We start from the raw sequence: 57,671 nt of genomic DNA, 5'->3' as shown, positions 1-57,671 counted from the left end.
GCACGGTGTACACATCTTTCGGTGCCACACCATCGGCCATCAGGGCAAACTCGAGGGTGTACTTGGCGCCTTTACGCAGACCGCGCTTACCCGGGAATTTCTTCGTGTCCCAAAAATCCGCCCAACTGGTCGGTGCGGTTTTCAGTTTGTCTGCGTTGTAGGCCAGTACTGTTGACCATACGAAGAAGCCCGCACCACAGGTCTGAATAGCCCCTTTCACGTATTGATCCGGGTTGCCGAACAGCGCCGGGTCGAGGGTTTCGAACATGTCCTCATCGCAGCCCCGCGCCAGCTCCGGCGACTCGACCTCTACCAGGTCCCAGGAAATGCTCTTGGTGTCGACCATCGCTTTGACTTTGGCCATTTCACCGTTGTATTCACCGGCGATGATTTTGCCGTCGCCCTTGGCTTCCCAAGGCGTGTAGAACGCTTTGACCTGAGCGGCCTTGTTCGCGCCCCCAAACGACACCACGGTCAAATCCGTTGCCGCCAGCGCACTGCCCGCAAACATCAGGCCGAGGCTCAGGGCCGTTAACTTTAAAGTCTTATGCATTAATGGTTCTCCGCTGTGCAGGGTAGGTGAAGCCAGGGCGATCAATTCGCCTCTAAGACAGGGTCCAGCGCACGTACATGCTCGACTTGCCAGCCCAACGGCACGACGTCACCGACGGCCAGGGTGGGGTCCAGCTCGGCAATCGGCTGTTTCACAAAAAAATCGGTCTTGCCGCACACTTCCATGCGAACCCGGACGTGGTCGCCCAGATAGATGAATTCTTCGACACGCCCCGAGAAACGGTTGGCGCAGGACTCGCTGGCGCCCTTGAGGGTGATGCGCTCGGGGCGAATCGATAGCGTCACAGGATCCCCCGTGCGTCCTACATTCACCGCCAGCGCCTGAACCTTTTCCCCACGGCTCAACTCGACCACACAGCGCTCACCTTCCTGACTGTGCAGACGGCCGCTTAGACGGTTGTTCTCACCGATGAAGTTGGCGACAAACGTGTTTTTTGGTTCTTCATAGAGGCTGCGCGGCGGGGCAATCTGCTGGATCTCGCCCTGATGGAACACTGCCACCCGATCCGACATGGTCAGCGCTTCGCCCTGGTCGTGGGTCACATACACCACGGTCACGCCCAGGCGTTGATGCAGATGCTTGATCTCCATCTGCATGTGTTCACGCAGTTGCTTGTCCAGCGCACCGAGGGGTTCGTCCATAAGAACCAGCTGCGGCTCGAACACCAGCGCCCGGGCCAAGGCCACGCGCTGCTGCTGGCCACCCGACAATTGCGCCGGATAACGCTGCGCGAACGCATCGAGTTGCACCATGCTCAGGACTTTTTTCACTCGCTCGCTGACGTCGGTGCGATTGAGGCCGCGTACCGATAACGGAAACCCCAGGTTTTCCGCCACCGTCATGTGCGGGAACAGGGCGTAGTTCTGAAACACCATGCCAATGTCGCGCTTGTGCGGCGGCACATTGTTGATCGCACGCCCAGCCAGCAGGATCTCGCCGGCGGTCGGCGTTTCAAAGCCGGCTAGCATCATCAGGCTGGTGGTTTTGCCCGAACCGGACGGTCCGAGCAAGGTCAGAAACTCGCCTTTGCGAATATCCAGATTGAGATCTTTGACGATCAGGTTTTCGCCGTCATAGCTCTTTTGCACGCCACGGAAGCTGACCAATACATCACTCGCCCCAGCGCTTGCACCGACCTCACTCATAACCGCACCTTTTGTTTTGGACTGCTGTGGTCCAAGACTAAAGAAGGCGCCAGCCCACAGAAATCGGGGCGCAGGAGAGATTTACATCAGCAGGCTGGAAGGCTTTTTGTAGGGAACGCCCTATAGCGATGTCGCAAATAGAACGCCTACTGCACCACGGCCCAACGTCTACGTAAAAAGCCGTCGCAAAACTGTCGCAAATAGATATGCGCAACCGCCAAAACCTGTAGGCGCGAGCTCGCCTCGCGATCTTTTTGTCTTCTAAGATTCGCGAGGCAAGATCGTTCCTAAGGTTTAGATCAACTTATGCTCCATTGCGTACTTCACCAGCTCCGCCAACGAAGTTACGTTGAGCTTCTGCATCAATCGGGCCTTATGGGTGCTGATGGTTTTGCTGCTCAGCGCCAACTGCTGGGCAATGTCGTTGACGTTTGCCCCTTGGGCCAAACGTTCAAACACTGAAAACTCACGCTCGGACAACAACGCGTGCAGCGGTCGCTCATCGGTCAGCCCCACTTCAAACACCATGCGATCCGCCAGCTCCGGATCGATATACCGCCCACCCGCCGCCACTCGGCGAATGGCCGTCAACAGCAGGGCCGGATCGCTGTCTTTGGTCGCATAGCCGGCGGCACCAAACTTCAAGGCACGAGCGGCCATTTGTGCTTCGTCATGCATCGACAGCACCAAAATAACCGGCGGATTGCTCAACGCGCGAATACGCGGAATCGCCTCCAGCCCATTGACCCCCGGCATGGAAATATCCAGCAGCACCACCTCACACGACACATGGCGCAAGGTTTCAAGCAGTTGCTCGCCATTGTTCGCCTCACCGACCACCACCAGGTCCTTGGCCAGGCCAATCAGTTGCTTGATACCTTCACGCACGATGGTGTGGTCTTCTGCTACCAGTACACGAATCACAGGTCCTTCCTTATTCAAAGGTCACTTGGGCTTGCTGGCGTTGTGCCAATGGTACGCGCACTTCCAACGTGGTTCCCTCACCCGGCACGCTGTGCAGGGCCAACGTGCCGCCCAGCATCAAGACCCGCTCGCGCATGCCGACCAATCCAAACGAGGTTGCTCTGCCCTCTGTCGGTACAAAGCCCCGGCCATCATCGCTGATCGTCAGGCACAGCTCTCGCCCTTCCACGCTCAGGGTCAATTCCACTGTTTGCGCATCGGCATGTCGCATCACGTTGGTCAGGGCTTCCTGCAAAATCCTGAACAACCCTACTTCCTTGTTGGCACTCAACGGCGGCAACTGCTCAGGAACTTGAACCAGACACGGGATGTTGGAGCGCGCCTCGAAACGTCGGGCCTGCCATTCAATTGCCGAGCTGATCCCCGCATCCAGAATGGGCGGGCGCAGGGCCGTGGCCACATCGCGCACGAGTTGGAACAACTGCGCGATGAGTTTTTTCATGCTATTGAGCCGCTCATGCAAGCCCGGATCCAGGCCCGCGTAAGCCAGCTCACACATCGAGGTTTCGAGCTTGAGCACGGTAAGCATTTGCCCAAGTTCATCGTGGACTTCGCGAGCTATTCGCGCCTTTTCTTCTTCGCGCACGCTCTCCAGGTGAGCCGACAACTCACGCAATTGCCCCCGCGAACTGTCCAGCTCCAACTCAATGCGCTTGCTTTCACTGATGTCCCAGACAATCCCGTCCCAGACCACCGTGCCGTCTTCCAGCCGCCGCGTAATGGCCTTGATCTCGGCCCAGCGCTGCTGACCTTCACGGGTCAGAATCCGCCCTTGCCACGACCAGTCACTGTCGTTGTCCACGGCCACGTCCTGCACACGATGGTAGTCGGCCCTGTCATCCGGGTGCACCAAGCTGCGCAGGCCGACATCATGCTGACGCAATACCGACGGAGAAAACCCCACCAGAGACTCGCTGCCCTCGCTGATGTAAGGGAAGTCCAGTTCACCCGTCAGCAAGGAACGTTCTAAGCGGAACACCAACCCCGGGACGTTGGCAGCAATGCCTTGCAAGCGCGCGTCACTTTCTTGCAAAGCCGCCTGCACGCGACGCCGCTCGGTGATGTCATGCAGGTAAACCACCAAGTATTCCGCCTGTTTAAAACGCAGGAAACTCAACGTCACGTCAGCCGGGAACTCGCTACCGTCAGCACGCAAGCAAACAGCTTCCATGCGCTGGGCGATGTCCTCGTTGCCCCGAGCACAACGCCACAAGTTCAACCAGCGATCCATGTTCAGGCCCGGTTCGAAATCACTCAGCGGGCGGTCGAGCAACGCGCCCGTTGAATACCTGAGCATGCTCTCGGCAGCCTTGTTGGCATAACGGACGTGGCTGTCCCAGTTGACCCACAGGATGCCCACCGGGCTTTGGTCGATGGAAAACTGAGTCAGGCGCAAGGCCTCCGCACTGGCGGCCCCCTCGGCGAGGTCTTCGCGAGCCTGCAAAAGTGCCTGTTCCAGCACACTCTGCTGTCGACGCTGCCACACGACGATGGCCATGCACGCCAGCATCAACGCAGCGACCAGCAAGCTGAGGTTCTGCCAAAAGCCTGGAGACTGCGTTGAGCGCGCAAACTTGGGTTGCATCCAGAGCGAATGCAGTTGCTCCATGTCACGGGCCGCAATGGCATGCAGTCCGCGTTCGACAATACTGGCCAGTTGCGGCAGGTCCCGACGCGTCCCCACCCGCAAGAGTTGCGGCAAGCCAATGTCTCCAACCACTACCAGGCCCGAGAACTCTGGCTCGGCAGAAAGACGCGCCAGTTGCGCTTCATCCACTACAGCGTAAGTCGCTTGCTGGCTCAGCAACAGTTGCAGACCCTGGCGTTCCAGAGGCACGCCTTGCACATTGAGCCCTGGATAACTGGCGCGCAGAAAATCGGCTGCCGCACTGGGCATACGCACAGCGACGCGGGTTTGGCTGTCGACCCGGTCCAGGTCCACCGACACCGAACCATTACGCTCACCCACCAACAACTGCGGAATCCGCATATACGGATCGGAGAAAATCCATAGGCGCAAGCCGGCCGGGGTTTGTTTCAGCCCCGGGGCAAGGTCGATCTCACCGTTTCGGGCAGCGTGATCCAACTGCTCAATATCTGGGTAAGTGCGCCAGATCAGCTCAATGTTCAGGCTCTGCGCCAGCCACTTCATGAGCTCGACATTGACCCCGGACAACTGCTGCAAGCGTTGGTCAAACATGGCGTAAGGCGCTTGCAACACCAGGCCGACCCGCAGCTCTTTGTGCTGCGCCAGCCATTGTTGTTGCTCGGCATTCAATTGCGCAGCCGCAATGGGCGCCGCCTGCCCCATCAAGGGCAGCCACAACCAGCCGATAACCAACAAGTAGCAAAAACGCTTCATCGCAACACTCACACCCATTACGCTGCCGGGATCACTTCTGGCCTGGAATTACTTATGTCTTCTTTGCGCCTGGCAGTGGCGGCGTTGTGCCTGTCTTCTGCCTTGCCGGTACTGGCGACCGAGCCAGCCCCGGCGACCACTCCCGTCGAACCCGCGCCTGTGGTGCGTCAGCCATTGCCTGAACGCAGCCAGGAAGACGCCGCTGCGCTCGAGCGACAACTGCCGCCCGCTGAGCAACAACAACTGCAAGCGCTGGATGACACCTTTCTCGCACTCTGGAAACCCGCCAACAGCAATGACCCCAGCGGTGTCGTAGTGATCGTTCCCGGTGCGGGTGAAACCGCTGACTGGCCACGTGTTGTAGGCCCGCTGCGCAACAAACTGCCAGACGTCAACTGGGCCAGCCTGAGCCTGACTTTGCCAGACATGCGCAGCCAGGCCAGCCTGCCGAGGACGGCCGAATTAGAGAATAGTCCTACAGAACCAGCCACGAACAGTAGCAGTAAAGAGGCCAGCACCACAGCCAAACCCATCGAGCAGGCAGCCAGTGCCGGGACGGACAATGCCGACGTCGAACCTCAACCTGAGCAAACTCTGGAAGCACTGACCACTGCCGACGCCGAGCGCATCTTTGCGCGGATCGATGCCGCCCTCGACTTCGCCCAGCAACAGCACATGCGCAGCGTTGTGCTGCTCGGGCATGGCACCGGCGCGTACTGGGCTGCGCGCTACATGAGCGAAAAGCAGCCCAAACAGGTGCAAAAACTGGTGCTGGTGGCCGCACAATCACCCGCGCAAGTCGAACCGAATGTCAACCAACTGACACCGACCCTATCGGTTGCGTTACTGGATGTGTTCTATAAAGACCAACCCCTCATGCGCACCGCCGCCTTGCAACGGCTACAGGCCAGCAAACGCATGAACCGAACAAACTTTACTCAGGTGGGGCTGAACGGCATGGCGGGCAATCGCGACGCAGAACACGAACAGTTGTTGCGCAGAGTCCGCGGTTGGCTTAGCCCACAAGCAGCGGATAAACCGGACTAACGAAAACCGCGATGCTCACGAATCAGTGCATAGGCGTGATGAAGCTCACGGGTTTTCTCGGTGGCCTCGCGCACCTGCGCCGGGGTTGCACCGGCGCCCGCCACTTTGTCTGGATGGTGACGACTGAGCAAACGCCGGTAAGCGCGCTTGATTTGCTCCGGATCAGAGCTGGCAGTCACCCCGAGCAAGATCAGCGACTGTTGATACGTCCCGCCCCGGGTCGCCGGTGATTTTTTCTGCGGCTCGTAGTCGGCGCCCAGCATCTGCACCTGTTGTGGGCTCCAGCCCAGCCAGCGGCCCCACAAAAAAACCAATTCACGTTCTTTAGGGTCAATCCGCCCATCAGCCACAATCATTCGCCAACACGCACGCAGCACGCCCTCAGCCGCTGGCGGCTGGGCTTTGAGGCGCAGCAGGTAACCTCGCAGAGAGTCGTGCCCGGATTTACCCCGGTTAAATGCGGCAATCGCACGCTGCTGTGCGGCAGGGGACATGTCGAGCTGGCGCATTTCCTGACGCGCCTGTTCGATGTGTTTATCCACAACCCGCCCGCCGCTCTTGGCCAACCGGCCAAGCAAGACAAACAGCAGCTCATCATTACGCAGCGCCGCACGACCGCCCAGACGCTCACGCAGGTGCGCCCAACTGTGCAGTTGCAGGCGTCGGTCCAGCGTCTGCCCTATCAAGCCACCCAGCATGGCCCCCGGGATGCTGGCGATAAAAAAGCCAGCCCCGGCTCCGATGAGAGTCCCTGGCCACAGCATTTTAGTGTTTGCCCTCAATCAACGATTCAACCTCTGCTAAACGCTCATGTGTACCGACATCCACCCACAGCCCCGGCAATCGCTCGCCGCTCACTGCGCCGGCGGCCATGGCGTTGCGCAGCAAGGGGGCCAGTTTAAAGGCTCCCGCGGGGGCCCCGTCGAACAGCGCTGGGCTCAATACGGCAATCCCGCTGTAGGTCAGCGTGTCGACACCCGGTACAGCATCGCGGACATGGCCCTCGCTCAGATAAAAATCACCGCTGGGGTGATGCTCCGGGTTGTCCACCAGCACCAAGTGCGCCAGCCCCGCCAACGGTTGGCGCAATCGCGCAAAGTCGTAATCGGTCCAGATATCACCGTTTACCACCACAAAGGGTTTATCGCCCAACAGCGGCAGGGCTTTAACAATTCCTCCACCGGTTTCCAGCGGTTCGCCTTCGGCGGAGTACTGGATACTCACACCAAAGCGCGCGCCATCGCCCACATAATCTTCGATCTGCTGGCCCAGCCAGGCGTGATTGATCACGATCTCAGTAAAACCTGCCGCCGCCAGCGCGCGCAGGTGGTACTCAATCAACGGTACCCCGCCAGCGCGCACCAGCGGTTTTGGCGTGTGCAGCGTTAACGGGCGCAAGCGTTCGCCTTTGCCCGCCGCCAAAATCATCGCTTTCATGCTGGGGCCTCGGTAGACAGACGCAAGCTGGCCAATAACTCACCCAGCTCCGCCAGCTCAGGGCGACGCGCCACTACCGCCTCTATATAAGACAAGAAGCGCGGCACATCGGCCAGATAGCGCGGCTTGCCATCACGGTGGCAGATACGGGCGAAAATGCCGATGACTTTCAAGTGACGCTGCACGCCCATCAAATCACTGGCCCGCAAGAATTCTTCAAAATTGGCCCCTACCGGGATACCCAGCGGCAAGGCCAGCTTCCAGTAATCTTCCAGCCAACTGCGCACGCGCTCCTCCGGCCAACTGAGGAACGCGTCCTTGAACAGGCACGTGATGTCATAGGTGACCGGGCCGTACACGGCGTCCTGAAAATCCAGTACGCCGGGATTGGGGATACTGAGCATCAGGTTGCGCGGCATAAAGTCGCGGTGCACCAGCACCTGGGGCTGTGCCAGCGCGCTGTCGATCAACAACGTGCTAATCCGTTGCCAGGCTGCCTGTTGCTGCTCATTGAACTCGACACCCAAGTGCCGGCGTACGTACCACTCCGGGAACAGTTCAAGCTCACGGCGCAACAGGGCTACGTCGTAGCTGGGCAAGGGCGCGGTCATCGGCAACTGCTGGAAGGCCAGCAAGGCTTCGATGGCATCCTTGAATAATTCATCGGCGTTGCTGGTGTTGATCACGTCCAAAAAGGTTTTATTGCCCAGATCGTTGAGCAAAAGGAACCCGTGCTCGAGGTCTTGAGCATAAATTTTTGGCACATTTATCCAGCTGGTACGCAATAAATCTGCGATTTCGACGAAAGGTTTGCAGTTTTCCTGGGGCGGCGGAGCGTCCATAACGATAAAACTGCGGCCTTCGCCGTCCCATCGGAAGTAGCGTCTGAAACTCGCGTCACTGCTGGCCGCAGTCAATGTGGCCGGGGGCACGGGACCCCATCCCTCGTTCTCGAACAAGGTGCTCAACTGTTCATCAAGCCAAACTGTCAGGTGTTGCAAGCGTACATCTTGGTCAGGCATTACAAGGGTCTCCGACGGCGCTAGCCGTCAAGCGGGTCATGCTTTATTATCCAGAATCTTTTCCAGACCATCGATAGGCGTGCGGTCCCCCCACCGCGGGCTGATGGCACGCAGGAAGCCCGGACTAATAAGATGGCATTGAAATCCCCCGCGTTTCGTAAAAAATTTCCGTTGCTGGTAACCGGCAGTCTGCTGGCCATGCAACCTCTAGCCGTGCCGTTCGTTTTTGCCGAGGAGCAGTATGACTGTTCCGCATCGGCTACGGGTGGCTGGGATTGCGCGCCGAAAGCAAATACTGCGCAATTGCCACCACGCCCATCGCATAACAACGGTACCGTGGCCCAAGCCAGTGGTGAGTCGAGCGAGCAAACCGAGCAGACCCCGCTGGTGACATCCGCCAAGGGGCGTGGCCTCAAGGCGCGCAGTGCTGACTACAGCCACCTCGACTGGGTCCCACGTGACAAGCTCACACCGGCGCAACTGGCTGAAACAGGCCCGTATTGCTCTGGTGCCTATATCGAGCCTTCGCGTCCCGGCATGCACGACACCACCAGCAAAAGCGATTCGCCGACCTTCGTAGGCGCCAAAGCTTCCCGCTATCAGCAGGAAGAACAGATCGCGACCCTGGCCGGTGATGTGGTCATGCGTCAGGGCAGCATGCAGGTCGAGGCTGACGAGGCCAACCTGTATCAGGCCGAGAGCCGTGGCGAGCTGAACGGCCATGTGCGTCTGCGTGACAACGGCGCACTGCTGGTGGGCGACCATGCCGATGTTCAGCTGGACACCGGCGCCGCCAAGGTCGACAACGCCGAGTACGTCTTGCACAAATCGCGCATCCGCGGCAGCGCGCTGTACGCCAAGCGTGCCGAAGACGCGATCATCCGCCTCAAGGATGGTACGTACACCACGTGCGAGCCGAACAGTAACGCCTGGCAGCTCAAGGGCAACAACATCACGTTGAACCCGGCCACCGGTTTCGGTACGGCAACCAACGTGACTCTGCGGGTTAAAGACATTCCGGTTCTTTACACGCCGTACATCTACTTCCCGATCGACGATCGCCGTCAGTCCGGTTTCTTGCCGCCGTCCTTCAGCAGCAGTTCCGACACCGGCTTTACGCTCGTGACCCCGTACTACTTCAACCTGGCGCCGAACTACGATGCCACGTTGTACCCGCGCTACATGACCAAACGCGGCCTGTTGATGGAAGGCGAATTCCGTTACCTGACCGAGTCCAGCGAAGGTCAGTTCGGCGCTGCGTACCTGAACGACGACAACGACGATCGCAAGCTGCAGACCGACTACGAAAAAACCCGCTACATGCTCAACTGGCAACACAAGGGCGGGCTTGATTCGCGCGTACTGACCGAGGTCGACTACACCAAGATCAGCGATCCGTACTACTTCCAGGATCTGCAAAGCGATCAGATCGGCGTCGAAAGCCGCGACTACCTGAACCAGCAAGCGGCCGTCAGCTACCGGGGTGATGACTTCACCGCCAAGCTGAACGTACAGGCCTACCAGTTGGCGACCGTGACCCAGGTCACGCCGTACAACCAGATGCCACAGCTCACCTTCAATGGTGGCCTGCCGTATCACCCGGGTGGTTTGAACTTCACCTACAACACCGAACTGGTGCGCTTTGAGCGCGACCTGGAAAACGGTAACTACACCGACGAGTACGGCGTCACCACACCGCGCCTGGACAGGAACATTCAGGGCCTGGCACGCGCCGACGGTACTCGTCTGAACCTCGCGCCGGCCATGTCGCTGCCAATGAACTGGAGCTACGGCTTCCTGACGCCGACCCTCAAGTACGCGTACACCCAGTACGATCTGGATCTGGACAGCACAGGCAAGTCTCAGCTGCCGACCGGCGAGAAATTCGACAGCTCGGTCAACCGTAGCGTCCCTATCGCCAGCATCGACAGCGGCCTGTATTTCGACCGCAACACCAACTGGTTTGGCACCAACTACCGCCAGACCCTGGAGCCGCGTGCGTTCTACCTGTATGTGCCTGAGCGCAACCAGGAAGACATTCCTGTTTTCGACACCAGCGAAAGTTCGTTCAGCTATTCCTCGCTGTGGCGCGACAACCGCTTCACCGGCTCTGACCGTATCGGCGACGAAAACAAACTGTCGCTGGGCCTGACCAGCCGCTGGATTGAAGAGAACGGCTTTGAGCGTCAACGCATCAGCATTGGCCAGGCTTACTACTTCAAGGACCGTAAGGTTCAGTTGCCAGGCATTGATGACAAGCGTGACGACTCAACGTCCAACGTTTCGCCTTATGCACTGGAATACGCTTATCGCTTCAACCGCGACTGGCGTGCAACGGCTGACTACAACTGGGACCCGGAAACCCGTAGCCCACGTTCTGGCAGCGCGATGATGCACTACCAGCCAGAAGACAACCCGAACAAGATCGTCAACCTCGGTTATCGCTATCGCAACGACCAGGTGGTGTACAACCAGTACACCGGTAAGTGGCAGTTCGGCGGTGACTACCTGAACCCGGGCGATCCTGGCTTCATCAAGGATTACTACAAAATCCAGCAGCACGACTTCTCGGTCATTTGGCCGCTCGTGCCGCAATGGAGCGTCATCAGCCGCTGGCAGTACGACTACAACCGCAACCGTACCCTGGAAGCCTTCGGTGGCTTTGAGTACGACAACTGCTGCTGGAAAATGCGTCTGATCAGCCGTTACTGGGTTTCCAACGACGAATACACCCAAGAAGCCCCGCAAAACGAAAAGGGCGACCATGGGATCTTCCTTCAAATTGTGCTGAAAGGTCTCGGCGGTGTTACTGGCACCAAAGTAGAGAGCTTCCTCGACAAAGGCATCCAAGGTTATCGTGAACGTGAAGATCAAGCTTTCTGAGTGTCTGCGCCCCCTAGTATTGGGCGCATTGTTCCTGGGTACTGCAGCGGCTCACGCTGCAGTACAGCCCCTCGACAAGGTGGTGGCCATCGTCGATAACGACGTGATCATGCAGAGCCAACTGGACCAGCGTGTCCACGAAGTTCAGCAGACCATCGCCAAGCGTGGCCAGGGTGTACCGCCTGCCAGCGTTCTGGACCAACAAGTGCTTGAGCGTCTGATTGTCGAAAACCTGCAACTGCAGATCGGCGAGCGTTCGGGCATTCGCATCACTGACGAAGAACTGAACCAGGCCATCGGCACTATTGCCCAGCGCAATAACATGACCCTGGACCAGTTTCGCCAGGCGCTGGCCCACGACGGCCTGTCGTACGACGATGCTCGCGAGCAGGTACGTCGTGAAATGATCATCAGCCGTGTACGTCAACGCCGCGTGGCCGAGCGTATCCAGGTCACCGAACAGGAAGTCAAAAACTTCCTCGCCTCCGACCTGGGCAAGGCGCAGCTGTCCGAAGACTACCACCTGGCCAACATCCTGATCCCAACCTCTGATAGCGCGAGTTCGGATGCCGTCCAGGCGGCAGCCAAACAGGCTGAAGACATCTACAAGCAGGTCAAGCAAGGTGCTGACTTTGCTCAGTTGGCGATTGCCCGCTCCGGCAGTGACACTGCGCTGGACGGTGGTGACATGGGCTGGCGTAAAGCAGGCCAATTGCCTCCTCCGTTCGATCGCATGCTGAGCGAAATGCCAGTGGGTGACATTACGCCTCCTGTACGTACGCCTGGCGGCTTCATTATTCTCAAGCTGCTCGACAAGCGTGGCGGTCAAACAGTCATGGTGGACGAAGTTCATGTTCGCCACATCCTGATCAAGCCAAGCGAAATCCGTACCGAAGCGCAAACCAAGGAACTGGCCGATAAACTCTACGACCGCATTCAGTCGGGCGAAGACTTTGCCACCCTGGCCAAAACTTATTCGGAAGACCCGGGTTCTGCCCTCAATGGCGGTGACTTGAACTGGGTAGACCCGAATTCGCTGGTGCCGGAGTTCCGCGAAGTCATGGCCGAAACCCCGCAGGGCGTGTTGTCCAAGCCATTCCGTACTCAATACGGCTGGCATGTGCTGGAAGTCCTTGGCCGTCGCTCCACCGACAGCACCACCCAGGCTCGCGAGCAGCAGGCCATGAACGCCTTGCGTAACCGCAAGTACGACGAAGAACTGCAAAGCTGGCTGCGTCAGATCCGCGACGAAGCCTATGTAGAAATCAAACTTCCTGGCGCAACCAACCAGGCAGAGAGCGCAGATCAAGCACAGTGAAAACACAGCGTTTTGCACTGACACCCGGCGAACCGGCAGGCATAGGTCCCGACCTGTGCCTGCTACTCGCCTCGCAACGCCAGCCACACCCCCTGATCGCCATTACCAGCCGCGACCTGCTCCATGAGCGGGCCGCGCAGCTGGGTGTGGCCGTCAGCCTGCTGCCGGTGACACCGGACAACTGGCCCGATCAACCGGCGCCAGCAGGCAGCCTCTACGTGTGGGACACGCCGCTCAATGCCCGTGTCACCGCCGGCACGCTGGACAAAGCCAACGCCGCGTTTGTGCTGCAAACCCTTACACGCGCCGCACTTGGCTGCGTTGAGGGCGACTTTGCAGGCATGATCACCGCGCCAGTTCACAAAGGCGTGATCAATGAGGCAGGCATTGCGTTTTCTGGCCATACCGAATTTCTGGCGGACCTGACCCACACCGAGCAGGTGGTGATGATGCTCGCCACGCGCGGGCTGCGCGTGGCACTGGTCACCACTCACCTGCCTTTGCGTCAGGTTGCCGATGCCATTACCCCTGAGCGCTTAACGCGAGTGACCCGGATTCTGCATGCCGATCTGCAACAAAAGTTCGGCATCGCCCAACCGCGAATCCTGGTGTGCGGGCTCAACCCCCACGCCGGTGAGGGCGGCCATTTGGGTCACGAAGAAATCGACATCATCGAACCAACCCTGGAGCGTCTGCGTCACGAAGGCATGGACCTGCGAGGCCCGTTGCCTGCAGACACTCTGTTTACCCCCAAATATCTGGAGCACTGCGATGCAGTGCTGGCGATGTACCACGACCAAGGCCTGCCCGTGTTGAAGTACAAAGGGTTTGGTGCCGCAGTCAACATCACCCTGGGCTTGCCGATCATCCGTACCTCTGTCGACCATGGCACTGCCCTGGACCTGGCAGGTAGCGGCAAGATCGACACTGGCAGTCTGCAAGTCGCCTTGGAAACCGCCTATCATATGGCCGAGACCCGTATATGACCGAGCAATACCAACACAAGGCGCGCAAGCGCTTTGGCCAAAACTTCCTGCACGATGCAGGCGTTATCGATCGCATTTTGCGCGCGATCAATGCCAAGTCTGGCGACCGCCTGCTGGAAATTGGCCCCGGCCAAGGTGCTCTGACCCAAGGCATTCTGAGCAGCGGCGGGCAACTGGACGTTGTCGAGCTGGACAAAGACCTGATCCCGATCCTGAATCAGCAATTTGCCGGCATGAACAACTTCAACCTGCATCAGGGCGACGCGCTGAAGTTTGATTTCTCGACCCTCAATGCTGCACCGCGCACGCTGCGAGTGGTCGGTAACCTGCCGTACAACATCTCAACGCCGTTAATTTTTCACCTGCTGAAAAACGCCGAACTGATTCGAGACATGCACTTCATGCTGCAAAAAGAAGTGGTTGAACGCATGGCGGCAGGCCCTGGCGGCGGTGACTGGGGTCGCTTGTCGATCATGGTTCAATACCACTGCCGCGTCGAACACCTGTTCAACGTCGGCCCTGGCGCCTTCAACCCACCACCAAAAGTCGACTCGGCGATTGTGCGCCTGGTGCCACACGACGTCCTGCCGCATCCGGCCAAGGATCATCGTTTGCTTGAACGCGTAGTGCGTGAAGCATTCAACCAGCGCCGCAAGACACTGCGCAACACCCTCAAAGCCTTGCTCAGCAACGACGAAATCCAAGCCGCTGGCGTCGACGGCAGCTTGCGCCCCGAACAACTCGACCTAGCCGCTTTCGTGCGCTTGGCCGACCAGCTCAGCGAAAAAGCGGCTAACGCGCCGGTTGCTGACTGATTACTGAGAAAAAACGGGGCCGGGCCAGACGCAACATCTGGTCGGGCACCCGCCATCTAGCCTAGACTCAGGCATCGGTTATTTTTCCAACGTTGTCTGCGCTCCCCTGTAAGGCCTCACGCATGCATGATCCTCGCTATGTGATCGACGTCAGCGTCGTCACGCGTTACCTGCCAGAACAATCTCAGCCCGAGCACAATCGCTACGCCTTTGCCTACACCATTACGGTAAGCAATACGGGCACCGTGGCGGCCAAGCTGCTGTCCCGGCATTGGGTCATTACCGATGGCGACGGTCATGTCGAAGAGGTGCGCGGAGCCGGGGTGGTCGGGCAACAGCCGTTGATCGAGCCCGGCGAGCAACACACGTACAGCAGCGGCTCGGTGCTCACCACCACAGTAGGCACCATGCAGGGCAGCTACCTGATGCAGGCCAATGACGGCCATCAGTTCAAAGCCATCATCAAGCCCTTCCGTCTGGCCGTACCAGGAGCCCTTCACTGATGGCGGTCTATGCCGTGGGTGACCTGCAAGGTTGCTTGCAGCCTCTTAAGTGCCTTCTGGAGCAGGTCGCTTTTGACCCGACCCAAGACACACTGTGGCTGGTTGGCGATTTGATCAATCGTGGCCCGCAATCACTGGAAACCCTGCGTTTTCTCTACGGCATGCGTGAGTCGCTGGTCTGCGTGCTGGGCAATCACGACCTGCACTTACTGGCCGTTGCCTACAACATCGAGCGCCTGAAAAAGGGCGACACACTGCGCGAGATCCTCGAAGCGCCCGACTGCCATGACCTGATCACCTGGCTGCGCCAACAACCGCTGTTGCATTACGACACCGAGCGCAATACCGCACTGGTGCACGCAGGAATACCGCCGCAGTGGTCATTGAAAAAAGCCCTCAAATACGCCAGCGAAGTCGAACAGGCGCTGCGTGACGACAGCATGATCAAGCCTTTTCTGGACGGCATGTACGGTAACGATCCAGCCAAGTGGGACAGCGACCTCAGCGGAGTCACGCGCCTGCGCGTCATCACCAACTACTTCACTCGCATGCGCTTTTGTACCCGCGACGGCAAACTCGACCTCAAAAGCAAAGAAGGCTTGGGCACTGCGCCACCCGGCTATGCCCCTTGGTTCAGCTACAAAGAACGCAAAACCCAGGACGTCAAGATCATCTTTGGCCACTGGGCGGCGCTGGAAGGCCAGTGCAAAGAGCCTGGCGTTTTCGCACTCGATACCGGCTGTGTCTGGGGCGGTGCGATGACCTTGCTCAATGTCGACACAGGCCAGCGCCTGAGCTGTGACTGTGATGATCAGGGGCACCCTGCACCAGCCTCACAACCTCTTACCTCTGCCCCCCCTTTCTACCCAACCGCCGCGCGCGCCCTAAACCGCCCCGCTGCCAGGCTAAAGGACATTCCAATGACTGAATTCAAACGCATTCCCCCAGAACAAGCCCAAGCCCTGCGTGAACATGGTGCTGTGGTCGTCGACATCCGTGACCAGACAACCTATGAAGCCCTGCACATCACCGGCTCAAAGCATCTGGACAATCACTCGATCGCCGATTTCATCCGCGCGGCAGACCTCGACGCCCCGCTGATCGTCACCTGCTACCACGGCAACTCCAGCCAAAGTGCGGCGGCTTACCTGGTGAGCCAGGGTTTTTCTGACGTATATAGCCTGGATGGCGGCTTCGAACTGTGGCGCACCACTTACCCATCAGAAACTTCCCAAAAAGCACACTGAAAAAAAATTTCATCAGCTCAAGCCCGCGTTCTAAGCGGGCTGACGCGCTTCCAGACCAGCGGTCTGCCCAACTATTCGCGCTTCTCTTCTTGACCTCCCCGATTACCAACTATCCTTAGGTGCAGGCCATCCGAATCTGGGGAGAGCCGGTACACCGGCGTATGGATCATCAGTAGTAACTTCAAGGGGTTAACTCCTTGATGGTGTCCTGGGGGGTACACGGCAACTGCATGTTGCTGCATGCCAGCACTCGAACTGACCGATCAATCGCCGGCTCCACGTATCGAGCGAGGTGACGTCATGAGTATCTTTAGCCACTTCCAACAACGCTTTGAATCCACACGCCAAGAAGAGCTCACGCTCCAGGAATACCTTGAGCTGTGCAAACAAGATAAAAGCGCTTACGCCTCGGCCGCCGAACGGCTGCTGATGGCCATCGGTGAACCGGAACTACTGGACACCTCAACCAACTCTCGCCTGTCGCGCATTTTTTCGAACAAAGTGATTCGCCGCTATCCGGCCTTTGCCGACTTCCACGGAATGGAAGAGTGCATCGACCAAATCGTTTCTTACTTCCGTCACGCAGCTCAGGGCCTGGAAGAGAAGAAACAAATTCTCTACCTGCTCGGTCCGGTAGGCGGCGGCAAGTCATCGCTGGCGGAAAAGCTGAAAGAACTCATCGAAAAAGTACCGTTCTATGCGATCAAAGGCTCGCCGGTTTTTGAATCACCTCTGGGGCTGTTCAACGCGACCGAAGACGGCGCGATTCTTGAAGAAGACTTCGGCATCCCTAAACGCTACCTGAACACCATCATGTCGCCATGGGCCACCAAGCGCCTGGCCGAATTTGGTGGCGACATCAGCCAGTTCCGCGTGGTCAAACTCTACCCTTCGATCCTCAATCAGATCGGCGTGGCCAAGACTGAACCCGGTGACGAGAACAACCAGGACATCTCGGCCCTTGTCGGCAAGGTCGATATCCGCAAACTCGAAGAATTCCCGCAAAACGACGCCGATGCCTACAGCTACTCGGGCGCACTGTGCCGGGCCAACCAAGGCCTGATGGAATTCGTTGAAATGTTCAAGGCGCCAATCAAGGTGCTGCACCCACTTCTTACCGCAACCCAAGAAGGTAACTACAACAGCACTGAAGGCCTGGGGGCTATTCCGTTCAACGGCATCCTGCTGGCGCACTCCAACGAGTCGGAATGGCACACCTTCCGCAACAACAAGAACAACGAAGCCTTCATCGACCGGATCTATATCGTCAAGGTCCCGTACTGCCTGCGGGTGAGCGATGAAGTCAAAATCTACGACAAACTGCTGGTCAATAGCTCTCTGGCCAAGGCTCATTGCGCCCCGGACACCCTGAAAATGCTCGCGCAGTTCACTGTCCTGTCGCGCCTCAAAGAGCCAGAAAACTCCAACATCTACTCCAAAATGCGGGTCTATGATGGCGAGAACCTCAAAGACACCGACCCCAAGGCCAAGTCGATTCAGGAGTACCGCGACAGTGCGGGCGTGGATGAAGGCATGACCGGTCTTTCGACCCGTTTCGCATTCAAAATCCTGTCCAAGGTCTTCAACTTTGACCCGCACGAAGTGGCTGCCAACCCGGTTCATCTGCTGTATGTGCTGGAGCAACAAATCGAGCAAGAGCAATTCCCGGCAGAAACCCGCGAACGCTACCTGCGCTTCCTCAAAGAGTACCTGGCTCCACGCTACATCGAGTTCATTGGCAAAGAAATCCAGACCGCTTACCTGGAGTCCTACAGCGAATACGGGCAAAACATCTTTGATCGCTACGTGCTCTATGCAGACTTCTGGATTCAGGATCAGGAATACCGCGATCCGGAAACCGGCGAGATTCTCAACCGCGTTGCGCTCAACGAAGAGCTGGAAAAGATCGAAAAACCGGCTGGCATCAGCAACCCGAAAGATTTCCGCAACGAAATCGTCAATTTCGTGCTGCGCGCCCGTGCCAACAACAATGGCAAGAACCCAACCTGGCTGAGCTACGAGAAGCTGCGCGTCGTCATCGAGAAGAAAATGTTCTCCAACACCGAAGACCTGCTCCCGGTCATCAGCTTCAACGCCAAGGCAAGCAAAGAGGACCAGCAAAAACACAACGACTTCGTCACACGCATGGTCGAACGTGGCTATACCGACAAACAAGTACGACTGCTCTCCGAGTGGTACCTGCGGGTCAGAAAATCGCAGTGAGTCAGCTGTAAGCCTCAAGCCTCAAGCTGCAAGAACAAACACACGCCGTGTGCTTCGACTTGCAGCTTGCAGCTTACAACTTGAAGCTGCCCGGAGGGCCTAATGAGCTATGTGATCGACCGACGCCTCAACGGCAAGAACAAAAGCACGGTAAACCGCCAGCGTTTCCTGCGGCGCTACCGCGACCACATCAAAAAGGCGGTCGAAGAGGCCGTAGGCCATCGTTCCATCACCGACATGGAACATGGCGAGCAAATCAGCATCCCGGGCCGCGATATCGACGAGCCCGTGCTGCACCATGGCCGAGGCGGCAAGCAAACCACTGTTCACCCCGGCAACAAGGAATTCACCAGCGGCGAACATATCCAGCGCCCTCAAGGCGGTGGAGGCGGGGGTGGCGGCCCGGGCAAAGCGGGCAACTCCGGCGAGGGCATGGACGAGTTCGTCTTCCAGATCACCCAGGAAGAGTTCCTCGAATTCATGTTCGAAGACCTCGAGCTGCCCAATCTGATCAAGCGCCACCTGACCGGTACCGACACCTTCAAGACCGTTCGCGCCGGTATCAGCAGCGAGGGTAACCCGTCGCGCATCAACATCATCCGCACCCTGCGCTCGGCCCACGCGCGGCGTATTGCCCTGTCTGGCAGCAGCCGAGCCAAACTCAAGGAAGCCAAAGCCGAACTTGAACGGTTAAAACGTGAAGAGCCAGACAACTTCGGCGATATCAAGGAAATCGAGGCCGAAATCGAGAAACTCAGTGCGCGGATACATCGCGTGCCGTTCCTCGACACCTTCGACCTCAAATACAACCTGCTGGTCAAGCAACCCAACCCCAGCTCCAAAGCCGTGATGTTCTGCCTGATGGACGTTTCCGGGTCCATGACCCAAGCCACCAAGGACATCGCCAAACGCTTCTTCATCCTCTTGTACCTGTTCCTCAAGCGGAACTACGACAAGATCGATGTAGTGTTTATTCGCCATCACACCAGCGCTCGCGAAGTGGACGAGGAAGAGTTTTTCTATTCCCGGGAAACCGGTGGCACCATCGTCTCCAGCGCGCTCAAACTGATGCAGGAGATCATGGCCGAGCGCTACCCCGCCAACGAGTGGAACATCTACGCCGCCCAGGCCTCCGACGGTGATAACTGGAACGATGACTCACCCATTTGCCGGGATATCCTGACCAAGCAGATCATGCCGTTCGTGCAGTACTACACGTACGTCGAGATCACCCCACGTGAACATCAGGCCCTCTGGTTTGAATATGAGCGCATCAGAGAGTCGTTTCCCGACACCTTCGCTCAACAGCAATTGGTCTCGGCCGGCGATATATATCCGGTCTTCCGTGAACTCTTCCAGCGCAGGTTAGCCACATGACCGCCAAAGAGCATAAACGCCAACCCATTTCCACGGGGTCAGAGTGGACCTTTGAGCTGATCCAGGCTTACGACCGCGAAATCAGCCGCCTCGCGGAACGCTATGCACTGGACACTTACCCCAACCAGATCGAGGTGATCACCGCTGAACAAATGATGGACGCCTATGCGTCTGTCGGTATGCCACTGGGTTACCACCACTGGTCCTACGGCAAACACTTCTTGAGCACCGAGAAGTCCTACAGCCGTGGGCAGATGGGGCTGGCCTATGAAATCGTTATCAACTCCGATCCCTGCATTGCATATCTGATGGAAGAAAACACCATCTGCATGCAAGCCCTGGTGGTGGCCCACGCGTGCTATGGGCACAACAGTTTTTTCAAGGGCAACTATCTGTTTCGGACCTGGACCGATGCCAGCTCAATCATTGATTACCTGGTGTTCGCCAAGCAGTACATCATGCAATGCGAAGAGCGCTATGGCATTGACGCCGTCGAAGACCTGCTCGACTCCTGCCACGCCTTGATGAACTACGGTGTGGACCGCTACAAGCGCCCCTACCCGATCTCTGCCGAGGAAGAGCGCCGGCGTCAGAAAGACCGTGAAGAACACCTGCAAAAGCAGATCAACGATCTGTGGCGCACGATTCCCAAGGGCGCGGGCAAATCCAGTGAAAAGGACAACGCCCGCTTCCCTGAGGAGCCGCAGGAAAACATTCTGTATTTCATCGAAAAGCACGCCCCCCTGCTGGAGCCTTGGCAGCGTGAAATCGTGCGTATTGTGCGCAAAATCGCCCAATACTTTTACCCACAGCGCCAGACTCAAGTGATGAACGAGGGCTGGGCGACGTTCTGGCACTACACGCTGATGAACGACCTGTACGACGAAGGGCTGGTCACCGATGGCTTCATGATGGAGTTTTTGACCTCACACACCAGCGTGGTGTTTCAGCCAGGCTTTGACAGCCCCTACTACAGCGGAATCAACCCCTACGCACTGGGCTTTGCGATGTACCAGGACATCCGGCGGATGTGCGAAAACCCTACCGAAGAAGACCGTCGCTGGTTCCCGGAACTGGCAGGCAGTGACTGGCTATCGAGCATCAAATTTGCCATGAGCAGCTTCAAGGACGAGAGTTTCATCCTGCAATATCTGTCACCCAAGGTCATTCGCGACCTCAAACTCTTCAGCATCATGGACGACGATCAAAAAGACGATCTACTGGTGCCAGCGATTCACGACGAGAACGGTTACCGCGTCATACGCGAAACGCTGGCGGCACAATACAACCTGGGCAATCGGGAACCTAACGTGCAGATCTGGAGCATTGATCGTCGCGGCGATCGCTCACTGACCTTGCGCCATCAACAACACGACCGCAAACCACTGGGCGACTCTACCGATGAGGTCCTCAAGCACCTGCACCGTCTCTGGGGCTTCGATATTCATCTTGAAACCGTACAAGGCGACCAGGTCATGAAAGTCCACCACGTGCCGCCCAAGGGTGAGCATGGTGAAAATGACTACAGCCGTCTGGATTTGTCCGCGCTTCACCTGTAATAACTTGGGCCTCCGTTTGCGCGGCACACGGGTTATCCTGTCGCGCTAACGGAGGCTTTTTATGAAGATCTATAAAGTGGGCGGCGCGGTGCGCGATCGCTTGCTGGGCAAACCGGTCACCGATATCGACCGGGTCGTAGTGGGCGCCACTGCCGAGCAGATGCTCGCTGAAGGATATCGCCCGGTCGGGTCGGACTTCCCGGTGTTTCTTCACCCAAAAACCGGTGAAGAATACGCACTTGCCCGAACCGAACGTAAAAGTGGCCATGGCTATGGCGGCTTCGTTTTCCATGCCAGCCCCGATGTCACCCTTGAAGAAGACCTGATTCGTCGTGATTTGACCATCAACGCCATGGCCGAAGACGACGACGGCAATGTAACCGACCCGTATCACGGGCAGCAGGACCTCGAGGCGCGCATTCTGCGCCACGTCTCCCCCGCTTTCGCCGAAGACCCCCTGCGCGTTTTGCGTGTAGCCCGATTTGCCGCACGCTATGCCGGGCTGGGCTTCTGCATCGCCCCCGAGACATTGGAACTGATGCGCCAACTGTCAGCCTCTGGCGAATTAAAGGCACTGACGCCAGAACGCTGTTGGAAAGAAATGTCCCGCGCGCTGATGGAAGATCACCCACAGGTATTCATAGAAGTGCTGCGCAGTTGTGGTGCGCTTGAAGTGTTGCTCCCAGAGGTCAACGCACTCTTTGGCGTACCGCAACCTCCCGCCCATCACCCGGAAATCGACAGCGGTCTGCATACACTCAGCGTGCTTGAACAGGCGGCTTTGCATCAGCAACCACTGACAGTGCGCTGGGCATGCCTGCTACACGACTTGGGTAAAGGGCTAACCCCCGAAAGCGACTGGCCAAGGCATATTGCCCACGAACACAAAGGGCTGCGCCTGATCAAAGCCGTCAACGAGCGCTACAAAGTTCCGAGAGATTGCCAAGAGTTGGCGCTGTTGGTGGGCGAGTATCACACCCATGGCCATCGCGCCCTTGAACTTCGAGCTTCGACATTGCTGGATCTGCTGCAGCGTTTTGACGTATACCGCCGCCCGCAGCGTTTTGAAGAGTTCGTGGTGGCATGCGAGATGGACGCCAGAGGGCGTTTAGGCCTGGAAGATCGCGCTTATCCGCAAGCTGATTACTTGCGCGGTGCGGCCTTGGCAGCCCAAGCCGTAGCAGTTCAACCGTTGATCGAGCAAGGTTTCAAAGGCCCCGAGCTGGGCAAGGCCCTCAATCATGAACGCCTCAAGGCCCTGCAAGCCTACAAAGGCGCCGCCAAACACTGATTCTTCTGCGGAGCGAGCTTGCCTCGCGATCTTTTAAAAGATCGCGAGGCATATTCATAACAGGTTTGCCGGCGTCAATTGCAGGCCCCGCCACTCGAACGCCACAGGCGCCAGAACCTGGTCGATCTGAGCATCGGCCCACAACTGCGCAAGGGTCTTGCCCACGCCCAGATGCAGCTTCTCAGGCGCAATCAAAGACAAGGGCCACAACACAAACGCGTTCTTGAGAATTTCTGCGCGAGGCAAAGTCAGGCCCTCAAAATTGCCCACCAGATCCCCGTAAAACAACACGTCGATATCCAGCGGTAGCCCCTTGCGATCATGAGCGTAACGGCCGTTATCCGCTTCAATCAGCTTTAAACGTCGGCTTAATTCAACCAGCAGTAAGTCAGTTTTTGCCGACACCACAAGATTGAAAAAAGGCCCGCTCTTGATGCCGACCGGCTGACTCTCAAAAACAGCCGAACACTGCATGTCATGCAAAAATTCTGCGAGCGCTTCAAGCCCGGCGCACAAATGCTGTTCCCGCTCGACATTGCTGCCGAGCCCGAGATAAACCTCTGTCAGCGACATCCGCGCTCAATCTCCACACCCACCCCAGTGGCCGCCGAAACGGCGCCGGGCTTGGTCAGTTTGAGGTGCAACCAGGGAATATTGAATTCGCTCATCAACACTTCGGCCAAACGCTCGGCAAAGGTTTCTACCAGTTGGTATTGAGCCTGCTCGGCAAACGCCTGAATACGCGCTGATACGCTCGCATAATCCAAAGCCAGCGTCAGGTCGTCTCCGGCAGCTGCCGGGCGGTTATCCCACGCAAAACTCAGATCAAGCCGCAGGCACTGACGGATGCCACGCTCCCAGTCATACGCACCGATAACGGTGTCAACTTCCAGGCCCTCGATAAACACTCTGTCCAAGCACTCTTCTCCGCAGCACGACAAGGGCGCAATGCGCCGTTAGAATCAGGGCGTCCTTGCCCGGAATAGTTAGCATGTTTTGGTTACTGGCGATCCTCGCCTACCTGCTTGGTTCTATGTCCTTCGCTATTTTGCTCAGCCGCCTGACGGGAAATCCCGACCCGCGAATGAGTGGCTCAGGCAATGCCGGCGCAACCAACATGCTGCGCCTGGCCGGTAAAAAGCTCGCCATCCTGACCTTGCTTGGCGATCTGTGCAAAGGGCTTTTACCGGTATTGCTGGCCTACCAACTGGGCTGCTCGCTCCAGCAACAAGCCTGGATCGGTGCCTGCGCCGTTGTCGGGCATATGTATCCACTGTACTTCCGCTTTCGTGGCGGCAAGGGCGTCGCCACCGCCGCCGGCATGCTGCTAGGGCTTTACCCGCCCGCGGCCTTGCTGGCTGCCGTTGCCTGGCTGCTGACCTTCCAACTCAGCCGCACCAGCTCGCTGGCATCGCTGATTGCCGCGCCCCTGACGCTGCCTCTGCTGGCCTGGCAAGAGCCTGGAGCCCTGCTACCCATGAGCGCCCTGACGACGCTCATTGTCTGGCGGCACCGCAGCAATTTACGCGACCTGATGGCCGGGCGCGAACGGCATTTCTGAATCGCTCGGCCAGCCCGCACTTACAGCGGCTTTAACTGCTCCATCGGCCAACGCGCCTGCACGCTGATCGCCAGGCTTTCATGCTGACCGGCCAACAAACGCTGACACCCGGCAAAGGCAATCATCGCGCCATTGTCGGTACAGAACTCAGGACGGGCGTAGTACACGTGACCGTTCATCTCGCCGAGCATTTTCTCAAGAGAATCACGCAGCGCCTTGTTTGCACTGACCCCACCGGCAATCACCAGACGCTTCATCCCGGCGTGCTTCAACGCGCGCTTGCACTTGATCGTTAGCGTCTCGACTACCGCCTGCTGGAATGCCAGCGAAATATCGCAACGCGCCTGCTCAGTGTCCTCACCAGCGTCCACACAGCGTTGCCATGTATTCAGGGCGAAGGTTTTAAGGCCGCTGAAACTGAACGCCAGCCCCGGACGATCGGTCATCGGCCGAGGAAACACAAAGCGACCCGCCACCCCTTGTGCCGCCAGGCGCGCGATCTCCGGACCACCCGGGTAACGAAGCCCCATCATCTTCGCGGTTTTGTCGAACGCTTCACCTGCCGCATCATCCAGGCTCTCGCCCAACAGCTCGTATTGGCCAATGCCATCGACGCGAACCAGTTGCGTATGACCGCCGGACACCAACAAAGCGACGAACGGAAACTCAGGAGGGTGCTCCTCCAGCATAGGAGCCAACAAATGGCCCTCCATGTGGTGCACGCCCAAAGCCGGAATACCCCAGGCAAAGGCCAGCGCCTGGGCACACGACGCCCCGACCAGCAAGGCTCCGACCAGCCCAGGGCCCGCCGTGTAGGCAATAGCGTCAATCTCTGTAGGCACGCAATCCGCTTGCGCCAACACCTGACGAATCAAGGGCAGCATGCGTTTGACGTGATCCCTGGAGGCAAGCTCCGGCACCACACCACCATAAGCGCGGTGCAGATCGATCTGACTGAACAGCGCATCGGCCAAAAGCCCGCGCTCACTGTCGTATAGCGCGACGCCGGTTTCGTCGCAGGAAGTTTCTAATCCCAGTACTAGCATGGGTTTACGCCTTGTTGAGGCTAAATTCGAAGGCGCGCATAATAGTCGCCACTCCCGCCCCCGACCAGCGGTTTTCGATCAGAGGCTTTGCATTCCGGCCGTTGAGGGGTTAACATCCGCAACCCTTAAAAACCGACGTCTTACAACGCAATTAAGCCTTGGGACGTTGACCCCGGTAATGAATGAAGGTAGCTCTGGATGCCAGCCGTCAAAGTAAAAGAGAACGAACCCTTCGACGTAGCTCTGCGTCGTTTCAAGCGCTCCTGCGAAAAAGCCGGTGTACTGGCTGAAGTTCGCAGCCGCGAATTTTACGAGAAGCCGACTTCTGAGCGTAAGCGCAAAGCAGCAGCAGCTGTTAAGCGTCACGCGAAGAAAGTTCAGCGCGAGCAGCGCCGCGCCGTTCGTCTGTACTAATACACAGACGTTCGTTGCAAGCTTCTGCCAAGCCCGGCCTAAAGCCGGGCCGTAGGCAGTTGCAGCAAGTTACATGCTCTATCGTCAAGGCCGCACATGCGACCACGACAAAGCGCAACACCACGTCAGACCTGGTTGTAACAGCCAGCGGTGCACGTCTTTACTGACGAGCCTAACAAGGCTACCGACGAGCACACTTTTCCGATCTCTCCCAAGATGATCGGCCCAAGGTACTTCTCCTGTACCTGCTAGTGAGCAACCCGAGACCCACCACTGGTCAATTCGGACTCAAAGCGCAACACCTATCGAACATATTCGTGCTGATTAAACGCTAGTCAGATGAGATTCGACAGATACACTTCCCCATAATGACTGAGCAGACGCCACACGATCGAGCAACGCACTCCCGTGCACGCCATCATGAGCAAGCCACTCATCTGGGATAATTTCTGCACCGTGATGACGAGAACGCCATGGCCGGGTTAATCCCCCAGAGCTTTATTGACGACCTTCTGAACCGCACCGACATCGTCGATGTTGTCAGCTCGCGCGTGCAAATGAAAAAAGCCGGCAAGAACTACACTGCCTGCTGCCCGTTCCACAAAGAGAAAACACCGTCGTTCAGTGTCAGCCCCGACAAACAGTTTTATTACTGTTTTGGCTGCGGCGCAGGCGGCAACGCCCTTGGCTTCATCATGGACCACGACAACCTGGACTTTCCCCAGGCCGTCGAAGAACTGGCGAAAGCTGCCGGCATGGAAGTCCCACGAGAAGAAAGCGGCCGCTCTCACAAGCCACGTCAACCGACCGACTCACCGCTTTACCCGCTTTTGACCGCCGCAGCCGACTTTTACCGGCAAGCACTCAAGAGCCATCCCGCGCGCAAAGTCGCAGTCGAGTACTTGAAAGGCCGCGGCTTGACCGGCGAGATTGCCCGCGACTTCGGCCTGGGCTTTGCCCCGCCCGGTTGGGACAACCTGTATAAGCACTTGAGCAGTGACACTCTGCAGCAAAAGGCGATGATTGATGCCGGGCTGCTGGTGGAGAACGCCGAGACCGGCAAACGCTATGACCGTTTTCGCGACCGTGTCATGTTCCCGATTCGCGACAGCCGGGGCCGTATCATTGCGTTCGGCGGGCGCGTGTTGGGCGACGACAAACCGAAGTACCTGAACTCCCCGGAAACCCCTGTGTTTCATAAGGGCCAGGAACTGTACGGGCTGTTCGAAGCACGCAAGTTCAACCGCAGCCTCGATGAGATCATCGTGGTGGAAGGTTACATGGACGTGATCGCACTGGCCCAGCAGGGCCTGCGCAATGCCGTCGCCACCCTCGGCACCGCCACCAGTGAAGAACACATGAAACGCCTGTTTCGCGTGGTGCCCAGCGTTCTATTCTGCTTTGACGGTGACCAGGCGGGTCGCAACGCCGCCTGGCGCGCCCTTGAGGCCACCCTCTCCTGCTTGCAGGACGGGCGCCGTGCCCGTTTCCTGTTCTTGCCCGAAGGAGAAGACCCGGACACCTTGGTGCGCTCCGAAGGTACTGACGCTTTCAAGGCCCGCATCAATCAGCACGCACAACCTCTGGCCGATTACTTCTTCCAGCAACTGACCGAAGAAGCCGACCCGCGGTCGCTGGAAGGCAAGGCCCACATGGTCACGCTGGCCGCACCGCTGATCGACAAAGTGCCAGGAGCCAACCTGCGCACACTCATGCGTCAGCGACTGACCGAAATCACCGGCCTAACCCATGACATGGTCAGCCAACTGGCCCAGAGCGCACCCGTCAAACCCCAGGCGCAACCCGCGTACGACCCTGGTATCGACTACGATGCCATGCCCGATTACAGCGACTTCCAGCAACCGGACGTGTACATCCCGCAACAGGAATGGACCCCGAAAAAGCAGGGCGCAGGCGGTAAGAAATGGGATAACAAACCTTGGGACAAAAAAGGCAAACGCGGAGGTGAACGCGAGCAGGCCTGGGTTCCGGTCGGCGTAGAACCGCCCACCTTGACCGCCTTGCGCACACTGCTGCATCACCCCCAACTTGCAAAAAAAGTTGAGGACGCCGGGCACTTTGCGGCCGAAGACCAGACCAATAATCAGCTACTGATTGCTTTGGTCGAAGCCGTACAGAAAAATCCTAGGCTAAGCTCTATTCAGTTGCTGTCACGCTGGCACGGCACCGAGCAAGGGCGACTGTTACAAAGACTACTGGAAAAGGAATGGCTAATTGATGCTGACAACCTTGAACAACAGTTTTTCGACACCATAACTAGCTTGTCAGCACGCCAACGTGAGCGAAATCTGGAGCAACTTCTGCGAAAAGCACGTCAAGGCGAGCTTAGTACCGAAGAAAAAAATCAGTTACGCGACCTTTTGAGTCGCAATAATCCTGCATCAAACCCGACCTCAACTGGCGCGTGAGGTCACAGCTAAGGTATAATCCTCGGCTTGTTTTTTGCCCGCCAAGACCTTCAGTGGATAGGGTGTTATGTCCGGAAAAGCGCAACAGCAATCTCGTATCAAAGAGTTGATCACCCTCGGCCGTGAGCAGAAGTATCTGACTTACGCAGAGGTCAACGACCACCTGCCCGAAGATATTTCAGATCCGGAGCAAGTGGAAGACATCATCCGCATGATTAATGACATGGGGATCCCCGTACACGAGAGCGCCCCGGATGCGGACGCCCTTATGTTGGCCGATGCTGACACCGACGAAGCAGCTGCTGAAGAAGCAGCGGCAGCGTTGGCGGCAGTAGAAACCGATATTGGTCGTACGACTGACCCTGTACGTATGTATATGCGTGAAATGGGTACGGTAGAGCTGCTGACACGTGAAGGCGAAATCGAAATCGCCAAGCGTATCGAAGAAGGCATCCGTGAAGTGATGAGCGCAATTGCGCACTTCCCTGGCACGGTTGACCACATTCTCTCCGAGTACACTCGCGTTACCACCGAAGGTGGCCGCCTGTCCGACGTTCTGAGTGGTTATATCGACCCGGACGACGGCATCACGCCACCTGCCGCCGAAGTACCGCCGCCTGTCGACTCCAAAGCTGTAAAAGCTGACGACGACAGCGACGAAGACGACGAATCAGCTTCCGATGATGAAGAAGAAGCCGAAAGCGGTCCGGATCCGATCATTGCCGCCCAGCGTTTTGGTGCCGTCTCCGATCAGATGGAAGCCACTCGCAAAGCCTTGAAAAAGCACGGCCGCGACAGCAAGCAAGCCATCATCGAGCTGGTTGCACTGGCTGAGCTGTTCATGCCGATCAAACTGGTGCCGAAGCAATTCGAAGGTTTGGTTGAGCGTGTTCGCAGCGCCCTGGAGCGTCTGCGTGCACAAGAGCGCGCCATCATGCAACTGTGCGTACGTGATGCACGTATGCCACGCGCCGACTTCCTGCGCCTGTTCCCGGGCAACGAAGTTGACGAAAGCTGGAGCGATTCGCTGGCCAAAGGCAAAAGCAAATACGCTGAAGCCATAGGCCGCTTGCAACCGGACATCATCCGTTGCCAGCAAAAACTGTCGGCACTGGAAGAAGAAACCGGCCTGACCGTTGCTGAAATCAAGGACATCAACCGTCGCATGTCGATCGGTGAGGCCAAGGCCCGCCGCGCGAAGAAAGAGATGGTTGAAGCCAACCTGCGTCTGGTGATCTCGATCGCCAAGAAGTACACCAACCGTGGCTTGCAGTTCCTAGACCTGATCCAGGAAGGCAACATCGGCTTGATGAAAGCAGTAGACAAGTTTGAATACCGCCGCGGCTACAAATTCTCGACTTATGCCACCTGGTGGATCCGTCAGGCGATCACTCGCTCGATCGCCGACCAGGCCCGCACCATCCGTATTCCGGTGCACATGATCGAGACGATCAACAAGCTCAACCGTATTTCCCGCCAGATGTTGCAGGAAATGGGCCGTGAACCGACCCCGGAAGAGCTGGGCGAACGCATGGAAATGCCTGAGGACAAAATCCGCAAGGTATTGAAGATCGCTAAAGAACCGATCTCCATGGAAACCCCGATCGGTGATGACGAAGACTCCCATCTGGGCGACTTCATCGAAGACTCGACTATGCAGTCGCCAATCGATGTAGCCACCGTTGAGAGCCTTAAAGAAGCGACACGCGACGTACTCGGCGGCCTGACGGCACGTGAAGCCAAAGTATTGCGCATGCGTTTCGGTATCGACATGAATACTGACCACACCCTTGAGGAGGTTGGTAAACAGTTCGACGTGACCCGTGAGCGGATTCGTCAGATCGAAGCCAAAGCGTTGCGCAAGCTACGCCACCCGACGCGAAGCGAGCACCTACGCTCCTTCCTCGACGAGTGATCCCAAAACCCCCGGCCCTGCCGGGGGTTTTGCTTTCCAGGCATCACAGCCTCCCACGTCCCCCTGCATCCAAAAAATCCAGCCGAAAGCTGCGAACACATCCAGCGCTGCGGCAGCCGCACGCCTTTAAATGCGACGAATTTCGCACCGAGGTTTCATCGCACCTCCAATAAAGATTTTTCGGATAGCACTCCTTAGAAACCATGGTTATAATCCCCGGCTTACTAAGGGCCTATAGCTCAGTTGGTTAGAGCAGGGGACTCATAATCCCTTGGTCGTAGGTTCGAGTCCTACTGGGCCCACCATACTCAAAGCCGCGCACTGCGCGGCTTTCGTGTTTCTGGAGTGCTCACTGTTTTTACAGTCCTTCGCTCCAAGGGTACAAATTAGGTACAGTGCTGGTTCGCCAGCCGCCTAGGAGCACCCTCTCATGGCAACACTCGTCAAAACACCTTCCGGCACCTGGAAGGCACTGATTCGCAAAACTGGCTGGCCTACCGTGGCTAAAACCTTCCGCACCAAGCGTGATGCTGAGGACTGGTCTCGACGCACCGAAGACGAAATGGTCAGAGGTGTGTACATCCAGCGCAGCGGCTCCGAACGCATGACGCTTGAGGCTGCACTTAAGCGCTACCTGAGCGACATCACCCCCACCAAGAAGCCCAGCACCCAGCGCGGTGAAATCACCAAAGCCAAGAAGCTCATAGAGCATCTGGGCAAATACTCTCTCGCTGCCCTCTCTGCAGAAATCATTGCCGGCTATCGCGACAAGCGACTGAGTGAGCCCGGCCGCAATGGAAACATCAGCAACAACACTGTGCGCCTAGAGTTGGCTCTGTTGAGCCACCTGTACACCGTCGCTATTCAGGAGTGGGGATTGGGCCTGACGTTCAATCCAGTGCTGAACATTCGCAAGCCAAGCCCGGGAGATGGTCGTGATCGTCGACTCTCGCCGGAGGAAGAACGCCATTTGCTCGCCGCCGTGAATCGACACAGCAACCCTATGCTGGGCTGGATTGTATGCATCGCCTTGGAAACGGGTATGCGCTCGTCTGAGATCTCATCCCTACGGCGTCCTCAGGTGGATTTGGCAAAGCGTGTCATACGCCTCTCAGACACAAAGAACGACTCATCGCGAACCGTCCCGCTGAGCAAACGCGCCACAGAAGTATTCAAAGCTGCGATGGATAACCCTGTGCGACCAATCGACTGCAATCTGATGTTTTTTGGTGAGCCTGGGAAGGACGGAAAGCGCAGGCCGTACACATTCACCAAAATCTGGGGGCAGCTAAAGAAGAAGCTCAAGCTACCTGATTTTAGATTTCACGATTTACGGCATGAAGCAGTGAGTCGCCTGGTGGAGGGAGGCTTGTCGGATCAGGAGGTCTCCGCTATTAGCGGTCACAAATCTATGCAAATGCTCAAGAGATATACGCATTTACGTTCAGAAGACTTAGTAGCGAAACTAGATAAAATCGACTCTATGAAAGTTTAGATCTTAAGCTAAACATCAATACAAAAATCCAGAGCAAGACCAAACAAACAACGCATATATCGAACCAAAAGTTTTAGCCGCTATATTTTTTAGCGGCTAAAACCACAACACCCAGACAGAACACAAATAACTCACCACTCCTATCGACTACCACTACGCAGCAAATGTTTAGCTATAAAAATCACACAGCTTTAGCTAAAGTAATTTGACATTATAAAAAATATCAAAAAATACTTTAAAACTATTCATAACTAGCTCTATCATCGCTCACATTACTTAAACGAGCGACAAATATGACTACTGAAGAAACACTACTAGCTCGCTATGCAGGCGCACCATTACTTTCGATAGAGCAACTGGCAGAAGTCCTTCACCGCAGCAAAGATGGCTTGCGAATAAGCCTTGGCGGCGATAACGACTTTTCGCGCCGTATTCTGCCATGCCGCGTAAAAATCGGTCGTCGTGTATATTTCCGCACAGCGGATATTGCAAAAGTCATTGATCAGGCCTGAGATAAATGTCCAATTCAATCATTCTTAAACGGAAGGTTAATAGTCATTTCACGGTTCTGCCCAACGATATAATCAAGGATACGAGATTGAGCTGGAAGTCACTTGGACTACTCGTTTACTTACTTTCAGCATCACCGACTTTCAGATTAACCCTTGAATATCTGTCAACCCAACGAGGAACCAAGGCTGGCGCCACAAGGAGTGGACTTAAGGAGCTTGAGGAAGCAGGGTATCTGCAAATCGAAAGGGAGCAGGACGCTTCGGGAAGGTTCACCAAAACTACATGGCATGTAACCGATGCGCCTGAGGGCCTTGATATTTCACCACGTTGTAAAAAACCGAAAATGGATGATCCGATACAGGATCATCAAGAATCGGAAAATCCAACCCTAATAAATACTAGTAGTAACAAGAAACTTAAAAGCAAAAATACTACTACTGACTCGGCACAAACCGAGCTAGTGGAAGCAACGTCGAAACTACGCTTCCCGCCGAACACTTCGGAACCCGACAAAGATAAAATCTGTCGGGCATTGGGTGATGTACCTTCAGAGGACCATCAGAAGCTGATTGACGAGCTGACTGTAGCAGTTAGGGCTGGGTCCATCAGAACCACTCCCCTTCGGTGGTTTTGCGGTGTGCTCAAACGGTACCGAGCTGGAGAGTACAATTTTCGCGCCTCTCCTTCGACCGCTAGCCCAAGCGAAAAAAAGATACCGCCTACGAAAGCATCAGGTCAGAAAAGAAATACCGAAATTAGCCCCTCAAGTGTTAAGAACTCAAAGCGTTCGCCAGTGGGAATCGAGCATCTAACAAAGTTAAGAGGAAATAGGCGAAGTAAACACTCCAGCCCGGGCACTACAACAACAGATGGGGGGCCAAATGATGGCGAAAGCAGCTAATCCTACAGAAATTTCGATAAAACCATTATCCCTGCGAATAGCAGAGCGGGTCATAGATACGGAAGACGCCTCAACTGGTGATAAAAACCGAGCAGCATTAATCATCCAAAGAACTGACATCCAAGGTGCGATCGACAAGGGGTGGTCAATTTTACAAATATGGGAAGCACTACGAAACGAAAGATCTATCCAGTTCGGCTATCAAGCATTTCGACGGTACACCCACCAGCTTTGCTCAGAACCCAACAAATTAGAAACTTCTGCAACCGATCAATCAAGTGTTGCTGAACCGGACATCTAGCGTTCCTATACCGTTCAACTGTTATTAAACCGTTTGGGCGCTGTTCATTCGCATGCTTGAAGCGAACAATTTAAATTGTTCAAGATAGAACCCGTCGCTATCTAGACAAAGAACACTTCTCGGCTCACGATAGAAACACTGAAATTAAGGGCAAGATAGGTGAAGTTAGCCAACCGGCAAGCCGGCTAGCTAATTCCACTATTACTTATTCGCGCCTGGCGGCACTCAACGCTTTCTTGCTCTGCGAGGCATCTCGCTACCGCGAGAAAAACATCATCGTTACGACAGGAGAAGTATCTGATGCAATCGAATAGATCCCGTGCGGACTCAAGGAAATATGGCAAGCACTTGAGAGTTCCCGTCTTAGCCAGCGAGGAAATAGTCATTAAAGAAAACGCAGCCCGAGCAAGCCTGACAGTGGCCGAATATCTACGCCGCCTGAGCCTTGGACACGTAATTAAAGGAACTATCGACTCGCAGTGCGTGCATCAGCTCGCAAAGGTCAATGCTGACCAAGGTCGTTTAGGCGGGCTCTTAAAGCTCTGGTTGACCGATGACGCCAAGCTAGCCATCACGGGCAGTGCTTGGACACCCGGCGTAGTAAGGGCGTTGTTAAAACGAATCGAGACAAACCAGAGCGAAATGCTGCACTTGGTGCAGTCCTTAAAATTTTAGCCGCTAAAAAATCCCGAAAATATTCGGGGTTCCTTCTTGGAGTTCCCATGAACAAAACCAAAGGTTTTATCGTTGGGTGTTTGCTGACAATCGCAACTACACATCTGCAACCAGCTCTTGCAGGTATACCCGTTGCCGACGGATTGAATTTGGGGCAGACCACAATCAGTGCAATGCAGAGTGTCGCCGCTGTCGTAAAGCAGATTGAGCAGTACCGAACTCAGCTAATGCAGTACGAAAATATGCTGCAGAACACTGTTGCACCTTCATCCTATATCTGGGATCAGGCAGATCAAACGATAACAAAGCTGCTGGAGGCTCAGAACACCCTCAGCTACTACAGGAACCAAGCGGGCAGCCTCGAAGACTACTTATCCAAATTTCAGGACACCTCACATTATTCAGCGTCCCCTTGCTTTGGGACTCAAGATTGCTCAGATCAGGATCAACGGGCCATCGCCACTGCTCGTGCAGAGGCCAGCACTGCCCGCAAATTAAGCACTGACGCCCTTTTGATGAGCGTTGATCGCCAACAAAACACCCTACAGCGGGATGCCAATAACTTGGCAAACATGCAGCGCCAAGCCGTCAACGCTGAAGGGCAAATGCAAGCGATCCAATCGGCGAACCAACTGGCTAGTGCCCAAGCCAATCAGCTCATCCAAATCCGAAGCTTGCTCGTTGCACAGGAAAGTGCCGTAGCTACTGAAGCTCAGATAGCAGGTGATCGAGAGTCCCAGCAACAAGCCGCCGACCAACATGCACTCTCGGGCAATAACAGCCAGAGCGCTGAAAGATCCTGGTAAGGAGCAGATATGCACTGTCGAACCTTAACCTGTATCACCCTGCTGATTAGCCTCGTATGCGGCTGCAACGATCAGCACAGCTCTAAGACGCTGAAGTGTAATGACGTCACCACAGGGCTTTCGAAAACAGATCAGCAAGCGATTAGAGATGCTTGCGCACTTAGCCACAAAAACACCCAAAGCAACGACAGGCAATGGTGACCGCATGAAAAAGCTCATTTCGACTCACCTACTGCTCGCAGCACTCATCAGCGCACAAGCGGCTCAGGCTGCAGACTTGGACAGCGGGAATATGCTGAACCAAATCCTAGATAGCTTCTCTGCAGTAGCCATTACCTGGCAATCCAAAATCCTTCGTGCGGCCACTTGGCTATTCTGGAGTCTGGCGCTCGTGAGCATGGTTTGGACGTATGGGTTCATGGCTCTGCGACGAGCGGATATTCAGGAATTTTTCGCCGAAACCATAAAGTTTTTTGGAACACTTGGTTTTTTCTGGTGGCTATTGATAAACGGTCCGGCCATATCTTTATCCATTATCAACACCATGCGCACCATCAGTGCCGAAGCTTCAGGTCTCGGCAATGGACTTTCCCCATCAGGGATTGTAGACATCGGTTTTAGTATTTTGTCGAAAGTCAGCGAATCAGCATCCCTGCTGTCTCCGGTTGTTTCTGCAGTAATGCTCGTGGCTGCAATAGTGGTATTAGTAGTTCTAGCCCTCATTGCAGTAAATATGCTGCTACTACTCGTATCTGCATGGCTTCTGGCATACGCCGGAGTTTTTTTATTAGGGTTCGGAGGAAGCCGTTGGACCTCAGATATTGCGATCAGCTTTTACAAAGCAGTACTCGGCATTGGTATTCAGCTTTTCACAATGATCTTGCTGATAGGCATCGGAAAATCTTTCATAGACCAATACTACACAGCGTTTAAGGCCGGAACGCCCGACCTGAACAGTTTGTGCGTTCTGCTCGTAGCATCTGTTGTTCTGCTCACCCTGGTTAACAAGTTGCCACCTATGCTGGCTGGGATAGTGGGTTCAGGAGGGCAATCCTCCGGCATCGGTAGCTTTGGGGCTGGGGCGGCCATAGGTGCTGCAACGATGGCAGCATCCGCTGCCGCCTCTGCAGGGGCCTCAGCCTTGGCTGGTGCCACACAGGCGACTGGAGGCATGTCTGCGCTGTCAGCGGCGTTCAAATCCGCACAGATGGGCTTTGCCTCCACGGAGACGGACAGCAGAGGGTTCGCCTTTGGCGGAGTTCAAGAGTCAAACAATTCCGCTGGAGGTGGTTTCTCAAGCTTTTCGGAGGCCATGGGAACTGGAGCTGGATTTACCTGCGCCCCGAATGGTGCGCATACTCAGCACAGCTCGGCAGTGAAAGCTGAACATCCAAGCGATTTACCTATGTTTGATGGTAATAGCGTAGGAGCCGGGAATGATGACGAGGTACAGGCCTTCGTGAATAAGAACCCACCTCAAGATTAGACCTTCGTACCTTACGAACAGGGGTCGTGTGCAATAAAGCGCTACACAACCCACATCAGCTCAGGAAGCCTTCAAAATGAATACTGAGACAGCCCATGTGCACCGATTTTTCTCGATGACGATGACGGCATCCCCGCAGAGCTGCCACTCATGATTACTCGTCACACACTCAGTTCTTTAGGTATTACATTGGAAACGCTCAGTCAGACTGACTCCGAGCAGGACCAAAAGACTCAAACCGATGCTCAAACATACTAATCAGTTAGATTCGTTGCACGAGCAGAGGTTTATATCATGGTCGAAAGCAAAACCCGGACTGTCAGATGCCAAGACGCCGCAGATGGCCGCAGATGGAAGCGGTGACTTCATAGTCGATTTACCCCCAGAACTACTTGCGCAAATGGGTCTGGGGCTCGGGGACCTCTTGACCGTAGAGATGGTTGACGGCGCGATTGCTCTGAAGCCGGAAACCTACACCTCACCATCTGCCTAAGCACCTCAAATCTTGCCATTATGCGTGCCAAGTGAAATGAAAATTTATGGCGCTACGAGTAGTGTCAGTTCAGGGTTTCTTATCCGCGGATGGGGAACCCGCAGAATTCGGAAAAAATCGTTAGCTAAGCCAATCCGACTTATGTGCAGTTTCTGTTCCGTTACTCCCCACCCCCCGGATTAGGGAGCAACGGAACCACAAACCAACGTAGCCACTGAGCCCGTCCAGCTTCGGGGCCATGAGCGTAATCGCGAAAGATGGCAGATTGCAGCTAGCGCCGCCCGTCGCGACGGTCCGGTTAGGGGCGTTCTCTGCCGGTCATGATTACGAAGCGTGCTGGTCAGATCGGATGCAAATAACAGGTCAAGTCGAATGCAAACGGGTGGTCAACTGGAGTGCAATTTCGCACAAGCTGAAGGATTGGCGGGAAAAGGCCGCAATTGCCGCTCGCATCTTCCGTTTGGCGAATGGTCTACCCAGCGACGTGTCACCAGTCGGCCAGGGAATGGGCGAGTTGAGAATTCATTATGACCCTGGCTACCGGGCTTACTTCCAGCAGCGCGGGACAGAAATCGTCATCCTGCTATATGGTTGAGACAAGAGCAAACAGACTAGGGACATAGAAACGGCAAAACGCCTAACAAATGAGTAGAGGCCGCAATGACTGAGCTAATTTATGACTACGATCCCGCGCAAGCGCTGGACGGCCCAGAGGCGATTGCGGTGTTCCTCGCAGACGCTTTGGACACTGGAGACGCCGCCAATATAGTTAAGGCTATGGGAGTGGTTGCCCGCGCTAAGGGAATGACCGAGTTGGCGAAGGAAACGGGGCTGGCCAGAGAGCAGCTTTACAAGTCGTTCAGCGAAAGCGAGAACCCTACACTAAAAACTATGTAGGTGGTGATGCGGGCGCTGGGAGTTGATTTAACCGCCCGGCCGCATGCGCAATAAGAACACGCCCAGTTGAAGTACACCTCAACTCGGCGTCAGGCGACTCAATATCACGGCGTCAGACTAAGGCCGCATGTTTAGCGTACGGTTTTATCTGTTTTCTCTATTGACCCAAAAAAAGAGTCAGACCCCATGTATCAAGCAAGTGAAAGCTGCCGCGAGCAACACCAAGGCGGGGTTTCCTTAGCGTAGGCAGGCAGCTTAAAAAAGCTTTGAGAAAACTTTTGAAAGCTGAGGAGAAGGCAGGCACTGAGGCAAAGTCATTGGTGTGTGTCCGACATAAAGCCGGATTCATCATGGGAGAGTAAACTCGCATGGGTATTTAGCACTCTACCTGTAAACGCACCCGCCTTAAAATTATCCCACTATTCGTAAGCAGTTTTCAACTCTTTTTTCTGAAGAAGCCTTTCAATTTTGATACCCATTTCGCTCCAATCTACAAACCAGTCATTCTGGGAAATACTCTTATACTGAGACTTCACCTCAGAGGAGGTCGGCCGCCTACCGAACTCGATCTGAAACGAACTGGATATCATTCTAGCTTTAAAGGCTCTATCTAGATAAGGACAACGTACAAGATCGAGTAGAAGGTGAGATGTCTCAGAGTACACGGAAGCTCTCTTAGTCGCCAACATCCCAAGTACGATTGTTTGCATCTTACGTTTTAGCTTTCCATAAATCGGATTATTCTTAATGTAAAACAAAACGGACACAACCTGAAAGTAATTCACAGCGCTGATTTTTTCCGGAACCTCATTAAAAATGAATCTAGAAACATCATCCTCAGAGACCAAGTCAACGTCACCAGAAATCTCTCTCAATGCTATAAGAAGATTGATGACTTCTACGCCAGAGGACACCTTGTCCGCACGCTTATTTTTCATTGTGAAAGTTATTTCATCTTGAATCTTCTTTACGATTTCATCGCCGTAAACTGGCTTCATTAACTTTGCAATTCTACAGCACAATATGGAAATCTGACTTACCAAAAACGTGCTTCTAACCCTTACATCCATCGAGTAAACGAAGAATGTCACATCCATAATAACCAGCAAAAACTTCAACACATTTTCTTGCTGGGCATCATCTAGAGTAGCAGTATAACCATAAACCTCATGAATTTTATTCTTAATCACAGTAAAAAAGTAGCCCGTGATTGTTTCAAATTCAATCTCATTACTTCTGACGATAGCCTTAATATCTCTAATAAGTCTATTCGCAACCACACCAGGCCCTTTGAAATATTTTATAAAAGTTATTTTCTCCTCGGGCTGATCGGAATGACTGTCGGCACCTTCTGCGACATCTACGTCAGGAATTACACCTTTCTTGGACTCATCGAAGGTATCGAATAGCGCAGAAAATATATCCTGAATATCTTTCTTTGCCATAGTAATACCAGTCAAAAATGGGGCTCTATGATAAGAAATTTTTGACTCGTTGAGGTACAACTTTACCCTTTCCAAAGAATTTTGAAACTCACTCAGTATGTGCTCACCGACCTTGTCATCATTATAAAATAAGAAATAATCATCCACATATCGTCTAACATCGTAACTCCCTCGAAGTTCGGTATTACTGTGGGATACTCGTTTATCTACATCCTGCAATATTATCTCTGCAAATATCCTACTAAACTCAGGACCTATCACTAGCCCATCATTCCGACCAAAGTTAGCAGATTCCATTAGCGCGGAAAACTTGTTCTCAAAATTCTGTTTCCCCAAATGCTCCTTGTGGTACAGCTCATCTTTAACTGCTTCACCAAGTCGCTTTGTGGAGATATTGTCAAAACATTTTGAAATATCAAACTTTAACAGCTTCTTAAACTTTTTTTCGAGCCTATGAAACTCGTAGGAATCGTAAAATTTATAAAGAAACGCATATTTTTTATACAGAAAAAAAGAACTCGCGTATTTGAACTGGACGGCCATACCGTCATCTACATTGGCCTCAGCCCCCTCGTCTTTTACAGAGTTATCACGCAAAGAATTATCCGGTTCGTAATACCAGGCTGCGACCTCAGCTGGTGCGCGAAGACTAAATTCACTCCGGGCTGTAAGCCCGCACATTAAACTGCTATAGGTTTTGTAAAACGCTACGAAATCTTGTTGGCTTGAAGGGTGTATGAGATGGAGGGTTCTGTAGCTGGATGCCGTGCGCACGATCTTATAGGTGAACGGCTGTGTTTCTTTATTAGGCCTCAATATAGCCTCTAGAAGCCCGATTTCTTTACGCCCAACTAACCTTGAATAGAAGCCCTCATTTGTCAAAAGAATAGGAACCTCGTATGGAAGGACCTCTGTGAGTAAAACTCGATTATAGTTCGACTTATATACCCTCTTAAGCCCATTCTCCTTTTTATTTTTTTTCATAGCCATCTTCTCTTTTCCAGCAATCTTTTATTCGTGAAAAATCATTTTTCGAAATTGCATAAACTTTTCTTTGATTGAACCCTTTATCAAAACTAATGCCTTGCGTCGCGATGCAGGCCTCACGCATATCGACTGCACCAATTGCTCGGTAAATGCTACCTCGCTTTGAGCGGCAAAGCCTCATTAAAAAGCTATCTAACTCTACTATCTGTTGCAGATCTGTTAGGGTTTTGTTGTTGTAGTAAAACCCTGCCATCAACCCCCGCGCCTCTCCGCTCGAACCTGAGGCCTCACGTATCAGGTAGTTGCCGGTAATAAATTTCAATCTAAGACAGAGAAGAGAAATATCTTTATTTCTCGAATAGTCTAAAAACGATAAAACAATACGTGTTTTTATTTTTCTAACCCTATTGCTCGAAATCCTAATCTTTAGTAACAAGTCGGAGTCAATAAAATGCTCATACCCTAAAAACCCTAGACGCTCCACCCCGCCATAAAGTGATTCGGATTTAACAACCTTTATTTTTTTATAATTTAAAGAAAGACCTAAATCTTTGAGCTTACCTTCCACATCTTCGAGTATTCCATCACTCCGAACATGACAAAAAATTATGAAGTCGTCGACATATCTAGCGTAATAGTAAACGCCATCGAGCGCCCGAACGTACCTATCAAAATCCCTAATATACAACTCAGAAAGGGATGAGCTTATACTGATACCTCTCGGCAACCCAGTGACGGCGGAAACGCTGCTACAAGAAAAAATCTGCCTTACAATCCTCCTGTTATGGTAGGAAAGTATTCGATTTGACTCCACCTTGGAAATAACCGAATCCCTAGGAATTGATTCATAAAATCCTTTAACATCGCCCTTTATCACGACATAGTGGCTCGTATCTGAGACCAAAGAATTAATTTGTTTAGTTATCGCATCACGATCTGACTGCTTTACCTTGTAAATTCTTCCCAGAATTTTATTCACTCGCCGCAAGCTATAGACACTCTCAAGGGAGTTTGGCTTAAATATCCTTTTACCCCTTTTATCGTAAAATGTCACATCTGAGAAATCACATCCATCATCTAAGATTTTTTTTGCGGCCAAATCTAGTCTTTCAAGATATTCACTGCGCTTTCTACCAAGTTTAAACCTAATCACATCCTTGATTGATGTCAGTCGCAAAAAACTCTTTCCAGTGAAGTTTTGATCTAGCAAGGCGACACCTCTTTAACGGCGAGATAAATACCCAGCAGCATCCAGCCTACCGAAGTTATTGACACGGCCAAATAAAAATAATAAAGCAGCCCACGCCCTATTGAACTAACAAAAAACTCCCATATAAGATTGAGAATGGCTGGAATTTTCTTACTCCTTACCAGCTCAATATTCGAATCAACCTTACTGTGATTCTCATACTTAGAAAGTATTTCAGCATATACTGTTGCTTGCTTTTCGAAATCATCCAGAGACGGAACGAATCCACTGTAATTAATTTTGAAGTTCAGTATTTTTTTAAAGTTATTCAAAGCTTGAGCACAATCATGAATTCTTTCTGCTCGAGCCCCATATTTTGCACCAGAGACCATGATGGATAATGCCAACATAATAATTGGCAAACAGTTCTGGCCAATCGTTATATATGCCTCTCCCCGACCAAGCTCTCCACTGTATAAAACCATAATGAAAGACACTACGATTAAAGCTGTGGATGCCAAGATCAAAGCGACATTCGACGCCCCCTCTAGACTACTAAGCCGTCTATAAGTATTAAATCGATAATCCGTTGTTAAGCTTACCGAATCATAGAGCTTTCTATATGCAGTCAAATCATCTGTAGAAATACGCCACCCCAAAACTTAATCTTCAAATTTTCGACATATTAAAAATCTTGCACGTTTCAGGTGCACAGGTTCACTCTGAAAATTTTGTACTGACGATGCTCAATCCAATCTTGCTCGCCTCGTACGGAGCCCTCCAGCAACGCTCATCGAGCAATGGCAAAACACTCTGATCAGCCCAGCCCCACCCAAAAAACCCGGTACAATAGAGGTACAGTGGCAAGCACCAAACACCTTCGCTAGATTACGCTTAAATCATGTCAAAACGCCATACCAGCATAGCTGTACCTTCTTTCACCTTTGATAGGTTTCGTTAGCTATGCTGCGTGTCAAGCCAACTCATAATCCCTTGGTCGTAGGTTAGAGTCCTACTGGGCCCTCCACACAAGAAAGCCGCGCAGTGCGCGGCTTTCGTGTTTCTAACGTTCGTAAAAATCAGGTCTCGAAGCGCCCTCAACATGTGGGGCTGTAGCGCATCATCGAGCGTTATAGAACGTAACTCCCTGCTCGATGTTCTTATTGACGAACGACATGGCGCCGATTGTGACATCGTCCCCGATCATCAAGGTGTCTGCGATGATGCAACTGTGTGCGCCCACGCTGACATTGTCCCCAATGACCAGGTCGTAGTTGTCCAACCCTAGGGTCTTGATGCCAATTGTGGTGTTTTGACGGATGAAAAAGTTGCGGCCGATTTTGACATAGCCGGTGATGACCACGCCGGGCAGGTGGCCTATGCGAAAGCCTGGCCCTATTTGGGCATTGATACTGATGTCGACGCCGTACTTGAGGTTGAGCTTTCTCTCCAGCCGTTTGGCGTAAGCGCGCGCAAAACGATTCCCTGAATAAAAGTACTGAGCCAATCGGAACATGAACAAGTAACGCAGATTGTTGTGCTTGCGGGTGCGCTTGAGGATGTTGGTGATAAGCCCTATCCAGCTTCCGTTCTTTTTCTTATTCGAGACTTCCGTTCTCCAATGCTCTATCAAAGAACTTAGATTCAAAACTTGATCCTGTTGTTCGTTACGTCCTGTGAGCCCTTCGATAATAGCTTCTCGCTATCAAGGTTCCTACAGTCACTCATTTTTCGCATATAGAGTCCGTAGATGGGCTCAAGACAGTTGGCAGAGTTTGTCGTGTTCCGGCTCCACTGCCTAGATCACTCGAGATGAAAAAATCTCTACAAACCCTGCACAAGAGCCGCTCACACACGCCCAGAGCCATTGCATATAGCCCGCTGCAACAGCGCACTCATCCATTCACTCTTGAGGCAGGCACACGCTCGTAACGTATGCCTTTGCACCTCAGCGCCTCACAAAAACGCCACCCAAAGCCCTGCCATCAGCAATGTCAGCAGTGTCACTGGCACCCCCGATTTGGCGAATGCGCCGAAGGAGATCTTGATACCGCAACTCGCGGCCTGTTCCACGACGATGATCCCGGCCAGGCTTCCGAAAATAATAAGGTTGCTTGAGAAACCGGTACCCAAAGCTATCGCGGCGCCTAATGACTGGGCGTTGTTGTCGGGATGCAAGTACGGGGAAAGCAGCATGACCGCAGGGTTATTGCCCACAACGTCGCTGAGCACTGAACCGGCCAGGAACAGAGACACCGGGTCATTGACGTCGATGCCCACATGGCGCAACCAGTCAAACAGGGACTGTGGAAGACCTGTGTTGGAGAGCGCCTGGTTACAGATAAACAACCCGATGATCAAAAGCAGCAGGTTGCCGTCTACTTGCTTGAGCACATCCTTTGAAGCAAGGCTGCGGTTGACCAGCAGAATCCCTGCACCGGCAAGCGCAACCAGTTCCCGTGGCCAGATATCCGCCACCAGGGCGATGATCACGGCGCTGGCAACAATGATGGCCTTGGTCGTCTCGACTCTATCGAGTTGAACCGGCGGCGGGGTTGGGATGGCTGTTTTATTCGCCGGTTGCTCCAGCGTCCATTTACCGCGGTATTGCCACGCGATGATGCACCAGATAATGGGCAACGATAGAAGTGCCGGTATCCCTGCCGCAATCATGAATTCGTTGAATGAAAGATCAAGCGATTGGGCCGCAATCATGTTTTGCGGACTGCCGATCAAGGTGCCCGCTGCACCGGAGTTCGCAGCAAAACAAAAGGCCAACAAAAAAGGCACCGGGTTGAGCCCGCGGGCGAGTGCCACGCTCACCAGCAACGGGGTCATCGACAAGACCACCACATCATTGGTCAGCAGTGAAGAAAGCCCTGCACTGACGGCGATAAACACCGCCAGCAACGCGACCGGCGTGATCGGTAGCTTAGCTACCTTCTCGGCGGCCCAGGCGTAAAACCCGGAAACCGTAAACGCACCCGACACGACCATCAGACCAAACAACAACCCGAGGGTGCGGTAGTCAATGGCATCCCACGCGGCTTGCGGGGTAAGGCTTCCTGCTACGATCATGGCCAGGGCGCCCACGACCGCAGCACCCGTTCTGTCCACGTTAAAGGCCGGCAACTTGCCGATACCCATCACCAAATAAACCATGAAGAAAATGAGCAGGGTTGTGTACATAACGACGCCTAATGCTATGAAGCCCGTCACAGGCCGATAAAAGGTGAACCGCAAAATGCCAATAGCGCTCCCTGCTCTGATCAACCAACAGGAAACGCTATGAGATACCTGGCCATTGCCGCCCTGAACGTTCGAAACCTTCAGGGCGGCGCTCTACAGATTTAGAGTTTTTCTTTCTTGGCCTGGTGGTACTTCCTTCTGATTTCTTTCAGATCAACCGTGGGTTTGGGCAACTGCATCTTCATGTCCTTGAGCGTCTTCTCAACAATGCTCCCGACTGCCAGGTTGCGGAACCACTTATGGTTGGCCGGGATGACATACCAGGGCGCATGGTCAGTCGAACATTTGTTCAACATCGCCTCGTACGCCTTGATGTAGTCGTCCCACAAGGCGCGTTCTGAATAGTCCGATTCGCTGATCTTCCACTGCCGCATCGGATCATCCAGGCGCTCTTCAAAACGTCTCAACTGCTCTTCTGGCGAGATGTACAAGAAGAACTTCAAGATGGTCGTGTTATTCGAATGCACGGTGCGCTCAAATGCATTGATCAGGTCGTAGCGCTTTTCGATGACCTTGCTGGGCGCCATTTTGTGCACGCGCTGCACAAGTACGTCTTCATAATGCGAACGGTTAAAGATCGCCACGTTGCCGTCAGCCGGTACATGGGGATGCACCCGCCAGAGAAAATCATGGCTGCTTTCTTCAGCTGTCGGTTGTTTGAAGCCATGTACGTTGGTGCCTTGCGGGTTCATCGATCGCAACACGTGCCAGCAGGTGCCATCTTTGCCGGCCGCATCAATCCCCTGCAAAACGATCAGCAGGGAATGTTTGCGCTCGGCATAAAGTTTCTTCTGCAGGTCCGCGATGCTGGCGGACTGTTGATCAAGATGCTTTTGCGCATCTTTTTCCGACTTATAACCACCGTTGAAATCCGGATCCACATCAGCGAGGCGGATTTTTGACCCAGGCTTAACAATCAACTTACTAATAAGGCTCATAGTCTGGTTTCCATAATCATGCGATGGCTTTAGTCAGGTTTTCGCTCTGTTTTTCACGCTTGTCGACGACGGAGAAGTAGATCAACTTCACGATATCGATGATCACCATCCAGACAAGGACGTATACCCAAACCACGCCAATCAGTTCCCACGAAATGGCGGGGACGAAAATACCGAACGCACAGATCAATACCGCAACAATCTGCGTACCGATAACAGCCAGCAACAGCGGTAGCGACGGGAACGGTGGTTTGAACACGCTGTTGCGGTTACGCACCACAAACAGCAACAAGTGACCGCCAGCCGCCAACTGCAAGAACAACATGGTTTGTAGGTGGCTCAAGTCGAGCGCAAAGACATGCATCAGTTCTGCATTATTCATCCAGTACATCGAAATAAGTACCAGACCAAAACTTTGTGCCAGTGCCATCAACCCCATGATCGAAGAGAACACGATTATTCGATGCATATCCCATCGCACCGGTTTCTTGGCTATTTTTACGTTGTCATAGGCAATCGTCATGATCGGAATATCATCAAGCAATGCCAGCACCACAATCATGATCGCGGTCAACGGACGCACACCGAACACCAGATAAGACAGCACCACCACAAACATGATGCAAATCGTCATCGCGATACGGTAGTAAACATATGACGTAATACGCTCGAAGATCGCCCGTGCTTCTTCGATGGCATTAACAATGGTTGATAGTCCAGGAGCGGTCAAAATCAGCGCGGCGGCCGATCTGGCAGCGTCTGTTGCGCCGGAAACAGCAATACCGCATTCAGCTTGTTTCAAGGCCGGTGCGTCGTTAACACCATCCCCTGTCATTGCAACAATGTGATTACGCTCTTGCAGCGCCTTAACAATCTGGTATTTGTTTTCCGGGAATACGCGCCCAAACCCATCCGCCGCTTCGACAGCGCGGGCCGCATCAATTGGAATATGGTTGTTGTCCGTGTCCTTGGGGAACACTTGATCGGCAACCAACAGATGCGTCCCGAGCCCCAGTTGCCGGGAGATTTCGGAACCAATCGCCACGTCATCACCCGTGACCATCTTCACCGAAAGCCCCAGCGCACGTGCCTGGGCAATGGTTTCCTTGGCATCAGGGCGTGGTGGATCAAGCAGGGCCAGCAAACCAAGGAGCTCCCAGGTTTTGCCGTCATCATCCGAGCGTGCTACACCCAGTGCGCGCGTGCCATGGCTGGCCAGTTCGCTAACTTTGCCGAAGTAAGCCTTAGAGCGCGGTTCATCGCTGGACGTCTCGCTTATATTGCACAGCGTGGCAATAACTTGCGGCGCACCCTTGGCGAAGGAAATTTTTTTCTGGGACGAGTCTTCAACAACCGCAAGTGTCTTTTTATTGACCGGGTCAAAAGGCGTGAAACTGACTTGTTTAAAACCTTCCAGTGACTTTTTATCTTTGAGCGCACTCAACACAGCCTGATCGATGGCGTCCGTACTCTCCGCCTGACAGGCTAAAGAAGCGCCAAGAATGACCGCATCGGGTGTCGTCTTCGGATCAAAAGGAATAGCGGCATCAACCGTCAGATGGTTTTGCGTCAGCGTCCCGGTTTTGTCGGAACACAACACATCCACCCCGGCCAACTCTTCAATGGCCGACAACCGCGAAACAATGGCCTTTTGTTTAGATAACGCCAATGCCCCCAGCGCCATCGTCACGGACATCACCGCCGGCATGGCGACTGGCACCGAAGCGATCAGCAACACCAATACAAACTGCGCAATATCACCGGCTTCAGACCACGCCCAATGCCCTTGCACAACAATGTCTTTGTATAACTGCGTGCCGACCAGGATCAGCGCCAGAATGGCCGCGAGAATAATAAGAAAATCCCCGATGCGCAGTACCGCCTGTTCAGCGTGTGACTTGGCGCCCGCACTGGCCACCAACTTGGCCGTACGCCCGAAGAACGTGTTGTTGCCGGTTGAGGTGACAATACCGGTCATCGAGCCTTGTCGTGCGATAGAGCCGGAGTAACCGCTGTCACCGACCATCTTCGAAACAGGCAAAGACTCGCCCGTCAACGCCGCCTGATCCACCGATAAATAAGCACCGTCGATTAACAGCAAATCGGCGGGCAAGATCTCACCGCCGGAGACCGTCACCACATCGCCCGGCACCAGTTCGGCCGCATCGACTGTTTGCCACTTACCATCGCGCTTAACTTGAGCTTTAAGGGCCAGGCCTTTTTTAAGGGCGGCCAATGCACTGGCGGCCTTATTATCCTGCCAAAAACCAACGGCCGCGTTATATAGCAGCAAACCGGTAATAACAATAAAGTCCGGCCAGTCCTGACGCGCCAGCGAAATAAGTGCCGCGATTTCGATCATCCAGGGAATAGGCCCCCAGAAATAACCGAGCAACTTCTTCCAACGGCTGTCTTCCTTTGCAACGATGGCGTTCGGGCCATATTTTACAAGCAGGTTCTTGGCGTCTGCTGAACTAAGACCGTCTGGAGAACTATTAAGTTGGCTTATTTCTTTTTTGATTCCGTCAGCATCCAGCCGTTGCGGCTTAGCGCCACTTGTACTGGACGCTGCTGCGGGCTTTTTAGTATCGGCACTGCTTGTAGATCCATCGCCTGCCATTGTGATGTCGGACATTCCCTTACCCTCTTAGACGGCTCTTGCTTAATCAAGTACTCTTAAATGTTTAAAAGCCTATAGGCACTCACACTCAAATACCTATCTTCAAATAAGCGATCAACTGTTTAACCACCCTGCATAATCCATGATTACAGAGTTGCTATTCATCACTTACCTGCTTCAATGACAGTTATCACGCTACAGCTATAGATGACGCGCTCTGTCAGCCTCTATTGCAAATCAATCCAGACTCAATTGACCTATGGACTGATTTTCTCTGGCGCTTACCTATAAATAATTTTTTAACGGTAATAGTCAGATTGTCACAATTCATGTGTCACCCCGCGTCTTCGGGCAAGCGTAGATCAACGTTCATCAATTTCAACAATGCCGCGCAAGATTTCGAGCTGCGTCTGAGCCCTCTATAAAAGCCCCTCCCAGCGATGCGGTGATTTCTCGAACGGTTGAGAAGACAGGGCCAGTCCCTTACGCTCCCACTCTGCACCCTGCCCTCAGCTCAAACGGAGCCTTCCTTTGCCCGACACCCGCCCCCCTGCACTGGATGACATCGACCGTCAATTGATTGCCGCCTTGCAGCTCAATGCCCGCGAGAGTGTGGCGATGCTCGCACGTCAGTTGGGGATCGCTCGCACAACGGTGACGTCGCGCCTGGCGCGGCTGGAGAAAACCAAAGTCATTACCGGCTATGGCGTACGTTTGAGCCAGCGTCTGGTAGACGGCGGCCTGCAGGCCTATGTGGGGATTACTGTGCAGCCTCGTTCCGGTAAGGAGGTGGTGCGGCGCTTGAGCAGCATGGCGCAGGTGCAACAGTTGTGTGCCGTGAGTGGCGAGTTCGATTACGTGGCCTGGCTACGCAGCGAGTCACCTGAGCAACTGGATCAGTTGCTCGATCAGATCGGCAGTGTCGACGGGGTCGAAAAGACCACGACGTCGATCATTCTCAGCAGCAAGGTGGACCGCGGATAAAGCGTTATACCGGCACCGCACTTCACTTTGCTCAGCGCATTCGTCATATCGACCAAACAAAGGTCATAACGACGACACTTTGTGCCTTATTTACGTGTTGCTCGCTCCCTAAACTGGCGGCTGTCTTTTCCTATACTCACGTGTAACGCGAGTCGCCCAGTAAGGTCAGCCATGAACAAGAACAATCGCCACCCTGCCGACGGTAAAAAACCTGTCACTATTTTTGGACCTGACTTTCCGTTTGCCTTCGATGACTGGATCGAACACCCGGCAGGGTTGGGCAGTATTCCGGCAGACAAGCTGGGCGCAGAAGTGGCGATTGTCGGGGCCGGTATGGCTGGCATGGTGGCCGCCTACGAGTTGATGAAGCTGGGCCTCAAGCCGGTGGTGTACGAAGCCTCCAAGATGGGCGGTCGCTTGCGCTCGCAAGCCTTTGAAGGCAGCGAAGGGGTGATTGCCGAGTTGGGCGGCATGCGTTTCCCGGTGTCGTCCACAGCGTTTTACCACTACGTCGACAAGTTGGGGCTGGAAACCAAACCGTTTCCTAACCCGCTGACACCCGCGTCTGGCAGCACGGTCATCGACCTCGAAGGCCAAACCTTTTACGCACAAAAACTGGCGGACTTGCCTGCCTTGTTCCAGGAAGTCGCTGACGCCTGGGCCGACGCGCTGGAAGAAGGCTCACGCTTTGGTGACATCCAGCAAGCCATCCGCGACCGTGACGTCCCGCGCCTCAAAGAGCTATGGAATACCCTGGTTCCGCTGTGGGACGATCGCACGTTCTATGACTTTGTCGCCACCTCCAAAGCCTTCGCCAAACTGTCTTTCCAGCACCGCGAAGTGTTTGGCCAGGTCGGGTTTGGCACCGGCGGCTGGGACTCGGATTTCCCCAACTCGATGCTGGAAATTTTCCGCGTGGTGATGACCAACTGCGACGACCACCAGCACCTGGTGGTGGGCGGTGTCGAGCAAGTGCCGCTGGGGATCTGGAGCCACGTGCCTGAACGCTGCGCTCACTGGCCCGAAGGCACCAGCCTGCGCTCTCTGCATCGCGGCGCACCTCGTACTGGGGTCAAAGCCATTTCGCGCTCGGCCGACGGGCTCTTTTCGGTGACCGACAACCTCGGTGTCACCCGCACTCACGAAGCGGTGCTGGTCACCTGCCAAAGCTGGCTGCTGACCACCCAAATCGACTGCGAAGAAGCGCTGTTCTCGCAAAAGCTGTGGATGGCCTTGGACCGCACGCGTTACATGCAGTCATCAAAAACCTTCGTGATGGTCGACCGCCCTTTCTGGAAAGACAAAGACCCGCAAACCGGCCGCGACCTGATGAGCATGACCCTCACCGACCGTCTGACCCGTGGCACGTACCTGTTCGACAACGGCGACGACAAGCCGGGAGTGATTTGCCTGTCGTACTCGTGGATGAGCGATGCGCTGAAAATGCTCCCGCACCCAGTGGAAAAGCGCGTCAAGCTGGCCCTGGATGCGCTGAAAAAGATCTACCCGAAGGTAGACATTGCCAGCCGCATCATTGGCGACCCGATCACCGTGTCGTGGGAAGCCGACCCGCATTTCCTCGGCGCTTTCAAAGGTGCGCTGCCAGGCCACTACCGTTATAACCAGCGCATGTACGCGCATTTCATGCAGCAAGACCTTCCCAGCGAACAACGCGGGATTTTTATTGCCGGCGATGATGTCTCATGGACACCGGCCTGGGTTGAGGGCGCCGTGCAAACATCGTTGAACGCGGTCTGGGGCATCATGACCCACTTTGGCGGCCACACTCATGCCGACAACCCTGGACCGGGTGATGTGTTCAATGACATCGGCCCGATTGCCTTGCCGGATTGACTGCTACATGAACCCAACAGTGGGAGCGGGCTTGCTCGCGAGAGCAGCAACGCGGTCACAGAACTGATCCGCGTCGCCGGTATCTGGAGCAAGCCCGCCCCCACAGGGACAGTGAACAAGGAGAACCCCATGCGCGTCGTCCTTTACCAATGTCACCCCTTGCCACTCGACCTCGCAGGCAACCTGCAGCGCTTGCAAATCATCGCCTCGCAGGCAGAAGGCGTTGATTTACTGGTCGTACCCGAGATGTTCCTGACCGGCTACAACATTGGTGCGAAGGCGGTCGCCGAACTGGCCCAGCCCCACGACGGCCCCGCCGCTCAGCAAATCGCCGAACTGGCCCAAACCAGCGGCACTGCCATTGCCTACGGCTACCCGGAGCGTGGCGATGACGGGCATATCTACAACAGCGTGCAGGTGTTCGACAGCCACGGGCAAAGCCTGTGCAACTACCGTAAAACCCATTTGTTCGGGCAACTCGACCGCGACATGTTCAGCCCGGGGCAAGACGCCTTCCCCGTGTTCGAACTCAATGGCTGGCAGCTTGGCCTGCTGATTTGTTATGACCTCGAGTTCCCGGAAAACGCCCGCCGCCTGGCCTTGGCCGGAGCGGAGTTGATCATCGTGCCGACCGCCAACATGGCGCCTTACGACTTTATCGCCGAGGTCACCGTGCGCAGCCGTGCCTTTGAAAACCAGTGCTATGTGGCTTACGCCAACTATTGCGGCCACGAAGGCAGCATCCAGTACTGCGGCCAAAGCAGCATCAGCGCGCCTAACGGCCAACAAGTCGCTTTGGCCGAGCAGGATGAAATCCTGATCACCGCCACACTGGAAAGCCAGCAACTAGAGGACGCCCGCACCGGGAATTTCTACCTGGCAGATCGTCGGCCCGAACTTTACGGCCCGCTGAGCAAGCGCTGATTAGCCGGAATCCGCTAGCATGTGGGCATCTCTGTTCCGGAAATGCCCATGTCTGCGCCGAACCACCCTCACGCCCAACGTTTGACCCTGCACAACGGTCTGACTCTTTCACTGCGCCAAGTGCCGCGCCTCAAGCGCTGCGCGGCTTTTATACGGGTGCACGCCGGCAGCCATGACGTGCCAGCCACATGGCCCGGGCTCGCGCACTTTCTGGAACACCTGTTCTTCCTCGGTACCGAACGCTTCCCGGCCAACGATAACCTGATGGCCTATGTACAGCGTCACGGTGGCCAGGTGAATGCCCGTACCAGCGAGCGCCATACCGACTTCTTTTTTGAACTGCCGGTCGCAGTTTTTGCAAGCGGTCTGGAACGTTTGTGCGACATGCTCGCTCATCCCCGCATGAATCTGGACGAGCAACTGCGCGAACGTGAAGTGCTGCACGCAGAATTTATCGCCTGGGCCCGTGAGCCTTCTGCCCAGCGCCAACTCAGCCTGTTTCAGCCTCTGAACCCGGCGCATCCGCTAAGGGCGTTTCATGCTGGGAATCGCTACAGCTTGCCGATTCCGCGCCCGGCTTTTCAGCAAGCCCTGTACGATTTCTACCGCGCGTTTTATCACGCGGCAAACATCAGCCTGAGCCTGGTCGGCCCGCTCCCCGAAGACGAGCTGCGCGCCATGGCCGAACGCTTTACAGCCCCCTTTGCAACCGGCCTGCCACGGGTTGAGACCCGCCCACCGGTGCTGCTGACGGACGGTGAAACCGTGTACCAATTGCTCGACGATCAGCGCCTGAGCCTAGTGTTTGCCTTCGAGCAATTACCTGAAGCATCGCACGCAGCACTGGACGTTATGGGCCACTGGCTCAATGCCGACAAACCCGGCAGCCTGATCACCCGGTTGCGTGAACAGCATCTGTGCAACAGCCTCAAAGCCCAAGTGCTGTATCACTTTGAACGCCAGGCACTGCTGCACATTGAGTTCAGCGCAGCAGAGCCGATTGCCCACAACGCCACATTAATCAGCGACACGTTCTACGACTGGCTGGCGTTCATGTGTGCGCAACACCACCAGCCCGCCTTGCACAACGAATACCTGTTACTGCAACAGCGTCAGTTGGACGTCAGCGGCGCACTGGAACTGGCTCGCCGTGATGTTGAGCAACACACACCCGGTTTGTCCGCTCAAGGTATACAAGCGCTGAGTACACTGCTGCAACAGATGCTACCCGCGACCCAGGCGGTGGCTGGCCACCCTTGGCAACTGCCAGCGCCCAACCCGTTTTTGGTGGAGCCCGAGAAGCCCACCAATGCCGGGTTGATCCGTGGCCAAACCAGCGCTCACCGTGGCCTGCGCACCTTTGCTCAAGATCGCTTGCGCAGCCGTCGCGACCATTCGGCCATGAGCTTTAGCGCTGACCTGCCAGCCTCTGGCCATGAGGCGGCGATTTACCTGCGTTGGCGCTTGCCCGCCAGCCCGACCGACAGACTGCTGCTCGTGCTGGACAACAGCCTGCGTGCGCTGCAACACGATGCCCGCCAGGCCGGAGTCGAGCTTTCGTGCAGTGCTGTCGGCACCGACTGGCTGCTGAAAATGCAGGGCTTTCACGCACCCATGCCGGCCATTCTGGAGCACACCTTACGAGCGCTTCATGCACCCGTGACAGAGTCCGGCACGCCACCTGCGCCACCGCTGATGCCGATCCGCCAGTTACTCAAGCGCCTCCCGCAATGCAGCCAACCCGCGAGCGAAGCCACCTTGAGCGACGCCCATCAGGCATGGGCGGCAGCGCGCTGGAACGGCCTGGCCATTGGCCTGCCGGCGGCCACGCAGGCCTTGATCGCGGCGGCCCTGAACAAGGCACCTGGCACGCCGGATGCTGACCTACCAGCCCCCGAACAGCCGACCCAACGGCGCTGGGTCACAGAACCCTGCGACTCCAGCGAACACGCCGTGCTGTTGTTTTGCCCGGCACCCGGCGGCGATCTGGCAGCCGAGGCCGCCTGGCGTCTGCTCGCGCAATTGGCGCAAACTCCGTTCTACCAACAACTGCGCGTGGAACAGCAATTGGGTTACGCCGTGTTCAGTGGCCTGCGCCAACTCAACGGGCAAACAGGGTTGCTGTTCGGCGTGCAATCGCCCCACGCCTGCGTGGCTGAAATCTTCGAACGCATCCGCACATTCCTGGCCCAATTGCCTGCACTGGTGGGCGCTTTAGATGAAACAACCTTCATTCAAATGCGAGACGCCGTCGCACAACAGTGCCTGCCCGAGTCATTAAGCGGGCCGCAAGCAAGCGAACTGCTGTGGCAAGGAAAAATGGGGGGCCACCCGTCGGACTACTTGAAAGCCCTCTACACCGCGCTTATAAGGCTGGATCCACGGTCTACACTGGAAGCGGCTCAGCAGATTAATCAGCCTGAGTGCGCGTGGCTGTGCCTTGCAACACAACCCGAAACTGAAACGTTTCTTCTCGGGAAAAGCTGATTTTTACTCACCATGTAAAGAGCTTTCTCCGACAATGACCGTTCAGCAACTGACATTTTTAGTAACATAGCCGCCAACGCTTTGGAACGACTCCCTCAAGAGCCGGACTAAGGTTGAGAAAGCCCCCATCAACCACTGAAGGAGACACACTATGTCGTGGACTAAACCTGCTTACACCGACCTGCGTATTGGCTTTGAAGTGACCATGTACTTCGCAAGCCGTTGATCTGTCGCGGCTCTTGGTTATCAAGAGTTGAGCAGAGCAACCCAACGCCTCGGCTCGCCGGGGCGTTTTTATTTTCAGATTTGCAAGAGAACACGCCATGTTTGTCCAGATTTTAGGTTCCGCCGCCGGCGGTGGTTTCCCGCAGTGGAACTGTAACTGCGTCAACTGCGCGGGTTTTCGCGATGGCAGCCTGAACGCCAAAGCGCGCACCCAATCTTCGATTGCGATCTCTGACGACGGCGTGAACTGGGTGTTGTGCAACACCTCGCCCGACATCCGCGCGCAACTCCAGAGCTTCGCGCCAATGCAACCGGGCCGGGCCCTGCGCGACACGGGGATCAGCGCAATCATCCTGATGGACAGCCAGATCGACCACACCACCGGCCTGCTGAGCCTGCGCGAAGGCTGCCCGCATGAGGTGTGGTGCACCGACATGGTCCACGAAGACCTGAGCACCGGCTTCCCGCTTTTCAACATGCTCAAACACTGGAACGGCGGCCTGAACTGGAACCGCATCGAGTTGCACGGCTCGTTCACCATCCCGGCCTGCCCGAACCTGCGTTTCAGCCCGCTGCCTCTGCGCAGTGCTGCGCCACCTTACTCGCCGCACCGCTTCGACCCGCATCCGGGCGACAACATCGGCCTGATCGTTGAAGACCTGCGCACCGGCGGCAAGCTGTTCTACGCGCCCGGCCTGGGCAAGGTCGATGCACCGCTGCTCGAGATCATGGCCAGCAGCGACTGCCTGCTGGTGGACGGCACGCTGTGGGACGACGATGAGATGCAACGCCGTGGTGTGGGCACCCGCACGGGCCGCGAAATGGGGCATCTGGCTCAAAACGGTCCCGGCGGCATGCTCGAGGTGCTGGAACAATTACCCGAGCAGCGCAAGGTGCTGATCCACATCAACAACACCAACCCGATCCTGGACGAAGACTCCGCCGAGCGCGCCGAACTGGCCCGCCGGGGGGTCGAAGTGGCCTTTGACGGCATGAGCATCGAGCTGTAACCCACCCAAAACCTGTAGGAGCGAGCTTTTGAACGATCAAAAGATCGCAAGGCAAGCTCGCTCCTACAGAGGTTCACCTTCTGGAGGCACCATGACTCAAGCCCCACTTTCCACTGCCGAGTTCGAAGCCGCGCTGCGGGCCAAAGGCGCGTATTACCACATCTTTCACCCGTATCAGGTAGCGATGTACGAAGGCCGCGCGACCCGCGAACAGATTCAAGGCTGGGTCGCCAACCGCTTCTACTACCAGGTCAACATCCCGCTAAAAGACGCCGCTATCCTGGCCAACTGCCCGGACCGTGAAGTGCGCCGCGAGTGGATCCAGCGCCTGCTTGACCACGACGGTGCCCCCGGTGAAGACGGCGGTATCGAAGCCTGGTTGCGCCTGGGCCAAGCGGTTGGCCTGGACCCGGATCAACTGCGCTCACAAGAGCTGGTGCTGCCCGGCGTACGCTTTGCAGTCGACGCCTACGTCAACTTTGCCCGCCGCGCCACGTGGGAAGAAGCCGCCAGCAGTTCGTTGACCGAGATGTTTGCGCCGCAAATCCACCAATCGCGCCTGGACAGCTGGCCGCAGCATTACCCGTGGATCGACCCGGCCGGTTATGAGTATTTCCGCACCCGCCTAGGCCAGGCCCGCCGTGACGTGGAACACGGGCTGGCGATCACCCTGCAGCACTACACCACCTACCAAGGCCAGCAGCGCATGCTTGAAATTCTCCAGTTCAAATTGGACATTTTGTGGAGCATGCTCGATGCCATGACCATGGCTTACGAACTGGACCGCCCGCCTTATCACAGCGTGACCGACCAACGTGTCTGGCACAAAGGAATCGCTCTATGAGTTTTGATCGCAGCAAAATCCCGACCTGGCGCCAAGGCTATCGCTTCCAGTACGAACCCGCGCAAAAAGGCCACGTGCTGCTCTACCCCGAAGGCATGATCAAACTCAACGAGAGTGCGGCCTTGATCGGTGGCCTGATAGACGGCCAGCGCGATGTCGCCGCCATTATTGATGTACTGGACGCGCAGTTCCCCGGCGTGCCGGAGCTGGGCGATGACATCGAGCAATTTATGGAGGTTGCGCGTGCACAGCACTGGATCGAACTTGTCTGAGCCAGCACTGGCGCTGCCGCCCAAGCCGGAAGTCGGCCTGCCCTTGTGGCTGCTGGCCGAACTGACTTACCGCTGCCCGTTGCAATGCCCGTATTGCTCCAACCCGCTGGACTTTGCCGAGCAAGGCAAAGAGCTGAGCACCGAGCAATGGATCAAGGTGTTTCGCGAATCGCGGGAGATGGGTGCAGCGCAGCTGGGTTTTTCCGGCGGCGAGCCGCTGGTGCGTCAAGACTTGGCCGAATTGATCGGCGAGGCCCGCAAACTGGGCTTCTACACCAACCTGATTACCTCCGGCATTGGCCTTACCGAGCAGAAGATCAGCGACTTCAAAAAAGCCGGGCTGGACCATATCCAGATCAGCTTCCAGGCCAGCGACGAACAAGTGAACAACCTCTTGGCCGGCTCGAAAAAAGCCTTCGCACAAAAGCTTGCAATGGCCCGCGCCGTCAAAGCCCATGGCTACCCGATGGTGCTGAACTTCGTCACCCATCGGCACAACATCGACAAGATCGACCGCATCATCGAACTGTGCATCGCCCTGGAGGCCGACTTCGTCGAACTGGCGACCTGTCAGTTTTATGGCTGGGCGCAGCTCAACCGGGTTGGCCTGCTACCGACTAAAGAGCAACTGGTGCGCGCCGAGCGCATCACCAACCAATACCGCGCCAAGCTCGAAGCAGAAGGCCACCCCTGCAAACTGATTTTCGTAACGCCGGACTATTACGAAGAGCGGCCAAAAGCCTGCATGAATGGCTGGGGCAGCCTCTTCCTGACCGTCACCCCGGACGGCACCGCCTTGCCGTGCCACGGGGCACGACAAATGCCGGTCGCGTTCCCCAACGTGCGTGACCACAGCCTGCAACACATCTGGTACGACTCGTTCGGCTTCAATCGTTATCGAGGCTATGACTGGATGCCCGAGCCCTGCCGCTCGTGCG

At 55.2% G+C, this 57,671-nt stretch carries 49 protein-coding genes, 1 tRNA gene and 2 pseudogenes (2 of these 52 cut by a window edge); 35 read left to right on the top strand and 17 right to left on the bottom strand.

Annotated elements, in window-relative coordinates; all coding sequences use genetic code 11:
• The 4 genes from NTD86_RS06175 to NTD86_RS06160 all read right to left on the bottom strand — a co-directional run.
• A protein-coding gene (locus NTD86_RS06175; protein ID WP_262201270.1) for an ABC transporter substrate-binding protein crosses the window boundary here: on the bottom strand, nt 1–553 show its 5' portion. The gene continues 488 nt to the left of window position 1, outside the view; only the first 553 of its 1,041 coding nucleotides appear in the window; the start codon lies at nt 551–553; its stop codon lies beyond the left edge, outside the window.
• A 41-nt stretch (nt 554–594) separates the two neighbouring features.
• A complete protein-coding gene (locus tag NTD86_RS06170; protein ID WP_262201269.1) occupies nt 595–1,719 on the bottom strand; it encodes an ABC transporter ATP-binding protein in 1,125 nt (374 codons plus the stop codon).
• A gap of 294 nt (nt 1,720–2,013) precedes the next feature.
• A complete protein-coding gene (locus NTD86_RS06165; RefSeq protein ID WP_262201268.1) occupies nt 2,014–2,643 on the bottom strand; it encodes a response regulator transcription factor in 630 nt (209 codons plus the stop codon).
• Nucleotides 2,644–2,653: 10 nt separating this feature from the next.
• The gene (locus NTD86_RS06160; protein WP_262201267.1) at nt 2,654–5,065 is read right to left on the bottom strand and encodes a PAS domain S-box protein; all 2,412 of its coding nucleotides are present in this window, start codon (nt 5,063–5,065) and stop codon (nt 2,654–2,656) included.
• 54 nt (nt 5,066–5,119) lie between these two features.
• Between NTD86_RS06160 and NTD86_RS06155 the strand changes: the two genes are divergently transcribed.
• Nucleotides 5,120–6,112, top strand: coding sequence for an alpha/beta hydrolase family protein (locus NTD86_RS06155; RefSeq protein ID WP_262201265.1), 993 nt, complete (start codon nt 5,120–5,122; stop codon nt 6,110–6,112).
• On the opposite strand, the gene NTD86_RS06150 is transcribed toward NTD86_RS06155, so the two are convergent.
• The 3 genes from NTD86_RS06150 to NTD86_RS06140 are packed head-to-tail and all read right to left on the bottom strand — an operon-like array spanning nt 6,109 to nt 8,571.
• A complete protein-coding gene (locus NTD86_RS06150) occupies nt 6,109–6,876 on the bottom strand; it encodes a TerB family tellurite resistance protein (protein WP_262201264.1) in 768 nt (255 codons plus the stop codon). The genes NTD86_RS06155 and NTD86_RS06150 overlap by 4 nt on opposite strands.
• Before the next feature lies 1 nt (nt 6,877).
• The gene (gene murU / locus NTD86_RS06145) at nt 6,878–7,549 is read right to left on the bottom strand and encodes an N-acetylmuramate alpha-1-phosphate uridylyltransferase MurU (RefSeq protein ID WP_262201263.1); all 672 of its coding nucleotides are present in this window, start codon (nt 7,547–7,549) and stop codon (nt 6,878–6,880) included.
• Complete coding sequence (locus tag NTD86_RS06140; RefSeq protein ID WP_262201262.1) at nt 7,546–8,571, bottom strand: aminoglycoside phosphotransferase family protein; 1,026 nt, start codon at nt 8,569–8,571, stop codon at nt 7,546–7,548. Before NTD86_RS06140 ends, murU begins: the two co-directional genes overlap by 4 nt.
• A 132-nt stretch (nt 8,572–8,703) precedes the next feature.
• On the opposite strand from NTD86_RS06140, the gene NTD86_RS06135 reads away from it, so the two are divergent.
• From NTD86_RS06135 to NTD86_RS06085, 11 genes and pseudogenes are all read left to right on the top strand, one after another.
• Nucleotides 8,704–11,454 carry an LPS-assembly protein LptD gene (locus NTD86_RS06135; RefSeq protein WP_262201261.1) on the top strand — a complete coding sequence of 917 codons (2,751 nt, stop codon included), beginning with the start codon at nt 8,704–8,706 and terminating at the stop codon, nt 11,452–11,454.
• The gene (gene surA, locus NTD86_RS06130) at nt 11,429–12,772 is read left to right on the top strand and encodes a peptidylprolyl isomerase SurA (RefSeq protein ID WP_262201260.1); all 1,344 of its coding nucleotides are present in this window, start codon (nt 11,429–11,431) and stop codon (nt 12,770–12,772) included. Before NTD86_RS06135 ends, surA begins: the two co-directional genes overlap by 26 nt.
• Nucleotides 12,769–13,758: a 4-hydroxythreonine-4-phosphate dehydrogenase PdxA gene (pdxA, locus tag NTD86_RS06125; RefSeq protein ID WP_262201259.1), complete on the top strand. Its 990-nt coding sequence runs from the start codon at nt 12,769–12,771 to the stop codon at nt 13,756–13,758. The genes surA and pdxA overlap by 4 nt, the downstream gene beginning before the upstream one ends.
• The gene (gene rsmA / locus NTD86_RS06120) at nt 13,755–14,573 is read left to right on the top strand and encodes a 16S rRNA (adenine(1518)-N(6)/adenine(1519)-N(6))-dimethyltransferase RsmA (RefSeq protein ID WP_262201258.1); all 819 of its coding nucleotides are present in this window, start codon (nt 13,755–13,757) and stop codon (nt 14,571–14,573) included. The genes pdxA and rsmA overlap by 4 nt, the downstream gene beginning before the upstream one ends.
• A 122-nt stretch (nt 14,574–14,695) precedes the next feature.
• Nucleotides 14,696–15,076, top strand: a complete 381-nt coding sequence (gene apaG, locus NTD86_RS06115; protein ID WP_262201257.1) for a Co2+/Mg2+ efflux protein ApaG — start codon at nt 14,696–14,698, stop codon at nt 15,074–15,076.
• Nucleotides 15,076–15,918, top strand: a pseudogene (locus NTD86_RS06110) (symmetrical bis(5'-nucleosyl)-tetraphosphatase); the annotation flags it as partial. The gene apaG and the pseudogene NTD86_RS06110, both read left to right, overlap by 1 nt.
• Nucleotides 15,919–15,996: 78 nt before the next feature.
• A complete protein-coding gene (gene glpE / locus NTD86_RS06105) occupies nt 15,997–16,323 on the top strand; it encodes a thiosulfate sulfurtransferase GlpE (protein WP_262201295.1) in 327 nt (108 codons plus the stop codon).
• A 300-nt stretch (nt 16,324–16,623) separates the two neighbouring features.
• Nucleotides 16,624–18,546: a PrkA family serine protein kinase gene (locus tag NTD86_RS06100; protein ID WP_262201256.1), complete on the top strand. Its 1,923-nt coding sequence runs from the start codon at nt 16,624–16,626 to the stop codon at nt 18,544–18,546.
• Between the two features lie 102 nt (nt 18,547–18,648).
• The gene (locus NTD86_RS06095) at nt 18,649–19,923 is read left to right on the top strand and encodes a YeaH/YhbH family protein (protein ID WP_262201255.1); all 1,275 of its coding nucleotides are present in this window, start codon (nt 18,649–18,651) and stop codon (nt 19,921–19,923) included.
• On the top strand, nt 19,920–21,482 hold the full coding sequence (locus NTD86_RS06090) for a SpoVR family protein (protein WP_262201254.1): 1,563 nt from the start codon (nt 19,920–19,922) through the stop codon (nt 21,480–21,482). The genes NTD86_RS06095 and NTD86_RS06090 overlap by 4 nt, the downstream gene beginning before the upstream one ends.
• Nucleotides 21,483–21,543: 61 nt before the next feature.
• A complete protein-coding gene (locus NTD86_RS06085) occupies nt 21,544–22,773 on the top strand; it encodes a multifunctional CCA addition/repair protein (RefSeq protein WP_262201253.1) in 1,230 nt (409 codons plus the stop codon).
• A gap of 54 nt (nt 22,774–22,827) precedes the next feature.
• Here NTD86_RS06085 and folK read toward each other — a convergent pair whose 3' ends face one another.
• Both folK and folB read right to left on the bottom strand, forming a co-directional pair.
• Nucleotides 22,828–23,346 (bottom strand): 2-amino-4-hydroxy-6-hydroxymethyldihydropteridine diphosphokinase, encoded by a 519-nt coding sequence (gene folK, locus NTD86_RS06080; protein WP_262201252.1) that lies wholly within the window; start codon nt 23,344–23,346, stop codon nt 22,828–22,830.
• Nucleotides 23,337–23,690 carry a dihydroneopterin aldolase gene (gene folB / locus NTD86_RS06075; protein ID WP_262201251.1) on the bottom strand — a complete coding sequence of 118 codons (354 nt, stop codon included), beginning with the start codon at nt 23,688–23,690 and terminating at the stop codon, nt 23,337–23,339. The genes folK and folB overlap by 10 nt, the downstream gene beginning before the upstream one ends.
• Before the next feature lie 74 nt (nt 23,691–23,764).
• Between folB and plsY the strand changes: the two genes are divergently transcribed.
• A complete protein-coding gene (plsY, locus tag NTD86_RS06070; RefSeq protein ID WP_262201250.1) occupies nt 23,765–24,334 on the top strand; it encodes a glycerol-3-phosphate 1-O-acyltransferase PlsY in 570 nt (189 codons plus the stop codon).
• A 20-nt stretch (nt 24,335–24,354) separates the two neighbouring features.
• Here the strand turns inward: plsY and tsaD are convergent, their stop codons facing one another.
• The gene (gene tsaD / locus NTD86_RS06065) at nt 24,355–25,380 is read right to left on the bottom strand and encodes a tRNA (adenosine(37)-N6)-threonylcarbamoyltransferase complex transferase subunit TsaD (protein WP_262201249.1); all 1,026 of its coding nucleotides are present in this window, start codon (nt 25,378–25,380) and stop codon (nt 24,355–24,357) included.
• Between the two features lie 198 nt (nt 25,381–25,578).
• Between tsaD and rpsU the strand changes: the two genes are divergently transcribed.
• From rpsU to NTD86_RS06000, 13 genes and pseudogenes are all read left to right on the top strand, one after another.
• Nucleotides 25,579–25,794, top strand: a complete 216-nt coding sequence (gene rpsU, locus NTD86_RS06060) for a 30S ribosomal protein S21 (RefSeq protein ID WP_002551877.1) — start codon at nt 25,579–25,581, stop codon at nt 25,792–25,794.
• A 473-nt stretch (nt 25,795–26,267) separates the two neighbouring features.
• Entirely contained in the window at nt 26,268–28,223 is a 1,956-nt protein-coding gene (dnaG, locus tag NTD86_RS06055) for a DNA primase (RefSeq protein ID WP_262201248.1), read from the top strand.
• A 67-nt stretch (nt 28,224–28,290) separates the two neighbouring features.
• Complete coding sequence (gene rpoD / locus NTD86_RS06050; protein WP_262201247.1) at nt 28,291–30,138, top strand: RNA polymerase sigma factor RpoD; 1,848 nt, start codon at nt 28,291–28,293, stop codon at nt 30,136–30,138.
• Between the two features lie 228 nt (nt 30,139–30,366).
• A tRNA-Ile gene (locus NTD86_RS06045) sits at nt 30,367–30,443 on the top strand.
• A 125-nt stretch (nt 30,444–30,568) separates the two neighbouring features.
• On the top strand, nt 30,569–31,633 hold the full coding sequence (locus NTD86_RS06040; protein WP_262201246.1) for a site-specific integrase: 1,065 nt from the start codon (nt 30,569–30,571) through the stop codon (nt 31,631–31,633).
• Nucleotides 31,634–31,926: 293 nt separating this feature from the next.
• Complete coding sequence (locus NTD86_RS06035; protein ID WP_262201245.1) at nt 31,927–32,145, top strand: DNA-binding protein; 219 nt, start codon at nt 31,927–31,929, stop codon at nt 32,143–32,145.
• Nucleotides 32,146–33,027: 882 nt separating this feature from the next.
• Nucleotides 33,028–33,348 (top strand): TraK family protein, encoded by a 321-nt coding sequence (locus NTD86_RS06030; RefSeq protein WP_262201244.1) that lies wholly within the window; start codon nt 33,028–33,030, stop codon nt 33,346–33,348.
• 300 nt (nt 33,349–33,648) lie between these two features.
• Nucleotides 33,649–34,023: a plasmid mobilization protein gene (locus NTD86_RS06025; RefSeq protein WP_262201243.1), complete on the top strand. Its 375-nt coding sequence runs from the start codon at nt 33,649–33,651 to the stop codon at nt 34,021–34,023.
• A gap of 47 nt (nt 34,024–34,070) precedes the next feature.
• Nucleotides 34,071–34,829, top strand: coding sequence for a P-type conjugative transfer protein TrbJ (trbJ, locus tag NTD86_RS06020; RefSeq protein ID WP_262201242.1), 759 nt, complete (start codon nt 34,071–34,073; stop codon nt 34,827–34,829).
• A 205-nt stretch (nt 34,830–35,034) separates the two neighbouring features.
• Entirely contained in the window at nt 35,035–36,315 is a 1,281-nt protein-coding gene (trbL, locus tag NTD86_RS06015; RefSeq protein ID WP_262201241.1) for a P-type conjugative transfer protein TrbL, read from the top strand.
• Between the two features lie 241 nt (nt 36,316–36,556).
• The gene (locus NTD86_RS06010) at nt 36,557–36,808 is read left to right on the top strand and encodes an AbrB/MazE/SpoVT family DNA-binding domain-containing protein (protein WP_315974725.1); all 252 of its coding nucleotides are present in this window, start codon (nt 36,557–36,559) and stop codon (nt 36,806–36,808) included.
• Nucleotides 36,809–37,157: 349 nt separating this feature from the next.
• Nucleotides 37,158–37,400, top strand: a pseudogene (locus NTD86_RS06005) (type II toxin-antitoxin system RelE/ParE family toxin); the annotation flags it as partial.
• Nucleotides 37,401–37,468: 68 nt separating this feature from the next.
• Nucleotides 37,469–37,705, top strand: coding sequence for an addiction module antidote protein (locus NTD86_RS06000; protein WP_262201240.1), 237 nt, complete (start codon nt 37,469–37,471; stop codon nt 37,703–37,705).
• Between the two features lie 419 nt (nt 37,706–38,124).
• On the opposite strand, the gene drt3b is transcribed toward NTD86_RS06000, so the two are convergent.
• From drt3b to NTD86_RS05965, 7 genes are all read right to left on the bottom strand, one after another.
• Complete coding sequence (gene drt3b, locus NTD86_RS05995) at nt 38,125–40,140, bottom strand: antiviral reverse transcriptase Drt3b (RefSeq protein ID WP_262201239.1); 2,016 nt, start codon at nt 40,138–40,140, stop codon at nt 38,125–38,127.
• Entirely contained in the window at nt 40,121–41,347 is a 1,227-nt protein-coding gene (drt3a, locus tag NTD86_RS05990) for an antiviral reverse transcriptase Drt3a (protein WP_262201237.1), read from the bottom strand. Before drt3a ends, drt3b begins: the two co-directional genes overlap by 20 nt.
• Nucleotides 41,341–41,985 (bottom strand): SLATT domain-containing protein, encoded by a 645-nt coding sequence (locus NTD86_RS05985; protein WP_262201236.1) that lies wholly within the window; start codon nt 41,983–41,985, stop codon nt 41,341–41,343. The genes drt3a and NTD86_RS05985 overlap by 7 nt, the downstream gene beginning before the upstream one ends.
• A gap of 461 nt (nt 41,986–42,446) precedes the next feature.
• The gene (locus NTD86_RS05980; RefSeq protein WP_262201235.1) at nt 42,447–42,974 is read right to left on the bottom strand and encodes a serine acetyltransferase; all 528 of its coding nucleotides are present in this window, start codon (nt 42,972–42,974) and stop codon (nt 42,447–42,449) included.
• Between the two features lie 308 nt (nt 42,975–43,282).
• The gene (locus NTD86_RS05975) at nt 43,283–44,515 is read right to left on the bottom strand and encodes an SLC13 family permease (protein ID WP_262201234.1); all 1,233 of its coding nucleotides are present in this window, start codon (nt 44,513–44,515) and stop codon (nt 43,283–43,285) included.
• Nucleotides 44,516–44,676: 161 nt separating this feature from the next.
• Nucleotides 44,677–45,513 (bottom strand): polyphosphate kinase 2 family protein, encoded by an 837-nt coding sequence (locus NTD86_RS05970; RefSeq protein WP_262201233.1) that lies wholly within the window; start codon nt 45,511–45,513, stop codon nt 44,677–44,679.
• 16 nt (nt 45,514–45,529) lie between these two features.
• A complete protein-coding gene (locus NTD86_RS05965) occupies nt 45,530–48,148 on the bottom strand; it encodes a plasma-membrane proton-efflux P-type ATPase (protein WP_262201232.1) in 2,619 nt (872 codons plus the stop codon).
• 516 nt (nt 48,149–48,664) lie between these two features.
• On the opposite strand from NTD86_RS05965, the gene NTD86_RS05960 reads away from it, so the two are divergent.
• The 9 genes from NTD86_RS05960 to pqqE all read left to right on the top strand — a co-directional run.
• Complete coding sequence (locus tag NTD86_RS05960; RefSeq protein WP_262201231.1) at nt 48,665–49,117, top strand: Lrp/AsnC family transcriptional regulator; 453 nt, start codon at nt 48,665–48,667, stop codon at nt 49,115–49,117.
• Nucleotides 49,118–49,288: 171 nt separating this feature from the next.
• Nucleotides 49,289–50,971, top strand: a complete 1,683-nt coding sequence (locus tag NTD86_RS05955) for a flavin monoamine oxidase family protein (protein WP_262201230.1) — start codon at nt 49,289–49,291, stop codon at nt 50,969–50,971.
• 129 nt (nt 50,972–51,100) lie between these two features.
• Entirely contained in the window at nt 51,101–51,895 is a 795-nt protein-coding gene (locus NTD86_RS05950) for a carbon-nitrogen hydrolase family protein (protein WP_262201229.1), read from the top strand.
• 48 nt (nt 51,896–51,943) lie between these two features.
• Entirely contained in the window at nt 51,944–54,382 is a 2,439-nt protein-coding gene (gene pqqF / locus NTD86_RS05945; RefSeq protein ID WP_262201228.1) for a pyrroloquinoline quinone biosynthesis protein PqqF, read from the top strand.
• 151 nt (nt 54,383–54,533) lie between these two features.
• Complete coding sequence (gene pqqA, locus NTD86_RS05940) at nt 54,534–54,608, top strand: pyrroloquinoline quinone precursor peptide PqqA (RefSeq protein ID WP_003422658.1); 75 nt, start codon at nt 54,534–54,536, stop codon at nt 54,606–54,608.
• Nucleotides 54,609–54,705: 97 nt separating this feature from the next.
• The gene (gene pqqB, locus NTD86_RS05935; RefSeq protein WP_262201227.1) at nt 54,706–55,617 is read left to right on the top strand and encodes a pyrroloquinoline quinone biosynthesis protein PqqB; all 912 of its coding nucleotides are present in this window, start codon (nt 54,706–54,708) and stop codon (nt 55,615–55,617) included.
• Between the two features lie 91 nt (nt 55,618–55,708).
• Nucleotides 55,709–56,461, top strand: coding sequence for a pyrroloquinoline-quinone synthase PqqC (pqqC, locus tag NTD86_RS05930; RefSeq protein WP_262201226.1), 753 nt, complete (start codon nt 55,709–55,711; stop codon nt 56,459–56,461).
• Entirely contained in the window at nt 56,458–56,733 is a 276-nt protein-coding gene (pqqD, locus tag NTD86_RS05925) for a pyrroloquinoline quinone biosynthesis peptide chaperone PqqD (protein WP_262201225.1), read from the top strand. The genes pqqC and pqqD overlap by 4 nt, the downstream gene beginning before the upstream one ends.
• On the top strand, nt 56,705–57,671 hold the 5' portion of the coding sequence (gene pqqE / locus NTD86_RS05920) for a pyrroloquinoline quinone biosynthesis protein PqqE (RefSeq protein WP_262201224.1). The gene runs 206 nt beyond the window's last position; 967 of the gene's 1,173 nt are visible here — the first part of the coding sequence; its start codon is at nt 56,705–56,707; its stop codon lies beyond the right edge, outside the window. The genes pqqD and pqqE overlap by 29 nt, the downstream gene beginning before the upstream one ends.

Source organism: Pseudomonas sp. 7P_10.2_Bac1 (assembly GCF_025465935.1).
Taxonomy (GTDB): Bacteria; Pseudomonadota; Gammaproteobacteria; order Pseudomonadales; family Pseudomonadaceae; genus Aquipseudomonas.
This window is presented reverse-complemented; position numbering and strand designations above follow the sequence as displayed.

Excerpts from the sequence above, each read along its gene's own strand:
- NTD86_RS06170 (WP_262201269.1), bottom strand. The coding sequence starts at position 1,719 with ATGAGTGAGGTCGGTGCAAGCGCTGGGGCGAGTGATGTATTGGTCAGC.
- NTD86_RS06160 (WP_262201267.1), bottom strand. The coding sequence starts at position 5,065 with ATGAAGCGTTTTTGCTACTTGTTGGTTATCGGCTGGTTGTGGCTGCCC.
- NTD86_RS06155 (WP_262201265.1), top strand. The coding sequence starts at position 5,120 with ATGTCTTCTTTGCGCCTGGCAGTGGCGGCGTTGTGCCTGTCTTCTGCC.
- NTD86_RS06150 (WP_262201264.1), bottom strand. The coding sequence starts at position 6,876 with ATGCTGTGGCCAGGGACTCTCATCGGAGCCGGGGCTGGCTTTTTTATC.
- murU (WP_262201263.1), bottom strand. The coding sequence starts at position 7,549 with ATGAAAGCGATGATTTTGGCGGCGGGCAAAGGCGAACGCTTGCGCCCG.
- NTD86_RS06140 (WP_262201262.1), bottom strand. The coding sequence starts at position 8,571 with ATGCCTGACCAAGATGTACGCTTGCAACACCTGACAGTTTGGCTTGAT.
- NTD86_RS06135 (WP_262201261.1), top strand. The coding sequence starts at position 8,704 with ATGGCATTGAAATCCCCCGCGTTTCGTAAAAAATTTCCGTTGCTGGTA.
- rsmA (WP_262201258.1), top strand. The coding sequence starts at position 13,755 with ATGACCGAGCAATACCAACACAAGGCGCGCAAGCGCTTTGGCCAAAAC.
- apaG (WP_262201257.1), top strand. The coding sequence starts at position 14,696 with ATGCATGATCCTCGCTATGTGATCGACGTCAGCGTCGTCACGCGTTAC.
- glpE (WP_262201295.1), top strand. The coding sequence starts at position 15,997 with ATGACTGAATTCAAACGCATTCCCCCAGAACAAGCCCAAGCCCTGCGT.
- NTD86_RS06100 (WP_262201256.1), top strand. The coding sequence starts at position 16,624 with ATGAGTATCTTTAGCCACTTCCAACAACGCTTTGAATCCACACGCCAA.
- NTD86_RS06095 (WP_262201255.1), top strand. The coding sequence starts at position 18,649 with ATGAGCTATGTGATCGACCGACGCCTCAACGGCAAGAACAAAAGCACG.
- NTD86_RS06090 (WP_262201254.1), top strand. The coding sequence starts at position 19,920 with ATGACCGCCAAAGAGCATAAACGCCAACCCATTTCCACGGGGTCAGAG.
- NTD86_RS06085 (WP_262201253.1), top strand. The coding sequence starts at position 21,544 with ATGAAGATCTATAAAGTGGGCGGCGCGGTGCGCGATCGCTTGCTGGGC.
- folK (WP_262201252.1), bottom strand. The coding sequence starts at position 23,346 with ATGTCGCTGACAGAGGTTTATCTCGGGCTCGGCAGCAATGTCGAGCGG.
- plsY (WP_262201250.1), top strand. The coding sequence starts at position 23,765 with ATGTTTTGGTTACTGGCGATCCTCGCCTACCTGCTTGGTTCTATGTCC.
- tsaD (WP_262201249.1), bottom strand. The coding sequence starts at position 25,380 with ATGCTAGTACTGGGATTAGAAACTTCCTGCGACGAAACCGGCGTCGCG.
- rpsU (WP_002551877.1), top strand. The coding sequence starts at position 25,579 with ATGCCAGCCGTCAAAGTAAAAGAGAACGAACCCTTCGACGTAGCTCTG.
- dnaG (WP_262201248.1), top strand. The coding sequence starts at position 26,268 with ATGGCCGGGTTAATCCCCCAGAGCTTTATTGACGACCTTCTGAACCGC.
- rpoD (WP_262201247.1), top strand. The coding sequence starts at position 28,291 with ATGTCCGGAAAAGCGCAACAGCAATCTCGTATCAAAGAGTTGATCACC.
- NTD86_RS06040 (WP_262201246.1), top strand. The coding sequence starts at position 30,569 with ATGGCAACACTCGTCAAAACACCTTCCGGCACCTGGAAGGCACTGATT.
- NTD86_RS06035 (WP_262201245.1), top strand. The coding sequence starts at position 31,927 with ATGACTACTGAAGAAACACTACTAGCTCGCTATGCAGGCGCACCATTA.
- NTD86_RS06030 (WP_262201244.1), top strand. The coding sequence starts at position 33,028 with ATGATGGCGAAAGCAGCTAATCCTACAGAAATTTCGATAAAACCATTA.
- NTD86_RS06025 (WP_262201243.1), top strand. The coding sequence starts at position 33,649 with ATGCAATCGAATAGATCCCGTGCGGACTCAAGGAAATATGGCAAGCAC.
- trbJ (WP_262201242.1), top strand. The coding sequence starts at position 34,071 with ATGAACAAAACCAAAGGTTTTATCGTTGGGTGTTTGCTGACAATCGCA.
- trbL (WP_262201241.1), top strand. The coding sequence starts at position 35,035 with ATGAAAAAGCTCATTTCGACTCACCTACTGCTCGCAGCACTCATCAGC.
- NTD86_RS06010 (WP_315974725.1), top strand. The coding sequence starts at position 36,557 with ATGCTCAAACATACTAATCAGTTAGATTCGTTGCACGAGCAGAGGTTT.
- NTD86_RS06000 (WP_262201240.1), top strand. The coding sequence starts at position 37,469 with ATGACTGAGCTAATTTATGACTACGATCCCGCGCAAGCGCTGGACGGC.
- drt3b (WP_262201239.1), bottom strand. The coding sequence starts at position 40,140 with ATGGCTATGAAAAAAAATAAAAAGGAGAATGGGCTTAAGAGGGTATAT.
- NTD86_RS05975 (WP_262201234.1), bottom strand. The coding sequence starts at position 44,515 with ATGTACACAACCCTGCTCATTTTCTTCATGGTTTATTTGGTGATGGGT.
- NTD86_RS05970 (WP_262201233.1), bottom strand. The coding sequence starts at position 45,513 with ATGAGCCTTATTAGTAAGTTGATTGTTAAGCCTGGGTCAAAAATCCGC.
- NTD86_RS05965 (WP_262201232.1), bottom strand. The coding sequence starts at position 48,148 with ATGTCCGACATCACAATGGCAGGCGATGGATCTACAAGCAGTGCCGAT.
- NTD86_RS05955 (WP_262201230.1), top strand. The coding sequence starts at position 49,289 with ATGAACAAGAACAATCGCCACCCTGCCGACGGTAAAAAACCTGTCACT.
- NTD86_RS05950 (WP_262201229.1), top strand. The coding sequence starts at position 51,101 with ATGCGCGTCGTCCTTTACCAATGTCACCCCTTGCCACTCGACCTCGCA.
- pqqF (WP_262201228.1), top strand. The coding sequence starts at position 51,944 with ATGTCTGCGCCGAACCACCCTCACGCCCAACGTTTGACCCTGCACAAC.
- pqqB (WP_262201227.1), top strand. The coding sequence starts at position 54,706 with ATGTTTGTCCAGATTTTAGGTTCCGCCGCCGGCGGTGGTTTCCCGCAG.
- pqqC (WP_262201226.1), top strand. The coding sequence starts at position 55,709 with ATGACTCAAGCCCCACTTTCCACTGCCGAGTTCGAAGCCGCGCTGCGG.
- pqqD (WP_262201225.1), top strand. The coding sequence starts at position 56,458 with ATGAGTTTTGATCGCAGCAAAATCCCGACCTGGCGCCAAGGCTATCGC.